This window comes from Dactylosporangium aurantiacum (assembly GCF_000716715.1).
GTDB classification, from domain to species: Bacteria; Actinomycetota; Actinomycetes; order Mycobacteriales; family Micromonosporaceae; genus Dactylosporangium; species Dactylosporangium aurantiacum.
This window is the reverse complement of sequence record NZ_JNYJ01000015.1, coordinates 1-56378: the sequence shown is the minus strand read 5'-3', so window position 1 is coordinate 56378 and position 56378 is coordinate 1. Positions and strand designations below refer to the sequence as shown.

General features: G+C 73.5%; 55 protein-coding genes and 2 pseudogenes (1 of these 57 running past the window's edge). 26 read left to right on the top strand and 31 right to left on the bottom strand.

Annotated elements, in window-relative coordinates; genetic code table 11:
- The 4 genes in view from OP18_RS18775 to OP18_RS18760 are tightly spaced (at most 30 nt apart) and all read left to right on the top strand, a layout consistent with a single transcriptional unit that may run on beyond the window.
- On the top strand, positions 1–334 hold the 3' portion of the coding sequence (locus OP18_RS18775) for a sulfite exporter TauE/SafE family protein (protein ID WP_081970879.1). Its footprint begins 635 nt before the window's first position; only the last 334 of its 969 coding nucleotides appear in the window; the start codon falls outside the window, past its left edge; the stop codon is at positions 332–334.
- 28 nt (positions 335–362) lie between these two features.
- Positions 363–2000 carry a glucose-6-phosphate isomerase gene (gene pgi, locus OP18_RS18770; RefSeq protein WP_156089611.1) on the top strand — a complete coding sequence of 546 codons (1638 nt, stop codon included), beginning with the start codon at positions 363–365 and terminating at the stop codon, positions 1998–2000.
- 30 nt (positions 2001–2030) lie between these two features.
- On the top strand, positions 2031–2561 hold the full coding sequence (locus tag OP18_RS18765; protein WP_052386933.1) for a hypothetical protein: 531 nt from the start codon (positions 2031–2033) through the stop codon (positions 2559–2561).
- 12 nt (positions 2562–2573) lie between these two features.
- A complete protein-coding gene (locus OP18_RS18760; RefSeq protein WP_033360241.1) occupies positions 2574–2957 on the top strand; it encodes a VOC family protein in 384 nt (127 codons plus the stop codon).
- A 48-nt stretch (positions 2958–3005) separates the two neighbouring features.
- On the opposite strand, the gene OP18_RS18755 is transcribed toward OP18_RS18760, so the two are convergent.
- The 6 genes from OP18_RS18755 to OP18_RS18730 form a co-directional block, all read right to left on the bottom strand.
- On the bottom strand, positions 3006–3857 hold the full coding sequence (locus OP18_RS18755) for an NAD-dependent epimerase/dehydratase family protein (protein WP_033360240.1): 852 nt from the start codon (positions 3855–3857) through the stop codon (positions 3006–3008).
- A gap of 131 nt (positions 3858–3988) precedes the next feature.
- The gene (locus OP18_RS18750) at positions 3989–5386 is read right to left on the bottom strand and encodes an RNA polymerase sigma factor (RefSeq protein WP_425388633.1); all 1398 of its coding nucleotides are present in this window, start codon (positions 5384–5386) and stop codon (positions 3989–3991) included.
- Positions 5359–5778 carry a YciI family protein gene (locus OP18_RS18745; protein ID WP_033360239.1) on the bottom strand — a complete coding sequence of 140 codons (420 nt, stop codon included), beginning with the start codon at positions 5776–5778 and terminating at the stop codon, positions 5359–5361. Before OP18_RS18745 ends, OP18_RS18750 begins: the two co-directional genes overlap by 28 nt.
- A 387-nt stretch (positions 5779–6165) precedes the next feature.
- Positions 6166–8133, bottom strand: a complete 1968-nt coding sequence (locus tag OP18_RS18740) for an ABC transporter ATP-binding protein (RefSeq protein ID WP_033360238.1) — start codon at positions 8131–8133, stop codon at positions 6166–6168.
- 174 nt (positions 8134–8307) lie between these two features.
- Entirely contained in the window at positions 8308–10044 is a 1737-nt protein-coding gene (locus tag OP18_RS18735; RefSeq protein WP_033360237.1) for an ABC transporter ATP-binding protein, read from the bottom strand.
- Positions 10026–10676, bottom strand: a complete 651-nt coding sequence (locus OP18_RS18730; protein ID WP_162189805.1) for a TetR/AcrR family transcriptional regulator — start codon at positions 10674–10676, stop codon at positions 10026–10028. Before OP18_RS18730 ends, OP18_RS18735 begins: the two co-directional genes overlap by 19 nt.
- 208 nt (positions 10677–10884) lie before the next feature.
- Here OP18_RS18730 and OP18_RS18725 point away from each other — a divergent pair, with 208 nt between their 5' ends.
- The 5 genes from OP18_RS18725 to erm all read left to right on the top strand — a co-directional run bounded on the left by OP18_RS18725 (position 10885) and on the right by erm (position 16002).
- Complete coding sequence (locus OP18_RS18725; RefSeq protein ID WP_033360236.1) at positions 10885–12078, top strand: GAF domain-containing sensor histidine kinase; 1194 nt, start codon at positions 10885–10887, stop codon at positions 12076–12078.
- 126 nt (positions 12079–12204) lie between these two features.
- A complete protein-coding gene (locus OP18_RS18720) occupies positions 12205–13320 on the top strand; it encodes a lytic polysaccharide monooxygenase (protein WP_033360235.1) in 1116 nt (371 codons plus the stop codon).
- Positions 13317–14051 carry a hypothetical protein gene (locus tag OP18_RS18715; protein ID WP_033360234.1) on the top strand — a complete coding sequence of 245 codons (735 nt, stop codon included), beginning with the start codon at positions 13317–13319 and terminating at the stop codon, positions 14049–14051. The genes OP18_RS18720 and OP18_RS18715 overlap by 4 nt, the downstream gene beginning before the upstream one ends.
- Positions 14052–14176: 125 nt before the next feature.
- Positions 14177–14923: a class I SAM-dependent DNA methyltransferase gene (locus OP18_RS18710; protein ID WP_033360233.1), complete on the top strand. Its 747-nt coding sequence runs from the start codon at positions 14177–14179 to the stop codon at positions 14921–14923.
- Between the two features lie 299 nt (positions 14924–15222).
- Positions 15223–16002 (top strand): ErmE/ErmH/ErmO/ErmR family 23S rRNA (adenine(2058)-N(6))-methyltransferase, encoded by a 780-nt coding sequence (gene erm / locus OP18_RS18705; RefSeq protein WP_033360232.1) that lies wholly within the window; start codon positions 15223–15225, stop codon positions 16000–16002.
- A 119-nt stretch (positions 16003–16121) separates the two neighbouring features.
- Here the strand turns inward: erm and crcB are convergent, their stop codons facing one another.
- The 9 genes from crcB to OP18_RS18660 all read right to left on the bottom strand — a co-directional run bounded on the left by crcB (position 16122) and on the right by OP18_RS18660 (position 24227).
- Entirely contained in the window at positions 16122–16475 is a 354-nt protein-coding gene (gene crcB / locus OP18_RS18700) for a fluoride efflux transporter CrcB (protein ID WP_033360231.1), read from the bottom strand.
- Positions 16472–16864: a fluoride efflux transporter FluC gene (locus OP18_RS18695; protein WP_052386930.1), complete on the bottom strand. Its 393-nt coding sequence runs from the start codon at positions 16862–16864 to the stop codon at positions 16472–16474. Before OP18_RS18695 ends, crcB begins: the two co-directional genes overlap by 4 nt.
- Positions 16865–16915: 51 nt before the next feature.
- Positions 16916–18589 (bottom strand): hypothetical protein, encoded by a 1674-nt coding sequence (locus OP18_RS18690; protein WP_052386929.1) that lies wholly within the window; start codon positions 18587–18589, stop codon positions 16916–16918.
- A 52-nt stretch (positions 18590–18641) separates the two neighbouring features.
- On the bottom strand, positions 18642–19268 hold the full coding sequence (locus OP18_RS18685) for a hypothetical protein (RefSeq protein WP_033360230.1): 627 nt from the start codon (positions 19266–19268) through the stop codon (positions 18642–18644).
- A 96-nt stretch (positions 19269–19364) separates the two neighbouring features.
- Positions 19365–20108, bottom strand: coding sequence for an amino acid ABC transporter ATP-binding protein (locus OP18_RS18680; protein ID WP_081970877.1), 744 nt, complete (start codon positions 20106–20108; stop codon positions 19365–19367).
- Positions 20105–20950 carry an amino acid ABC transporter permease gene (locus OP18_RS18675; RefSeq protein WP_033360229.1) on the bottom strand — a complete coding sequence of 282 codons (846 nt, stop codon included), beginning with the start codon at positions 20948–20950 and terminating at the stop codon, positions 20105–20107. Before OP18_RS18675 ends, OP18_RS18680 begins: the two co-directional genes overlap by 4 nt.
- Positions 20950–21831 (bottom strand): ABC transporter substrate-binding protein, encoded by an 882-nt coding sequence (locus OP18_RS18670; protein WP_033360331.1) that lies wholly within the window; start codon positions 21829–21831, stop codon positions 20950–20952. The genes OP18_RS18675 and OP18_RS18670 overlap by 1 nt, the downstream gene beginning before the upstream one ends.
- Before the next feature lie 86 nt (positions 21832–21917).
- On the bottom strand, positions 21918–23432 hold the full coding sequence (locus tag OP18_RS18665) for an MDR family MFS transporter (protein WP_033360228.1): 1515 nt from the start codon (positions 23430–23432) through the stop codon (positions 21918–21920).
- Positions 23433–23525: 93 nt separating this feature from the next.
- A complete protein-coding gene (locus OP18_RS18660; protein ID WP_033360227.1) occupies positions 23526–24227 on the bottom strand; it encodes a hypothetical protein in 702 nt (233 codons plus the stop codon).
- Between the two features lie 145 nt (positions 24228–24372).
- Here OP18_RS18660 and OP18_RS52700 point away from each other — a divergent pair, with 145 nt between their 5' ends.
- Complete coding sequence (locus OP18_RS52700; RefSeq protein ID WP_052386928.1) at positions 24373–25536, top strand: sensor histidine kinase; 1164 nt, start codon at positions 24373–24375, stop codon at positions 25534–25536.
- The gene (locus OP18_RS18650; protein WP_033360226.1) at positions 25533–26189 is read left to right on the top strand and encodes a response regulator; all 657 of its coding nucleotides are present in this window, start codon (positions 25533–25535) and stop codon (positions 26187–26189) included. Before OP18_RS52700 ends, OP18_RS18650 begins: the two co-directional genes overlap by 4 nt.
- A 69-nt stretch (positions 26190–26258) precedes the next feature.
- On the opposite strand, the gene OP18_RS18645 is transcribed toward OP18_RS18650, so the two are convergent.
- The 5 genes from OP18_RS18645 to OP18_RS18620 form a co-directional block, all read right to left on the bottom strand.
- The gene (locus OP18_RS18645; RefSeq protein ID WP_033360225.1) at positions 26259–26933 is read right to left on the bottom strand and encodes a response regulator; all 675 of its coding nucleotides are present in this window, start codon (positions 26931–26933) and stop codon (positions 26259–26261) included.
- Positions 26930–28549 carry a sensor histidine kinase gene (locus OP18_RS61875; protein WP_156089610.1) on the bottom strand — a complete coding sequence of 540 codons (1620 nt, stop codon included), beginning with the start codon at positions 28547–28549 and terminating at the stop codon, positions 26930–26932. Before OP18_RS61875 ends, OP18_RS18645 begins: the two co-directional genes overlap by 4 nt.
- Before the next feature lie 272 nt (positions 28550–28821).
- Positions 28822–29604, bottom strand: a complete 783-nt coding sequence (locus tag OP18_RS18630) for an ABC transporter permease subunit (RefSeq protein WP_052386926.1) — start codon at positions 29602–29604, stop codon at positions 28822–28824.
- Positions 29601–30497, bottom strand: a complete 897-nt coding sequence (locus tag OP18_RS18625) for an ABC transporter ATP-binding protein (RefSeq protein WP_033360223.1) — start codon at positions 30495–30497, stop codon at positions 29601–29603. The genes OP18_RS18630 and OP18_RS18625 overlap by 4 nt, the downstream gene beginning before the upstream one ends.
- Positions 30498–30571: 74 nt before the next feature.
- Positions 30572–31750 carry a cytochrome P450 gene (locus OP18_RS18620; protein ID WP_033360222.1) on the bottom strand — a complete coding sequence of 393 codons (1179 nt, stop codon included), beginning with the start codon at positions 31748–31750 and terminating at the stop codon, positions 30572–30574.
- A gap of 54 nt (positions 31751–31804) precedes the next feature.
- Here OP18_RS18620 and OP18_RS18615 point away from each other — a divergent pair, with 54 nt between their 5' ends.
- The 5 genes from OP18_RS18615 (at position 31805) to OP18_RS18595 (ending at position 36311) form a co-directional block, all read left to right on the top strand.
- A complete protein-coding gene (locus OP18_RS18615) occupies positions 31805–32812 on the top strand; it encodes a TetR/AcrR family transcriptional regulator (RefSeq protein ID WP_033360221.1) in 1008 nt (335 codons plus the stop codon).
- A 73-nt stretch (positions 32813–32885) separates the two neighbouring features.
- Positions 32886–33866 (top strand): NAD(P)/FAD-dependent oxidoreductase, encoded by a 981-nt coding sequence (locus OP18_RS18610; protein WP_033360220.1) that lies wholly within the window; start codon positions 32886–32888, stop codon positions 33864–33866.
- Positions 33867–34007: 141 nt separating this feature from the next.
- Positions 34008–34787, top strand: coding sequence for a nucleotidyltransferase domain-containing protein (locus tag OP18_RS18605; protein WP_081970875.1), 780 nt, complete (start codon positions 34008–34010; stop codon positions 34785–34787).
- A 16-nt stretch (positions 34788–34803) separates the two neighbouring features.
- Positions 34804–35769 (top strand): DNA polymerase domain-containing protein, encoded by a 966-nt coding sequence (locus OP18_RS18600; protein WP_033360327.1) that lies wholly within the window; start codon positions 34804–34806, stop codon positions 35767–35769.
- Entirely contained in the window at positions 35769–36311 is a 543-nt protein-coding gene (locus OP18_RS18595; protein ID WP_033360218.1) for a GrpB family protein, read from the top strand. Before OP18_RS18600 ends, OP18_RS18595 begins: the two co-directional genes overlap by 1 nt.
- A gap of 23 nt (positions 36312–36334) precedes the next feature.
- Here OP18_RS18595 and OP18_RS18590 read toward each other — a convergent pair whose 3' ends face one another.
- Both OP18_RS18590 and OP18_RS18585 read right to left on the bottom strand, forming a co-directional pair.
- A complete protein-coding gene (locus tag OP18_RS18590) occupies positions 36335–36763 on the bottom strand; it encodes a VOC family protein (RefSeq protein WP_033360217.1) in 429 nt (142 codons plus the stop codon).
- A 10-nt stretch (positions 36764–36773) separates the two neighbouring features.
- Positions 36774–37211, bottom strand: a complete 438-nt coding sequence (locus OP18_RS18585) for a helix-turn-helix transcriptional regulator (RefSeq protein WP_033360216.1) — start codon at positions 37209–37211, stop codon at positions 36774–36776.
- Between the two features lie 187 nt (positions 37212–37398).
- Here OP18_RS18585 and OP18_RS18580 point away from each other — a divergent pair, with 187 nt between their 5' ends.
- Complete coding sequence (locus OP18_RS18580) at positions 37399–38265, top strand: polysaccharide deacetylase family protein (RefSeq protein WP_245635435.1); 867 nt, start codon at positions 37399–37401, stop codon at positions 38263–38265.
- A 13-nt stretch (positions 38266–38278) separates the two neighbouring features.
- On the opposite strand, the gene OP18_RS18575 is transcribed toward OP18_RS18580, so the two are convergent.
- From OP18_RS18575 to OP18_RS18565, 3 genes are all read right to left on the bottom strand, one after another.
- Entirely contained in the window at positions 38279–38785 is a 507-nt protein-coding gene (locus tag OP18_RS18575; RefSeq protein WP_033360214.1) for a metallophosphoesterase family protein, read from the bottom strand.
- A gap of 80 nt (positions 38786–38865) precedes the next feature.
- A complete protein-coding gene (locus tag OP18_RS18570) occupies positions 38866–39264 on the bottom strand; it encodes an RDD family protein (protein WP_081970874.1) in 399 nt (132 codons plus the stop codon).
- Between the two features lie 45 nt (positions 39265–39309).
- Complete coding sequence (locus OP18_RS18565) at positions 39310–39711, bottom strand: DUF2752 domain-containing protein (RefSeq protein WP_245635434.1); 402 nt, start codon at positions 39709–39711, stop codon at positions 39310–39312.
- A 397-nt stretch (positions 39712–40108) separates the two neighbouring features.
- Between OP18_RS18565 and OP18_RS18560 the strand changes: the two genes are divergently transcribed.
- The 4 genes from OP18_RS18560 (at position 40109) to OP18_RS18545 (ending at position 44493) form a co-directional block, all read left to right on the top strand.
- Entirely contained in the window at positions 40109–41002 is an 894-nt protein-coding gene (locus OP18_RS18560; RefSeq protein ID WP_033360213.1) for an ABC transporter ATP-binding protein, read from the top strand.
- Entirely contained in the window at positions 40999–41721 is a 723-nt protein-coding gene (locus OP18_RS18555) for an ABC transporter permease (protein ID WP_033360212.1), read from the top strand. Before OP18_RS18560 ends, OP18_RS18555 begins: the two co-directional genes overlap by 4 nt.
- 155 nt (positions 41722–41876) lie before the next feature.
- Positions 41877–43142, top strand: coding sequence for a sensor histidine kinase (locus OP18_RS18550; RefSeq protein ID WP_052386924.1), 1266 nt, complete (start codon positions 41877–41879; stop codon positions 43140–43142).
- Between the two features lie 148 nt (positions 43143–43290).
- Positions 43291–44493, top strand: coding sequence for an aminoglycoside phosphotransferase family protein (locus tag OP18_RS18545; protein ID WP_245635433.1), 1203 nt, complete (start codon positions 43291–43293; stop codon positions 44491–44493).
- Positions 44494–44550: 57 nt separating this feature from the next.
- Here OP18_RS18545 and OP18_RS18540 read toward each other — a convergent pair whose 3' ends face one another.
- A complete protein-coding gene (locus OP18_RS18540; RefSeq protein ID WP_033360211.1) occupies positions 44551–45672 on the bottom strand; it encodes an FAD-dependent monooxygenase in 1122 nt (373 codons plus the stop codon).
- Positions 45673–45747: 75 nt separating this feature from the next.
- Here OP18_RS18540 and OP18_RS18535 point away from each other — a divergent pair, with 75 nt between their 5' ends.
- Positions 45748–46356, top strand: coding sequence for a TetR/AcrR family transcriptional regulator (locus OP18_RS18535; RefSeq protein WP_033360322.1), 609 nt, complete (start codon positions 45748–45750; stop codon positions 46354–46356).
- Positions 46357–47208: 852 nt separating this feature from the next.
- Positions 47209–47394, top strand: coding sequence for an antitoxin (locus OP18_RS18530; protein ID WP_033360210.1), 186 nt, complete (start codon positions 47209–47211; stop codon positions 47392–47394).
- Here the strand turns inward: OP18_RS18530 and OP18_RS18525 are convergent.
- The gene (locus tag OP18_RS18525) at positions 47391–47897 is read right to left on the bottom strand and encodes a DUF1360 domain-containing protein (RefSeq protein ID WP_033360209.1); all 507 of its coding nucleotides are present in this window, start codon (positions 47895–47897) and stop codon (positions 47391–47393) included. The two genes, OP18_RS18530 and OP18_RS18525, sit on opposite strands and share 4 nt — an antisense overlap.
- A gap of 140 nt (positions 47898–48037) precedes the next feature.
- On the opposite strand from OP18_RS18525, the gene OP18_RS18520 reads away from it, so the two are divergent.
- Positions 48038–49888, top strand: coding sequence for a DEAD/DEAH box helicase (locus OP18_RS18520; RefSeq protein WP_052386923.1), 1851 nt, complete (start codon positions 48038–48040; stop codon positions 49886–49888).
- A gap of 73 nt (positions 49889–49961) precedes the next feature.
- Here OP18_RS18520 and OP18_RS18515 read toward each other — a convergent pair whose 3' ends face one another.
- Together OP18_RS18515 and OP18_RS18510 are read right to left on the bottom strand one after the other, a co-directional pair.
- On the bottom strand, positions 49962–50363 hold the full coding sequence (locus tag OP18_RS18515) for a hypothetical protein (RefSeq protein ID WP_033360208.1): 402 nt from the start codon (positions 50361–50363) through the stop codon (positions 49962–49964).
- 5 nt (positions 50364–50368) lie between these two features.
- Positions 50369–50785, bottom strand: coding sequence for a hypothetical protein (locus tag OP18_RS18510; protein WP_033360207.1), 417 nt, complete (start codon positions 50783–50785; stop codon positions 50369–50371).
- A gap of 144 nt (positions 50786–50929) precedes the next feature.
- Here OP18_RS18510 and OP18_RS18505 point away from each other — a divergent pair, with 144 nt between their 5' ends.
- Positions 50930–51478: an EAL domain-containing protein gene (locus OP18_RS18505; protein ID WP_033360206.1), complete on the top strand. Its 549-nt coding sequence runs from the start codon at positions 50930–50932 to the stop codon at positions 51476–51478.
- Here the strand turns inward: OP18_RS18505 and OP18_RS62325 are convergent.
- Positions 51400–51999: pseudogene (locus tag OP18_RS62325) on the bottom strand (cellulose-binding protein); the annotation flags it as partial. The gene OP18_RS18505 and the pseudogene OP18_RS62325 overlap by 79 nt on opposite strands.
- A gap of 174 nt (positions 52000–52173) precedes the next feature.
- A pseudogene (locus tag OP18_RS60635) lies at positions 52174–53262 on the bottom strand (lytic polysaccharide monooxygenase auxiliary activity family 9 protein); the annotation flags it as partial.
- A 190-nt stretch (positions 53263–53452) separates the two neighbouring features.
- Between OP18_RS60635 and OP18_RS18495 the strand changes: the two are divergent.
- Positions 53453–56296 (top strand): hypothetical protein, encoded by a 2844-nt coding sequence (locus OP18_RS18495; RefSeq protein WP_033360205.1) that lies wholly within the window; start codon positions 53453–53455, stop codon positions 56294–56296.
- Positions 56297–56378 lie beyond the last annotated feature (82 nt).

The window sequence follows — 56378 nt, the reverse complement described above, 5'->3', positions numbered from 1 at the left end:
CGCCGCGGTCCTGGTCGGATCCGTGCCCGGCGTGCTCATCGGCGCCCGACTGTCGTCGCGGGCACCGGCGGGCGTCGTGCGCGCCGCCCTGGTCATCGTGCTGATCGCCAGCGCGCTGAAGCTCTTCGAGGTGTCCACGACCGTGGTCGTCGCGGTCGTCGCGGCCACCACCGCCGGGGCCGTCCTGCTCGCCGCGCGCCGACGTCCGGCATTTCCGGCAGCTGTACCGGTGGAGCCCGCCGAACCGGTCGCCGCCCTCGCCACGGGGTGGGACCAACCGCAAGATCGGCGCACGGAGGACGAGACGGACGCGAAAGGGGCACAATCCCAGTGAGAGTGTGACCTCGCTGAAGGAGTGCTTGATGTCTCACGGCCGTCCCAACCAGCTACCCGAATGGGCCGCGCTGGCCAAACACCGCGCCGAGCTGGGTGAGGTGCACCTGCGGGACCTGTTCGACGACGACCCGCGGCGCGGCGAGAAGTACTCCCTGCAGGTCGGCGACCTGTACCTGGACTACGGCAAGCACCTGGTCACCGACGAGACCCTGGGCCTGCTGCGCGACCTGGCCGCCGCGCGCGGCGTCGCCGAGCTGCGCGACGCCATGTTCCGCGGCGACAAGATCAACTTTACCGAGCACCGGGCGGTGCTGCACACCGCGCTGCGCGCGGCCCGCGACGCGGTCGTCGAGGTCGACGGCGAGAACGTGGTGCCGAAGGTGCACGCCGTGCTGGACCGCATGGCGGCGTTCGCCGAGCGGATCCGCTCCGGCGAGTGGACCGGCTACACCGGCGAGCGGATCACCACGATCGTCAACATCGGCATCGGCGGCTCCGACCTCGGCCCCGCGATGGCGTACGAGGTGCTGCGCGCGTACACCGACCGCAACCTGGAGATGCACTTCGTCTCCAACGTCGACGGCGCCGACCTCTACGAGGCGGTCCGGGCCGCGGACCCGGCCACGACGCTGTTCATCGTGTCGTCCAAGACGTTCACCACGATCGAGACGATCACCAACGCGACCGCCGCCCGCCGGTGGCTGCTCGACGCGTTCGGCGACGACGCCGCGGTCGCCAAGCACTTCGTCGCCGTGTCGACCAACGCCGGCGAGGTCGCGAAGTTCGGCATCGACACGACCAACATGTTCGAGTTCTGGGACTGGGTCGGCGGCCGGTACTCCTACGACAGCGCGATCGGCCTGTCGCTGATGATCGCGCTGGGCCCCGACGGCTTCCGCGAGATGCTCGACGGCTTCCGGCTCATGGACGAGCACTTCCGCACCGCCCCGCCGGAGGCCAACGCGCCGCTGCTGCTGGGCCTGCTGGGCATCTGGTACCGCAACTTCCACGACGCGCAGACCCACGCCGTGCTGCCCTACAGCCACTACCTGTCCCGGTTCACCGCCTACCTGCAGCAGCTGGACATGGAGTCCAACGGCAAGTCCGTCGACCACGACGGCCAGCCGGTGCAGTGGCAGACCGGGCCGGTGGTGTGGGGCACCCCGGGCACCAACGGCCAGCACGCGTACTACCAGCTGATCCACCAGGGCACGATGCTCATCCCGGCCGACCTCATCGGCTTCGCGCAGCCCGCGCCCGGCCTCGGCGTCTTCGCCGACCAGCACGACCTGCTGATGGCCAACCTCTTCGCCCAGGGTCAGGCGCTCGCCTTCGGCAAGACGTCCGAGGAGGTCGCTGCCGAGGGTGTCGCCGCCGAGGAGGTCCCGCACCGCACGTTCCGCGGCGACCGGCCGACCACCACCATCCTCGCGGACAAGCTCACCCCATCCGTGTTGGGGCAGCTCATCGCCCTGTACGAGCACAAGGTCTTCGTCCAGGGCGCCGTCTGGGACATCGACTCCTTCGACCAGTGGGGTGTCGAGCTGGGCAAGGTCCTCGCCAAGCGGATCGAGCCGGCCCTCACCGGCGCCGGGGACACCTCCGCGCTGGACTCCTCGACCGCCGCCCTGGTGTCGCGGTACCGGGCACAGCGCGGCCGCTGAGTGCCGCCCACCGATGACGAGCTCGCTCGGATGTCCCCGGCCGAGCGGGCCGACCTGGCCCGGCGGCTGGCCCGGCTGCTACCGGCGCCGGCCGCCGACGCGCGGGCCCGGCGCCGGTTCGTCGTGGTGGTCGCGACCGCCAGCCTGCTCATGATCCCGTGGGTGGCGGCGCTGGCGTGGACGCTGCCGCCGCGGTACCTCGCTGGGCACTGGCGGGCCACCTGGGTGGGCTTCGACCTGGTCCTCGCCGCCGCCCTCGCCCTCACGGCGTGGGCGGCGGTGCGCCGCCGGCAGATCGTCGTGCTGACCGCGCTGGTCAGCGCCACCCTCCTGGCCTGCGACGCGTGGTTCGACCTCATGACGGCCGCCGGCCCGGACCGCTGGGTCAGCCTCGCCACGGCGGTGCTCCTCGAGCTACCCCTGGCCGTCTGGCTGTGCCACGTCTCGCACACCCTGGTCCGGCACAGCATGCGCCGGATGCTGACCCTGTCCGGCGAGACCGCCACGGACCTGCCGCTGCGGCGCATGCCGCTGTTCGGCGTCCCGCCGCGGCGCCGTTAGTACGGTGGCCACATGGCGACACACTGGACGCTCGGCTGCGACGCCGCCGACCCGCACGCCCTCGCCGCGTTCTGGGCGGCCGCCCTCGGCTACGTGCCCGAGCCCGGGTACGACGAACCGGACGGCGCCTCGATCGTCGACCCGGACGGGCGGGGCCCCGCGATCGGCTTCCTGCGCGTGCCGGAGGGCAAGACCGCGAAGAACCGGATGCACATCGACATCCGGGTGGCCGGCGAGCCGCCCTGGAACCTGCCGCAGCGGGCCCGGCTGATCCGGTCCCGGGCGGCCGAGCTGGTCGCCGCGGGCGCCACGCTCGTCGGCGAGGAGTCCTACGGTGACCAGCTCGGCCACATCGTCATGCGCGACCCGGAGGGCAACGAGTTCTGCGTCGCGTGAGCCGGTGGCCGGCGCTCTGCGGGGTCCCGCGTCGCGGGCGCCCGCGGGTCAGTGCGCGCGCAGCTCCTCGACCAGGGTCGGCCTGGTCGGGGTCCAGCCGAGTGAGCGCGCCTTCGCCGCGGTGGTCTGCTGGTCCAGCAGCAGCGCGTCGGCGAACCCGGCGCCGAGCCGGTCCCGCGACGCCTCGACACTCTCCGGCGCCACCCCGGCACCACCGGCGGCGGCCTCGCCGAGCTCGCGGACCGTCGGGTTCACCCCCGACGCGCCGATCACGTACCCCAGCCGCTCACCCCGCTCCACGACAGTGACGTACAGCGCGGCCACGTCCTCGACGTGGATCGTCGTCCAGTGCTGCGCGCCGTCGCCGACGAGCCGCACCCGGCCCTGCTCGTCGCGGGCGGCCCCGAACACGCCGGCCGGGATGCCGGCGCCGTGGCCGTACACGACGCCGGGCGCCACGATCGAGGCGACCAGGTCCGCGTCGAGCACCGCCTGCTCCACCCCCCGCCGCCACGCGGTCAGCGCCGGCGGCGCGAACGGCGAGTCCTCGGTGATGTCGGGGTTGTCGCCGTACACCCAGATGCCGCTGGTGTGCACGTACGGCTTGCCGGTGCCGGCCAGCGCCTCCACCGCCGCCGCGACGACCGCGCGGTCGAACTGCTCGCTGGTGCCGTCACCGGGCGCCGCCGTGTGCACCACCCCGTCGGCCGCGGCGAACAGCGGCGCCGTCCATGCGGTGTCGGTCAGGTCCCCCACGACCGCCTCCGCGCCCGCCTTGCGGACCTTCGCCGCCGCCTCCTCGCTGCGCACCGGCGCCGTGACGGCATGCCCCGCCGCGACGAGCTGCTGCAGCACCACGGATCCGATGTACCCGGTCCCACCGGTCAACACGATCTTCATGTCCCCGACGGTATGACCGTCAGGGCGCGCCGCGCAGCGTGACCAACACCGCCTCATCCTGCGGGAATGCAGCCCGAGGAGCCTATTCCCGCCCGCGCCGGCCGGGATCGTGATCCTGATGATCCGTCGCGTCAGGGCAGCGCGGCCGCCTTGCGCAGCAGGACGGCGCGTTCGCGGGCGTTGCGGCACAGCCGGGCGGCCAGCTCCAGCTCGGCCCGTGCCTCGGTGGTGCGGCCGAGCCGGGTCAGCAGCTCACCGCGGACGCCCGGCAGCAGGTGCGACCCCGGCAGCCGGTCCGTGGCCACCATCTCGTCGACGATCTCCAGCGCCCGCTGCGGCCCGCTCGCCATGGCCACGGCGACCGCCCGGTTCAGCTCGACGATGGGCGACGGCGTGACCCGACCGAGCGCCTCGTACAGCACCACGATGTTGTCCCAGTCCGTCTCGGCCACCGACAGCGCCGACGCGTGGCAGGCCGCGATCGCCGCCTGCAGCCCGTACGGGCCGAGCCCCTGCTTCGACGCGGCGCCGAGCGCGGCGAGCCCCCGCCGGATCGCCGAACGGTCCCACAGCCGCCGGTCCTGGTCCTCCAGCAGGACCGCCTCCCCGTCCGGCCCGGTGCGCGCCGGGAACCGCGCCGCGGTCAGCTCGAACAGGGCGAGCAGCCCGGACACCTCCGGCTCGCCCGGCAGCACCGCGGCCAGCATCCGGGCCAGCCGGATCGCCTCGGCCGCCAGGTCCGGCCGCAACAGGTCCTCCCCGGCCGTCGCCGTCGACCCCTCCGTGAAGATCACGTAGAGCACGCTGAGCACCCCGCCGAGCCGCTCCCGCCGCTGCTGCGCCGACGGCACCTCGAACGGCACCTTCGCCGCGGCGATCGTCTTCTTCGCCCGGGTGATCCGCGCCTGTACGGTCGGCACCGGCACCAGGAACGCCCGCGCGATCTCCTCGCTGCCCAGGCCGCCGACGGTCCGCAGCGTCAGCGCGACCCTGGCCTCGGGCGCCAGCACCGGGTGGCACGCCACGAACATGAGCGCGAGGATGTCGTCGTCGATGCGGTCCGGGTCCCACGGCAGCTCCTCCTGCCGCCCGGTCGGGGTGAGCGCCCCCGTGGCCGCCTCACCCTCAGCGAGCTGCCCGGCGAGCGCCGCGTACCGGTCGTCCCGCGCCGACCTGCGCCGGAAGCTGTCGATCGCCCGCCGCCGCGCCGTCGAGAGCAGCCAGCCGACCGGGTTGTCCGGGGCACCGTCGCGCGACCAGCCGACGAGCGCCTCGGCCACGGCCTCCTGCGCGACGTCCTCGGCCAGCTCGAAGTCCCCGGTGTACCGGGCGAGCGCCCCGACGATCCGCGCCGACTCGATCCGCCAGACCGCGTCGACGGCCCGCCGCGCCGCCTCACTGATGACCGGCGCGCCGGCCTCGGGCTCAGCGCCGGCCTCGGGCTCGGGTTTGTCGGGGGCGGGCGGGCCGCCGGTGGGCGGCCCGCCGCTGCCGGTCGCCGTCACAGCTGGCCGGTGCGCTCGCGCCACGCCCGCTCCTTGACGATCCACTCGTTGTCCTGCGGGAACTCGTCGATGCTCGGCACCCGCCGGACCTCGACCGCCGAGCCGACGACCGCGGGCAGCCGCTTGGCCCACTCCACGGCCTCCTCCTTCGAGGCGACCTCGAGCAGGTAGAAGCCGCCGAACAGCTCCTTGGTCTCCCCGTACGGCCCGTCGGTCACCACCGGCTTCTCACCGTCGAACCGCACCACCACGCCCTGCGACGGGTCCTCGAGCCCTTCGGCGGCGACGAGCACCCCGGCCCGGATCAGCTCCTCGTTGAACCGGCCGACCGTCTCCAGCATCTCCGCGAACGGCGTCTCCATCATCTTCGCCATCGTCTCGTCGGTGCCGCGCATGATGAGCATGTACTTCGCCATCGTCGTCTCTCCTCGTTCATCGGGGCCGCCGCTCGACCCTCTCACCCCAAGGTCGAACGACCCAGCGACCGATCGACACCCGCCCAGAATTTTCTCGCGATATTTTTCCGCGCGGTTGCCCGCCCTGGTGCGGAGCGGCAAACCCGCTGCTCAAGAGCCTTATCGACGGACCTGGCGTCCCGGCGGCCGGCCCGGAAGCACGCCACCCCGGACAACGAACCCCACCCGGACAGCGAGCCGCACCCGGACAACGAACCCCACGCCGGCCGCGAGCCGCACCCGGACAGCGAGCGGCACCCGGACGCCGGACGGCACCGGATGCGGAACCGCCCCGCGCCGGAGGCGTCCCGGCGCGGGGTGGGTCGGCTCGTGCCGGCGCGGGCGGGGTCAGTCGACCTCGACGGCCGCGGCGGCGAACTGGGCCGAGTACAGCCTCGCGTACGCACCGCCCGAGGCGAGCAGCGACTCGTGCGTCCCCTGCTCGACGATCGAGCCGTGCTCCATGACGAGGATCAGGTCGGCGTCGCGGATCGTGGAGAGGCGGTGCGCGATGACGAAGCTCGTCCGGCCGGCCCGCAGGCTGCTCATCGCGCGCTGGATGAGGACCTCGGTGCGGGTGTCGACGGAGCTGGTCGCCTCGTCGAGGATGAGGATCGTCGGCTCGGCCAGGAACGCCCGGGCGATCGTGATGAGCTGCTTCTCCCCGGCCGAGACTCCGGCACCCTCCTCGTCGATGACGGTGTCGTAACCCTCGGGCAGGGTGCGCACGAACCGGTCGGCGTGGGCCGTCTCGGCCGCCGCGACGATCTTGTCGCGGGTCGGGTGGTCGGCGCCGTAGGCGAGGTTCTCCGCGATCGTGCCCTGGAACAGCCACGTGTCCTGCAGGACCATGCCGATCTGTTCGCGCAGCTCGTCGCGGGTCATCGTGGCGATGTCGACGTCGTCGAGCAGGATCCGGCCGGCGGTCAGGTCGTAGAAGCGCATGACCAGGTTGACCAGGGTGGTCTTGCCGGCGCCGGTCGGGCCGACGATCGCGACCGTCTGCCCGGGCTCGACGGTGAGGTTGAGGTCCTCGATGAGCGGCTCGTCCGGCTTGTACCGGAACGACACGCCCTCGAAGGTGACCTTGCCCCGCACCTGTGCGGGCCGGGCCGGCTTCACCGGGTCCGGGGACTGCTCCTCGGCGTCGAGGAGCTGGAAGACCCGCTCGGCGGACGCGATCCCGGACTGCACCAGGTTGGCCATGCTCGCCACCTGCGTCAAGGGCTGGCTGAACTGCCGGGAGTACTGGATGAACGCCTGCACGTCACCGAGCGACAGCGACCCGGACGCCACGCGCAGGCCGCCGACGACGGCGACGAGCACGTAGTTGAGGTTGCCGATGAACATCATCGCCGGCTGGATGAGCCCGGAGATGAACTGCGCCCGGAAGGACGCGGCGTACAGCGCCTCGTTGTGCTCCTCGAACGTCTTCGCCGCCTCCGCCTGCCGGCCGAAGATCTTCACCACCGAGTGCCCGGTGAACATCTCCTCGATGTGGCCGTTGAGCTTGCCGGTGGTCGCCCACTGCCGGACGAACTGCGGCTGCGACCGCTTGCCGATGCGGGTCGTGACCCACACCGACACCGGCACCGTGACCAGGGCGATGATCGCCAGCAGCGGCGAGATCCAGAACATCACGCCGAGCACCGCGAAGATGGTCAGCAGGGAGGTGAGCAGCATGCTCATCGACTGCTGCAGGGTCATCGCGATGTTGTCGGTGTCGTTGGTGGCGCGGCTGAGGACCTCGCCGCGCGGCTGCTGGTCGAAGTAGCTCAGCGGCAGCCGCGACAGCTTCGCCGAGACCTGCTCGCGGAGCCGGTACACGGTGCGCTGCACGACGACCGTGGTGAGCCGCGCCTGCAGCAGCCCGAGGATCCAGGCGAAGAAGTAGATGAGGGCGACCCACAGCAGGACCCGCTCGAGGCGGTCGAAGTCGATGCCGCGCCCCGGCACGACGTGGTCCATGGCGGCGAGCATGTCGGCGTAGCGGTCCTGGCCGTTGGCCCGGGCCGCGGCGACCGCCGCGTCCTTGCTGATTCCGGGCGGCAGCTCCCGGCCGACGATGCCCTCGAAGATGACGTCGGTGGCCTTGCCGAGCAGCTTCGGGCCGATGACGGACAGCACGACGCTGCCGATGCCGAAGACCAGCACCGCCGCGACGAGCAGCTTGTCGGGGGCGAGCATCCGCAGCAGCCGCTTGGACGAGCCCTTGAAGTCCTCGAGCTTCGCCGGCGGCCCGCCGGCACCCATCATCATCCTGCCCGGCCCGAACGCGGGCGGTGCCGGCCTCGCCCCACCACCAGGTCTGGTCATGCCGTCACCTCCGCTGCGCTCCGGCGCCGCCCTGACCTCGAAACGGCGCCCATGATGCCCAGCCCTCCGCTGCGCTCCGGTCCGGTCATGCCGTCACCTCCGCTGCGCTCCGGCGCCGCCCTGACCTCGAAACCGCGCCCATGATGCCCAGCCCTCCGCTGCGCTCCGGTCCGGTCATGCCGCTGCCTCCTGCTCGGTGAGCTGGGACAGCACGATCTCGCGGTAGGTCGCGTTGGTGTCCATCAGCTCGATGTGGGTGCCGGTGCCGACCACGCGGCCCTCGTCGAGCACGACGATGGTCTGCGCGTCGCGGATCGTGCTGACCCGCTGCGCGACGATGACCACGGTCGCGTCGGCGATCTCGGTGCGCAGCGCGTCGCGCAGCGCGGCGTCGGTGGCGTAGTCCAGGGCGGAGAACGAGTCGTCGAAGAGATACACCTCGGGACGGGCGACGAGCGTCCTGGCGATCGCCAGGCGCTGCCGCTGCCCGCCGGAGACGTTGGTGCCGCCCTGCGCGATCGGCGCGTCCAGGGCCTCGGGCATCGCCCGCACGAAGTCGGCGGCCTGCGCGACCTCCAGGGCCCGCCACAGCTCGGCGTCGGTCGCGTCGGGCCGGCCGTAGCGCAGGTTGGACGCGACGGTGCCGGAGAACAGGTACGGCTTCTGCGGCACCATGCTCACCGTCGCCGACAGCAGCGCCGGGTCGATGTGGCGCACGTCGACGCCGTCGACCAGGACGGTGCCGGCGGTGGCGTCCATCAGCCGGGGCACCAGGTTGAGCAGGGTGGTCTTGCCGGCGCCGGTGCTGCCGATGATGGCGGTCGTCTCGCCCGGCCGGGCGGTGAGATCGATGCCGCTGATGACCGGCGACTCCGCGCCCGGGTAGCGGAACTCGACGCCGCGCAGCTCCAGCTCGCCGTGCCGGGGCAGGTCAGTGACCGCCTTCGCCGGCGGCACGACGCTGGACTCGGTGGTCAGGACCTCCTGGATGCGCTCGGCGCACACCTCGGCCCGGGGGATCATGACGAACATGAACGTGGCCATCATGACGGCCATCAGGATCTGCATGAGGTAGCTCAGGAACGCCGTGAGCGCCCCGATCTGCATGCCGCCGCTGTCGATGCGGTGCGCGCCGAACCAGAGCACGAGGATGCTGGAGGCGTTGACGACCAGCATCACGGTCGGGAACATCAGCGACATGAGCCGGCCGACGGCCAGCGACACGTCGCGCAGGTCGCCGTTGGTCTTGGCGAAGCGGACCCGCTCGTGCTCGTCGCGCACGAAGGCACGGATGACCCTGATGCCGCTGATCTGCTCGCGGATGACCCGGTTGACCAGGTCGATGCGCTCCTGCATGAGACGGAACAGCGGCCGCATCCGCACCACGATGACGGAGATGACGCCGATGAGGATCGGCACGACGACCAGCAGCAGCGCCGACAGCGGCACGTCCTGCACGAGGGCGAGGATGATGCCCCCGACGCACATGATCGGCGCGGACACCATGAGCGTGAACGTCATCAGCACCAGCATCTGGACCTGCTGGATGTCGTTGGTGGTGCGGGTGATCAGCGACGGCGCGCCGAAGTGCCCGACCTCCCGCGCCGAGAGCCGCTGGACCTTGTCGAAGATGCCGGCGCGCACGTCGCGGCCGAGCGCCATCGCGGTGCGGGCGCCGAAGTAGACCGCGGCCGCTGAGCACACGATCTGCAGTGCGGTGACGGCGAGCATCCAGCCGCCGATGCGCATGATGTAGCCGGTGTCGCCGGTGACGACGCCGCCGTCGATGATGTCGGCGTTAAGGGTCGGCAGGTAGAGCGTCGCGAGGGTCTGCACCAGTTGCAGCAGCACAACCAGCGCGATCGGCCGTCTGTAGGGCCGTAGGTAGGTCTTCAGGAGTTGGATGAGCATCGGCAGGCGTCTCCCCCGGTGATGTCGGTCGGGCGCACCAGCAGCCCGTCGAGCAGGACGGCGACCACGCCGTCGGCATCGAGCGCGTCAGGCTCGGCCAGCTCGGGCCGGACCGACGCGATGACCAGCAGCACGAGCATGTTGGCGGTGCTGGCGGGGCTGCGTCGCAGCAGCGCCCGGTCCGGCTCGATGAGCGCCGCCACCGCCTCGACCAGCCGCCTGCGGCCCTCCATCAGCTGCTCCACCTGCCGCCGGCCGGTCTCCATCGGCAGCGTGCGGGCGACCATCATCAGCTGGATGTTGCCCTCGAAGCGGCGCAGCAGGATCGCCGCGGCGTCACGCATGCGCTCCCGCAGGGGTGCCTGCGGGTCGATCGCGCTGAGCTGGCGCAGCACCGCCTCCTGGTCGAAGGCGGTGCCGAGCGCGGCGAGGATCAGCGACGCCTTGTCGGGGAAGACGCCGAAGATGGTGCCCTCGGCGACCCCCGCGGCCTCGGCGATCTGCTTGGTGGTCACCGCCGCGCCGTGGGTGCGCAGCAGTGGGATGGTCGCGGCGATGATCGTCGCCCGCCGCTCGTCCGGCGACAGCGCGGGGACGCGCCGGCGGCGGGTCTGCACGGGCTGCTGGTTCACGACGGCCACCTTACTGAGCGAGCACTCACTCGGACAAGCGATTAACGCGGAAGCGCCACGACGAGGCAACGGAACAGATCAGAACCACACCCTAAGCACACCCACCGACACTTCCCGCGGCCCGCTACCGCACGGCAACCCTGTGTCATTCCCGCAGGCACCTGCCGGTGCCGAAGCTGATGGGGCACCGGCGAGCCAGGGAGACGAGATGACGAGACCCGCGCAGGACGAGGACGCCCGTCTCGCCGCCGTGCACAGCTACCGCGTCCTCGACCAGCCCCGCCCGGCGGCCCTCGACGAGCTGACCCGCCTCGCCGCGTCGATCTTCGACACGCCGATGTCCGCGGTGTCCATTGTCGACCGGGACCGGCAGTGGTTCGCCGGCAACACCGGTTTCGCCGACGACGAGACCCCGCACGACGTCTCCTTCTGCGCCAGCACGGTCGCCCGGCGCCGACAGCTCGTCGTGCCCGACGCCCGGCTGGACCCGCGGTTCAGCACGTACCGCAACGTCACCGGCGAGCCGCACGTGCGCTTCTACGCCGGCTCGCCGCTGCTGGACGAGGACGGCCACGCGCTCGGCGCCCTCTGCGTCGTCGACAGCCGCCCCGGCGACCTCGGCCCCCGCCAGCGCGAGGCCCTGGACACCCTCGCCGCGCAGGCCGTCGGGCACCTGACGCTGCGGCGCACCCAGCTGCTGCTCACCGAGCTCGGCGAGGAGCTGGCCCGGGCCGCCCAGCGCGAGGAGGACCTGATCGCGACCGTCTCGCACGAGCTGCGCACCCCGGTCGCGGCGATCCAGGGGTACCTGGAGCTGCTGGCCGGGGAGGAGCTGCCGGCCGGGTACGACCGCTTCGTGGAGCCGATCCAGCGCAACGGCGAGCGGCTCGTCCGCATGGTCGACCACCTGCTGACCGGGGCCCGGCCGGCGCACGCTCCGGGCGAGCCGCACCGCACCCAGGTCGACCTGACGGTCGTCGCGGAGGCGGCCCGGCGGGCCTGCGGCGACCTCGCCGAGCGGCGCGGGGTCGACCTGTCCGCACTGCCCGCACCCCGGCAGGTCGTGGTCCGCGCCGACATCACCCAGCTGACCCACGCGGTGCAGCAGCTGGTGCGCAACGCGGTGCTGTTCACCCCGGCCGGCGGCGCCGTCACCGTCTCCGTGGCCGCCGGGCCGGCGCCGGCCGTCGAGGTCGCCGACACCGGCGTGGGCGTACCCGCCGACGAGCTGCCGTACGTGTTCCAGCGCTTCTACCGTGGCCGGCACGCCCGCCAGGAGGCCGTCCCGGGCGTCGGGCTGGGCCTGCACATCGCCCGGCAGGCGGCGACCGCGCACGGCGGCACGGTCACCCTCACCTCCGGCGCGGGAGGCACCACCGCCCGCCTGTCGATCAACGCATGACCCTGACGTGGAACTTTCACGGACCGGGCCTGATCCCGCCGCCCGTGTGACGTCGATGCTTGCCAATGGCCGCACCGCACGCGAACACTGCGCCTACCTCGTGTGAGGAGGAGCACATTGCGCCCTGTGTGGAGCGTCTTAACGGCTTTCGCCGTCGGCGCCGTCGCGGTCCTCGTGGTCCCCGCCGCCCCGGCGGCGGCCCACGGCGTCGCGATGGTCCCCGGCAGCCGCACCTACCTGTGCTACGTGGACGGCCTGCGCCCCACCGGCGAGATCGCCCCGAGCAACCCGGCCTGCGCCGACGCCGTCGCGCAGGGCGGGCAGCAGCCGCTGTACGACTGGTTCGGCGTGCTGCGCTCCGACGCCGGCGGCCGCACCACCGGCTACATCCCAGACGGCCAGATCTGCGGGGCGGGCACGACGAAGTACGCCGCGTACAACGCCGCCCGCACCGACTGGCCGACCACCCACCTGACCGCCGGCTCGACGATCCAGATGCGTTACAGCAACTGGGCCGCCCACCCCGGCACGTTCCACCTGTACGTCACCCGCAACGGCTGGAGCCCCACCACGCCCCTGGCGTGGGGTGACCTGGAGCCGTTCTGGAGCGTGACCGACCCGCCGCAGTCCGGCCCGGCCGGCAGCCTGAACTACTACTCGTTCAACGCCACCCTGCCCTCGGGCAAGAGCGGCCGGCACATGCTGTTCATCCAGTGGGTGCGCTCCGACAGCCAGGAGAACTTCTTCAGCTGCTCCGACATCGTCTTCGACGGCGGCAACGGCGAGGTGACCGGCATCGGCGGCACCCCGTCCTCGCCGTCACCGTCGGTGTCGACCTCCCCGTCGCGCTCGACGTCACCGTCGGCGTCGGCGTCCGTGTCGCGGTCCCCGTCGCGCTCGGCGTCGTCCTCGCCGGGACCGTCCGGCGGGTCGGGCGGCTGCACCGCGACCTGGCGGATCGTGCCGAGCTCGTGGGCCGGGCACTTCCAGGCCGAGGTCACCGTCCGCAACAGCGGATCGACCAGCCTGAACGGGTGGACCGTGCGCTGGTCGTACCAGAACGGGCAGGGCTTCGAAGGGTCACCGTGGAACGGCACCCTGGTCGCGCAGCCACCGAACCCCGCGGTGAGCAACGTCGACTGGAACAGGGTGCTGGCCGCCGGCGCGACCACGTCGTTCGGCTTCAACGCCACCGGCACCGCCCCGGCGACCGCCCCGACGCTGAGCTGCACCAGCCCATGATCAAGTCCCCGTTGTTGCGGCTGCTGACCGGTGTGGCGGCGGTGGCGTTGGTACTGGTGGGCCTCGTCATCGCCACCACCCGGACGGGCAAGCCGGATGCCCCCGCCGAGAAGGAGCCGGTGCACAGCGTCACCGGCGCCCTCGACGGCCGGCAGGCGGCCACGCTGGAGGTGATCACCGGCGCCGAGTCGGTGATCATCCACAGCGAGCCGATGGAGGGGTACCTGTACCGCGCCTCCACCCTGCCCGGCAGCCGCGTCGAACCCGCCGCCGCGGTCGAGGGCGACGTGGTCCGGCTCAGCCTGAACGGCACCGAGATCGCCGGTCAGGCCACGGTGCACGTGTACCTCAACTCGACCGTGCGCTGGCAGCTCAAGCTCGCCGGTGGCGGCCTGCGCCAGGTCGTCGACTTCGCCTCGGGCCGCCTCGCCGGCGTGGACGTGGTCGCCGGCGTGCAGGAGCTCGAGGTGACCGTGCCCAAGCCCGAGGGTGAGCTGCCGATCCGCGTCGGCGGCGTCGGCAAGCTGCTCGTGCACGCCCCGGCCGGCCCGCCGGCCCAGCTGACCCTCGGCGCGTCGAGCACCGTCGGCAAGGCCACCCTGGACACCTCGGCCAAGCAGAACCTGGCCGGCGGCACCGTCCTGGCGCTGCCCGGCTGGCAGCAGGCGGCGGACCGGTACACCCTGCGCGTGGACGGCGGCGCCGCCGAGGTCCTGCTCGACCGCCGCTGACCAGCGCCGCACCGCGATGTGGGGCGGGAGCCCAACTTCCCGCCCCACTTCCGGCGAACCGGACACCCAAAGGGGACTCGCGCCCCGCGGACACCGAAATCGGGCGGCCGTTATAGGGTCCGGCGATGATCGATCAGGACGGCTATTTCGGGGAACGGGTCGCGGCCCGCTACGACGAGTCGTCGCGGGAGATGGCCGACCCGGCGGTCGTGGAGCCCGCCGTCGACACCCTCGCGCAGCTCGCCGACGGCGGACGGGCCCTCGAGCTCGGCATCGGCACCGGCCGCATCGCGCTGCCGCTGGCGGCCCGGGGCGTGCCCGTGCACGGCATCGACCTGTCCAGGGCGATGGTGGCGCGGCTGCGCGAGAAGCCCGGCGGCGACGCGATCGGCGTCACCATCGGTGACTTCGCCAGCACCCGCGTCGACGCGTCGTTCTCCCTCGCGTACATCGTCTTCAACACGATCATGAACCTGACGACGCAGGCCGCGCAGGTCGCGTGCTTCCGCAACGTCGCGGCGCACCTGCAGCCCGGCGGCCGGTTCGTGGTCGAGGTGATGATGCCGGACCTGCGCCGGCTGCCACCCGGCCAGGACGTCGTGCCGTTCCACGTGAGCGAGACGCGCTGGGCCTACGACCTGTACGACGTCGCCACCCAGTCGATGAGCTCCAACTACGTCGAGGTGGTCGGCGGCCGCGGCGGCTTCCGCTCGATCCCGTTCCGCTACGTGTGGCCCGCCGAGCTGGACCTGATGGCGCAGCTGGCCGGCCTGCACCTGCAGCATCGCTGGGCGGGCTGGCAGCGCGAGCCGTTCACCAGCGACAGCGCCCAGCACGTGTCGGTGTGGGAGAAGCCGGTCCTGCCCGACTGAGCGGAAAATCGGGTGCCGCGGGCGGCGCGGTCGGCTACGGTGCGGCGATGACCATGACGCATGCCCTCACCGCGCCGGCGGCGATGCCGGCCGCGCGCCTGCGCATCCGGCGTCGCGCCCTGGTCCGCCAGGTCTGACGCCCGTCACCGGTCCCGCCACGCGGGCCGGCCCGTAGCACCGGGGCGTCACCACCCGCGCCGCGCCAGGGCCCTCCGAGTCCTTTTCGGAAACGGACGGGCCGCGATGCCGCCTGTCCGTGTTTCACCGCCCATCCCGTGGCGGCAGACGGGACCCCGGTCATGGCGCCATCCGCCCGCAAGCCCGCTCATGTCAGAAGCCGTCGCGTGTACGGCCAGAACCTGCTCACCTCGCCAGGCGCCGTCCGCCGGCTGGTCGACGCCGCGGAGCTCGACCCCGCCGGAGTCGTCGTGGAGGTCGGCGCCGGACGCGGCCACCTCACCACGGCCCTCGCCCGGCGGTGCCGGCGGGTCGTCGCCTACGAGGTCGACCCAGACCTCGCCGCCGCGCTGCCGGCCCACCCGAACGTCACCGTCCGGGTCACGGACTTCCTGGCCGCGGTGCCACCGCCGGAGCCGTTCGCGGTCGTCGGCAACATCCCGTACGCGCTGACCTCCGCCGTCGTCGACTGGTGCCTGCACGCGCCGGGCCTGACCGGGGCGACGCTGCTCACGCAGCTGGAGTACGCGCGGAAGCGCACCGGCGACTACGGACGCTGGAGCCGGCTCACGATCGCGACGTGGCCGTGGTGGCAGTGGCGGCTCGCCGGGCGGGTGCCGCGGGAGGCGTTCCGGCCGGTGCCCCGCGTCGACGGCGGCATCCTGCGGCTGACCCGCCGCCCGGTGCCGCTCGCGCCGGCGCGCGGCTACGCGGCGTTCGTCGAGCTCGGGTTCGGCGGGGCCGGCGGGTCGCTGCACGCGTCGCTGTGCCGCCGGTTCGACCCGCGCCGCGTGTCGGCGGCGTTCCGGGCGCTGCGGCTGAGCCCGGACACCCCGGTCGGCCTGGTCTGGCCGGAGCAGTGGCTGACCCTGTTCCGCCTGCTCACCGCCCGGTCCCGATGAACGTCCAGGCCGGCGCAGCGCCACGGCACAGGCCGGCGCAGCGCCACGGCACAGGCCGGCGCAGCGCCACGGCACAGGCCGGCGCAGCGCCACGGCACGGGCGGGTCAGCGCCGCCGGGTCAGGTCAGCGCGCGGGCGGTGGCGAAGCCGGTCGCGGCGGCGGCCAGGCCCAGCGCCAGGCTCGCCGTCGCGTAGAGCGCGGCCCGGCGCGCCCGGCCCGCCTCGACCAGCATCAGCGTCTCCAGGCTGAACGTGCTGTACGTGGTCAGCGCCCCGCAGAACCCGGTGCCGACCAGCGTCTTCACGGTCGCCGGCAGCGCGTCGCCGGCGCCGATCAGGACGCCGAGCAGGGCGCTGCCGGCCACGTTCACGATGAAGGTGCCGAGCGGCGCGCGGTCCTTGAGCGCCCGGTCGGCCAGGTAGCGGACCGGCGCCCCGACGGCCCCGCCGAGCAGCACCAGCAGCAGCGTCACGTGGTCCGCCCGGTCAGCCGGCGGGTCGCGGAGACTCCGAGCGTCACCGCGGCCACCGCCATGATCAGGGTCCCGGCCGCGTACGCGGCGGCGGTCCAGACCGCGCCCCGCTCGGCGAGGACGACCGCGTCGACCCCGAAGGTGGAGAACGTCGTGAACCCGCCGAGCACCCCGGCGCCGAGCAGCGGCCGCAGCAGCGGGTGCCGCCCGTCGACGAGCACGACGAGGACCCCGATGAGCAGACAGCCGACCGCGTTGACGGCCAGCGTCGACCACGGCACGCCGGTGCCGGCGTCGTGCGGCAGCAGCTGCGCCACCCCGAAGCGCGCGGCGCTGCCGACGGACCCGCCCACGGCGACGGCGGCGAGGACTCCGCGGGGCTCGGACACCGGCCCAGCGTAGTCCCCGGGGCATGACGCCCGATGACGGGCGCCGGGCGTTCAGCCGGTGTCGGGCATCCTCGTGACGATGGTGAACCCGCCGCCGGGGACGATCGCGCGGATGCGGCCGGCCGACGACGTGTAGTGCTCCAGCTCCTCGCCGGCGGGGTCGTTGACGGTCACGGTCGCGGTGCCCTCGGTGGTGCCGGTCGGGCCGCCGAGGTCGACGTCGCAGACGCGGGTGCTGGTCGCGACGCTGCGCAGCAGCGTCACCCGCGCGCCGGTGCGCGGGTCGCGCAGCGACAGGCAGTGCAGCTCGGAGTCCTGGCGGCAGTCGCCGGCGCCGTCGTCGAGGTCGGCCTCGGCGACCCGCGCGACCGCGGCCGCGTGCGGGTCGGCGTCCAGGGCCAGCATGGCGAGCAGCCCGTGGATGGTGGACTCGGCGCCCGCGTCGCGGTGCACGACGCCCCGCCGGCCGGGCTGCTGGGACGCGGCGTCGGGGACGGTGTCGGGGATGTCGACGCCGTCGTACGTGCGCCCGGTCGCCGGGTCGTACATGGGCATGCCCGCCGGGTTGTTGCCGAAGAACCAGGACCCGGCGATCCCGGCCAGCGTCGACAGCGCCGGCCGGCCGGTGACCCTGGCCGTGGTCAGCAGCGACTCGACGCGGGACTGGGCGCCGTAGGACAGCTGCACCCCGTCGAGCGTGAGCGCCTCGCGGGCGCCGGGCACCGCGACCCGCAGGTTGTCCGGGCCGCCCTGCACGAGCAGGTGCGGGGTGAACGACGCCGCGTCGGCCAGGGCCGCGTCCCGGGCCGCCAGGTCACCGGCGACCTCGTAGACGCGGGCCAGCCCGGCCGGTGCCAGCCCGGCCCAGGCGTGCCAGGCGCTGCGCGACAGCGCGCACGGCAGGACCGCGCCGAACGGCCACGTCCACGGGGTGCCGGTCCGCATCGCCGTGACGCCCTCCGCGAGCTGCTCCACCAGCTTGCGTGCGTCGTCGTCGCCGCTGCAGCCGGTGTACGCGCACAGGCCGAGCAGCGCCTCGCCGGTGAGGTCGGCACCGTCGCCGATCAGCCACGCCGGGGTGGCCGACTCCTCGACGACGCGCCATTGGCCGTACCGTGGCAGGACCTGACGGCGGATGGCGGCGATCGCGAGCCGGAGCCGCCGCCGCAGGAACGCCGGGAAGTCGGTCTCGCCCCGCGGGTCGGCGCTGAACGCGGCGTAGCCCTCGCCGAGCGCCCACACGGTGCGGGCCAGCCACGCCGACTCGCCGCTGTCGGACGGGTCCGGGGTCTCGGCGGGGACGCCGCTGCGGTTGAGGGTGCCGTCGGGCTGCTGCCACAGCACCACGTTGCCGTGCGAGGGGTCGGCCGGGTCGTCGTCGGGCGTGTCGCCCCAGACGGTCTGCAGGTAGCACAGGCCGCGCAGCAGCTGCCGCGCCGCGGCCCGGCTGGTGTCGGCGCCGGTGGCGCGCCAGTGCCGCAGGTAGACCACCGCGGCGCGGGCGATGTCGTCGGCGTTGAACGCGCCCTGGGTGTAGTGGCCGGTGTCGGGGTCGACGGGCCCGCCGCCGACCGGGAGATAGCTGCCGTCCGGCAGCCGCTCGGCGTAGGTCCACACCACCTCGACCGACGGCTCCTCCACCAGCCGGTACGTGGTGTGCCCGGGCTGCGGCGGCGGGGTGATGCGGACCCGTAACGAGTCCAGATGCGCAAGGTTCGTCAGCACGCCGGCCGACCTACCCGACAAATCGGCCCTTATGCCACGAACCTGAGTGCAGTCAGCGGAACGCCAGCCGGGCCTGCCGGCTCGGCTCCAGCACCACGACCTTGTACGGGCACACCCGGTCGGTGATCGCCGCGTACGCCTCGATCGCCCGGTGCGCGGCGTCCCACGCCTGGTCGACCGGCGGGACCCCCTTGCCCTTGTTGCGGAACAGCGCACCGTAGAACGCCGAGCAGAACACGGTGCTCTCGTGCCAGCCGACCAGCGCGGACGCGCCGATGTACACGATCTCGCCGTGCAGGCAGTTGCGCAGCGCCCGCTGCCAGGCGCCGATGCCGGTCTTGCACCCGTCGGCGAGCACGGTGCTGGCGTTGAGCCCGTGCCCGCGGTCGCTGGCGTAGTCGCTGATCGCCTCGAGGGTGATCGCGGTCTTACCGTCGGTGCTGCTGAACATGGGGGTCTCGCCGTGGTCGCCGTGCGCCATCACGTGCAGCACGTCGCACTCGGCGGTGAACGCGGCCAGGACCGTGTCGAGGTCCCGGGACCGCACGAAGTCGATGTCGGCGATCGGCTCCGGCAGCCCGGCGTTGATGCTCTGCAGCGTCGACTGCACGAACGCCATCGACGCGTCGAACGACTGGTCCAGGCCGATGTCGAGCAGGCTCACCCGCCGGTTGCGCATTGCCGCAGCCCCCCGTCCGCCGAAACGCTGCGCCGATCCTTCCCGCCGCCGCCGCCGCGGTCAAACCACCCCGCCGCTCCCCCGCGGCGGGGTGCGTCACAGTCGCCCGGCGTCGGTGATGCGCTGCAGGAACTGCCGGGTGCGGGCCTCCCTCGGCGCGCCGAACACCTGCTCCGGCGGGCCCTGCTCGACGATGAGGCCGCCGTCGAGGAAGCAGACCCGGTCGGCGACCTGCCGGGCGAAGCTCATCTCGTGCGTGGCGAGGATCATGGTCACCCCGTCGCCCTTCAGGTCCCGGATCAGGGCGAGGACCTCCCCGACCAGCTCCGGGTCCAGCGCGGAGGTGACCTCGTCGAGCAGCAGCAGCCGCGGCTCGTTGACCAGGGCCCGCACGATCGCGACCCGCTGCTGCTGCCCACCGGACAACCGGTCGGGGTAGGCGCCCGCCTTCTCGGCCAGCCCCACCCGGTCCAGCAGGGTGAGCGCCCTGGCCCGGGCCTTCTCCCGCGGCAGCTTGTGTACGCGCAGCGGCGCGAGCATCACGTTGTCCAGCACGCTGAGGTGCGGGAACAGGTTGAACGCCTGGAAGACGATGCCGATGCGGCGACGGACCTGGTCCGGGTCGGCGCGCGGGTCGGTGATGTCCTCGCCGTCGAGGTGGATGGTGCCGTCGTCGACCTGCTCCAGCAGGTTCACACAGCGCAGCAGCGTCGACTTGCCGGAGCCGGACGCGCCGATGAGCGCGACGACCTCGTGCTCGGCGACGTCGAGGGAGACGCCCCGCAGCACCGGGTTACCGTTGAACAGCTTGTGCACGCCGTCGATGCGCAGCAGGGTCACAGCCGGTTGTCTCCTGACTGGCGGCGCGCGGCGCGCAGCGTGACCCAGTCGGTGACCGCGACGACGGGGATCGCCAGCAGCACGAACAGGACCCCGGCCACGACGTACGGGGTGTAGTTGTACGACCCGGCGGTCTCGATCTGCGCGGCCCGGATCGCGTCGATCGGCCCGGCGAGGGAGATCAGCCCGACGTCCTTCTGCATCGCGACCAGGTCGTTGAGCAGCGGCGGCGTCACCCGGCGCACCGCCTGCGGCAGCACCACGTGCCGCATCGTCTGCCGGTACGTCAGCCCCAGCGACCGGGCCGCGGCCCGCTGCGAGGGGTGCACCGACTCGATCCCGGCCCGGAACACCTCGGCGATGTACCCGGCGTACGTGAGCACGATCGCGATCCCGCCGAGGACCAGCACCGACGGGGTGCCGCTCAGCCGCAGGCCCGGCACCCCGAACGCGAACAGGTACAGGGTCACGATCAGCGGCAGCCCGCGGAAGGTGTACGTGTACCCGGCGGCGAGGGCCCGCAGCGGGAAGAACACCGCGGGCCGGATCGTGCGCAGCGTGGCGATGCCGAGGCCGAGCAGCAGCGCCGCGACGGCGCAGACGACCAGCAGCCGCACGTTGAGCCACAGTCCGCGCAGCACCGCGGGCAGCGACTCGCGGGCCACGTCCGGGTCCAGGAAGCTGGCCCGGAACCGGTCCCAGCCGGGCGCGCCGGTGACCGCGGCGTACAGCAGGGCCCCGACGACGAGCGTGGACACGGCCCCGACCGCCACCGACAGGACCGTCTGCCGGCGGCGGTACGCGTCGCGTTCCAGCTGTAACGGGCTGGGCTTGAACGTCATCAGCTGAGCGTCGGCGCGCCCTGCACGGACGACAGCCACTGCTCGGTCAGCTTCTTCAGGGTGCCGTCAGCGCGCAGCGCGTCGACGGCCTGGCTGACGCAGCCGGTCAGCGCCGAACCCTTGTCCAGCACCAGGCCGAACTGCTCCGGGGTGCCGGACGGCTGCGGCAGCTGCCCGACGATCTGCGCGTCGGTGATCTCCGCGCCGGTGATGTAGAACGCCGTCGGCAGGTCCACGACCAGGCCGTCGATCTGCCCGTTCTGCAGGGCCTTCTTCGCGTCGTCGTTGTTGTTGTACACCTGCGGCTGCGCCGCCGGCTTGACCACCTCGGTGATCGAGCGGTAACTGGTCGTGCCGACCTGCGCGCCGAGCTTCGCGCCCTTGAGGTCCGCGACGCTCTTCGCCCCGGCGATCTTCGAGGACTTCAACGCGATCACGGTCTGGGTCACGTCGTAGTACGGGGCGGAGAAGTCGACGGCCTGCTTGCGCTCGTCGGTGATGGAGAACTCGTTGACGTCGAAGTCGAACGTCTTCTTGCCGGGGGCGATCGCGTTGTTGAACGTGACCCGGGTCCACCCGACCTGGTCCTTGCTGTAGCCGAGCTTGGTGGCGACCGCGTAGGCGACGGCGGCCTCGAAGCCCTCGCCGCTCTCGGGCTTGTTGTCCTTGAACCACGGCTCGTAGACGGGCTCGTCCGTGGCGATGGTGAGCTTGCCCGCGGCGACGGTCTTCAGGCTCGCCGGGGCGCAGTTCGCCGCGGCGGCGGTGGAGCCGCCCGAGGCGGCCGGGGTGGCGGTGTCGTCGTCAGCCGGTGCGCAGCCGGCAGCGGCGGCGAGGGCCGCCGTCAGGCCGGCGGCGAGGAGGAGGGTCCTGGAGCGCATGGCGGCGATCGTACCCACCTCGCCGGTAGGAAATGGATCAACCGTGCCTCGGATCACGGCGGCGGCGTGGTCCGCCGCGGCGCCGGTCATGGCAGCGGCGTGGTCCGCCTCGGCATGAGCAGCAGGGCGCCGACGCCGAGGACCCCGACGCACGCGAGGGCGATGAACACGTGGTGCGTGGCCGCGTACAGGCTGTCCCGCGCGTACGTGAGCACCGCCGGCGGGGTGTCCTTCGCCTTGAGCACCACGTCGGTCGCGTCGGCGCCGCCGCCGAGCCGCTCCCGCACCCCGGCCGGCGCGGCCGCGAACCGCCGGTCCAGCGTGGTGTTGGCGATCGCGCCGAACACGGCGGCGCCGACCGCGCTGCCGATCGACCGGAAGAACATGTTGGTGCCGGTGACCACCCCGCGGCGGTCCCACCCGACGACCGACTGCACGGCCACCAGGTTCGGGCTGGAGGTCAGGCCCAGCCCGACACCGATGACGAAGCAGGCGACCGCGAGCACGGGCAGCGACGTGTGCCGGCCCAGCAGCGCGCACATCACCGTGCCCGCGATGATCACCACCCCGCCGCCCAGGGCCGTGTTGCGGAACCCGACGCGCAGGTAGATGTGCCCGGACGCGGTGGCCGCGAGCGGCCAGCCGAGCGTCATCGCCGCCACCACGAACCCGGCGAGCACCGCGCTGGCGCCCAGCACCCCCTGCGCGAGGTTCGGCACGTACGACGTCAGCCCGATCAGCAGCGCCCCGACGACCAGCGACACCAGGTTGCCGCCGACCAGGGTCCGGTGCCGGAACACCCACAGCGGCAGCACCGGCTCCTCCGCCCGGCGCTCCACGAACCAGAACGCGACCATCAGCACCGCGCCGACCGCGAAGATCGTCACGCTCGGCACCGACGCCCACGCCCAGGTGGTGCCGCCCTCCAGGGTGCCGAGGATCAGCAGTGAGCACCCGGCCACCAGCAGCGACGCGCCGAGGTAGTCGATGCGGTGCGCCCGGCGCTCGACCCGCTCCTTCAGGTGCCGCGCCAGCATCCACGCCGCGACCAGGCCCAGCGGGATGTTCACGAAGAAGATCCACCGCCACGACAGGTAGTCGGCGAACACCCCGCCGAGCGTCGGTCCGACCACCGACGACACGCCCCACACCCCGGCCACGTACCCCTGCACCCGGGCGCGCTCCTCGACCGTGTACAGGTCACCGATGATCGTCATGCTCATCGGGGTGATGGCGCCGGCGCCGATGCCCTGCACCGCCCGGAAGACGATCAGCGTCAGCATGCTCCACGCGAACCCGCACAGCACCGACCCGAGCAGGAACGCCGCGATCCCGGCGAACATCACCGGCCGGCGGCCCACCACGTCGGACAGCTTGCCGTACAGCGGCGTCGTCACCGCCGTGGTCAGCAGGTACACCGAGAAGAGCCAGGGAAAATGGGAGAAACCGCCCAGGTCACGCACCACCGACGGCACCGCGGTCGCGATGATCGTGCTGTCCAGCGCGACGAGCCCGGTGGCCAGCATCACCGACGCGAGGACCGGCCCCCGCTCGGACCGCAACCCCACACCGCGCCGCTCCGTGAAAGTGGTGTCCGTCATGCTGACACCTTACGACCGAGGCCGCCCGCGTACCGCGGACGACCCGGTCCCAGTTGAACGCCGACGCTGTCGCCTGTCGTGCGGCGGCGCTGATCAGGCGGCTGCGACGGGCTCCGGCGCGGCCGGCAGACCGGTGCCGACCGGGGCGATCCGGGCGCGGCCCAGCACCCGCAGCCCCGCGGCCGCCATGACCGCCAGCATCGGCAGGGTGCCCAGGGCCGGCAGGATCGGCGTGTCGTACGGCAGGAACAGCAGCCCGGCGTAGCCCAGCACGATCCCGCCGAGGGACCACCAGCCGAGCACCCCGGCGCGGGCCAGCCCGGCGAACGTCAGCAGCAGCGCCAGCGACACCAGCGGGCCGGGGCTGAACGCCAGCTGCTGCGCCGGGTGCGCCAGCACCTTGTCCGACAGGGCCACCGCCTGCTCCACCGGCAGGTTCCGGCCGATCTCCATGTGGAACCAGTCGGACAGCAGCGCGCCGGACATCTCCAGCAGGGTCAGCGCCCCGAGCAGCGCCCCGACGAGCGTCAGGACCGCGCCGCGGCGGCCCCGCACCAGCAGCGGCAGCGCCAGCAGCCCCACCCCCATGAGCAGGTTGCCGTAGTGCAACAGCAGCGCCGACAGCTGCGTCTGGAACGGATCCGCGGCCAGCGACCGCAGGTAGGCGGCCTTGTCGTCGCCGCCGCTCGGCGGGGACGTGGCCAGGCCGGCGAAGAAGCCGGCGGCACCGGCGACGAGCGAGCCGCCGGCGGCGTAGGTAAGGACTCGTGCGGTGTTGTTCGAGGTGGTGTTCATGCCGGGAACGCTATTTCCGGGGCCCCGTCCGGGTCTGCTGTCCGGCGTCTCGACCCGCGTCCCCCGCCCGGCGGACACGGCACCGTCACGCTGTCCACCGCACGGCCGACCCGCCCTGCTGACCTGCGACAATAAGATCACCGGCATGCACCGCACGCTCGTGCCCTGGGCCGCCGCCGGCACCCTGACCGTTATCGGCGTCGCCGAGATCCTCCTGGACCGGGCGTTCTCCGCCGCGCCCGGCGTGCCCGCCGCCGCGCTGCTCGCCGTCGTCGCCGGCACCGCCCTCGCCGGCCGGCTCCCCGTCACCGGCGCCGCCGTCGTCGCCCTCGCCTTCCCGATCGCGGTCGCCGGCGGCCTCAACGGCCCCACCGGCGCCGCCGTCCTCGGCTTCTTCCTCGCTCCCGGCTGGGCGGGCTACCGGCGGGCCCTCGCCTCCTGGCCGGCGCCACTCGCCGCGCAGCTCATGGCGAGCCTCGGCACCTGGATCGCCGGGCGCGCCGCCGGCTCCACCGTCAGCGGCCTGGCCGCCATGGCCTGGGAGAACCTGTTCTTCGGCGCGCTGTGCTGGGGCGCCTGGGGCGTCGGCCTGCTCGCCCGCCGCCTGAGCGACCGCGCCGAGCTGCTCGCCCGCCTCACCACCGCCCTGGACGCCGAACGCGACGCCCGCGAGCACGCCGCCGTCGCCGAGGAACGCCAGCGCATCGCCCGCGACATGCACGACGCCGTCGCGCACTCCATCAGCGTCATGGTCCTGCAGCTCGGCGCCGTCCGCGCGACCCTGCCACCCGGCACCCCGCAGGCCGACATGCTCCAGGGCGTCGAACGGCTCGGCCGCGAGTCCGTACAGGAGCTGCACGCCCTGGTCGGGATGCTGCGCGACACCCCCGCGGCCGTCACCGCCCCGCAGCCGTCCCTCGCCCGCGCCGAGGACCTCGTCGCGGAGGTCCGCGCCGCCGGGCTGCCCGTCCGGCTCACCGTCGACGGCGACCTCACCGGGGTGCCCCGCGCCCAGGACATCTCCGCGTACCGGGTGCTGCAGGAGGCCCTCACCAACGTGCTGCGCCACGCCGGCACCGCCCCGACCAGCGTCCACCTCGCCCGCACCGCCGACCGGGTCACGCTCACCGTCGACAACGACGCCGATCCACCGTCACCCGGCCCGGCCGACGGTGGCGGTCACGGCCTCATCGGCATGCGCGAACGGGTGGCCGTGTTCGCCGGCACCCTCGCCGCCGGCACCCGCCCCGGCGGCTGGACCGTCCAGGCGGTCTTTCCCCTCGGTACCGCCGCCCGGGCCCGCTCATGATCCGCGTGGTGATCGTCGACGACGAGGCCATGATCCGGGCCGGTCTGCGCATGCTCCTGGACCACCAGCCCGACATCGAGGTCGTCGGCGAGGCCGCCGACGGCATCCGCGCCCTCGACGAGGTCCGCCGCACCACCCCGGACGTCGTCCTGCTCGACGTCCGCATGCCCCACGGCGACGGCATCGAGGCCGCCGGCCGCATCCTCGCCGCCGGCACCGCCAAGGTGATCATCCTGACCACGTTCGACGAGGACGACGCGGTCCGCCGGGCGCTGCGCCTGGGCGTCAGCGGCTTCCTGCTCAAGGTCGCCCCACCCGAGCAGCTCGTGCACGCGGTGCGCACCGTCGCCGCCGGCCAGGCCCTGCTGGACCCGGCGGTGACCCTGCGCGTCATCGAGTCCTACGCCGCCGCCCCCACCGCCGACCCCCACGCCGCCGCGCAGCTGGCCACCCTCACCGACCGCGAGGTCGACGTGCTCCGGCTCGTCGCCCGCGGCCGCTCGAACGCCGAGATCGCCGCCGAGCTGTTCCTCGGCGAGGCGACGGTGAAGACGTACATCTCCCGGATGCTCACCAAGCTCGACCTCCGCGACCGCGTCCAGGCCGCGGCGTTCGCCTACGAGAGCGGACTGATCCGCCCCGGCTCGGCGTGACCGCCCCACCGCGGGGCGTCGCGTGCTGCGGACCTCGTCGCCCGCCACCGCGATGACGTGCGCCGAGGCTCATGGTTCACCACGACGGACGACACCCGCCTCGTACGCGAACACGACGATCTGCACCCGGTCACGCAGGCCCAGCTTCGTCAACAGCCGCCCCACGTGGGTCTTCACGGTCGTCTCCGACAGCGACAGCACCCCGGCGACCTCAAGGTTCGAGCGGCCCCGGGCGACCTCCACCAGCACCTCCCGCTCCCGCCCGGTGAGCCGCCCCAGCAGCACGTCCGCCTCCGACGGGCCGGCCCCCGGGTCGGGCAGGTGCCCCGCGAACGCGTCGATCAACCGGCGGGTCACGCTGGGCGCGACGACGGCGTCGCCCTCCGCGACCGACCGGATGGCGCCCACGAGGTCCGCCGGCTGGACGTCCTTGAGCAGGAACCCGCTGGCCCCCGCCCGCAGCGCCGCCCAGACGTACTCGTCCAGGTCGAACGTGGTCAGCACCAGCACCCGCGTCGCCGCCCCCGACCCGACGATCCGCCGGGTCGCCTCGATCCCGTCGGCGACCGGCATCCGCACGTCCATGAGCACCACGTCGGGCGCGAGCGCCGCCGCCATCGCCACGGCCTGCGCGCCGTCGCCGGCCTCCCCGACCACCTCCAGGTCAGGCTGCGTCGACAGGATCATCCGGAACCCGAGCCGCAGCAACGGCTGGTCATCGACGAGCAGCACCGTGATGCTCACCGTCCGCCCTCTCTCCCGCCGCCGCCCGCCCCCACCGACGGCTGCGGTCCCCCGCCGCCGCCCGCCCCCACCGACGGCTCCGGCCCGCCACCGCTGCCCGCCTCCGCCAACGGCTCCCGTCCCCCGCTCCTGCCCGCCTCCGCCGACGGCTCCAGCCCCCCGCCGCCGCCCGCCCCCGCCGATGGCTCCGGCCCTCTGCCGCTACCGGGCGCAACCCCTGCCGACGGCTCCGAAGCGTCCTCCGGTCCCGCCGTTGTCGAGCCCTCGCGCGCTTCCGCCTCCGATCGCTCGTCGTGCGACCCGGCCTCCACCGGGCCGCCGGGCAGCGTCGCCCGCACCGACCAGCCCGGACCGTCGGGGCGCGGGCCGGCGGCGAAGCGACCGCCGTACGCCGTGGCCCGGGCGGCCATGCCCGTCATGCCCCGGCCGTCACCGGCACCCGCACCGGTGGTCGCGGTGGGTGCGGCCGGGCCGTCGTCGATGACCTCGAGGTCGACGCCGCCGCTCGTGTACCGCAGCAGCACCGCGGCCCTGGTCGCCACCCCGGCGTGCTTGAGCACATTGGTGAGGGCCTCCTGGACGATGCGGTACACGGCGAGCTGCACCCCGGCGCCGAGCGGGCCGGGCACGCCCTCCACGGTGCACTCGACCCGCAGCCCCGCAGCCCGTACGCCGGCGACGAGCCCGTCGAGGTCGGCGAGCCCCGGCTGCGGGTGCACGGCGGCCGGCGCCAGCCGTGGCTGCCCGGCGGGCCACGGACCCGCGCCGGTGCGCGACCCGGTGGACGACGGACCCGCGCCGGTGCGCGACCCGGTGGACGACGGACCCGCGCCGGTACGCGACCCGGCGGGCCACGGACCGGCGCCGGTGTGCGGCCCGGTGGACCGCGGCACGGGGTCGGTGTGCAGCAGGCCCAGCACGCGGCGCATCTCGCCCAGGGCCTGCCGCCCGGTGCCCGACACGTGCCGCATCGCGGTCACCGCCTCGTCGGGCGCGGAGCCCGCGGTGAGGGTGGCCGCGTCGGCGAGGGTGACCATGACCGACAGGTGGTGCGCGACGATGTCGTGCATGTCCCGGGCGATCCTGGCCCGCTCGGCCGCGACGGCGATCTCGGCCCGCTGGTCCCGGTCACGTTCCAGGCGGCGGGCCCGGTCCTCCAGCTCCGCCAGGTACGCCCGCCGCGTCCGCACCACCAGCCCGAGCAGCACCGCCGCGGCCAGCCCGAACGTCACGAAGCCGACCGCCGTCCACCGGGGACCGGCGACCAGCGACGCGGTGAGTGCCAGGACCTCGACCACCGCCACGATCGGCACCAGCTGCCGCAGTGGACCGTGCCTGGCGACGGTGTACACGGCGATCGCGATCGTCGCCTCCGGGTACAGGCCCTCGACCCTGATGCCGACCACGGCGATCGTCAGCAGGGACAGGCCGAACACGCCCCAGCACACCGCGACCGCCGCGGCCCGCCGCCACACCAACAGCAGGTGCACCGCCAGGTAGAACCCGACGCCGGCGACCCCCGCACCTGCCAGCGCGCGGTCCGCGGTGAGCACCCCGACCGTGGCCGCCAGGACCCCGTCGACCCACCGCGGGTGCCGCACCGCGAACCCCCGCACCACCCCGAACCACCGCGCCCCGGCCGACCCACCGTCACCAGCACCCCCGGTGCCGCTGGTGACAGCCCCGACCCCGCTGGCCCCGACGCCGCCGCCCGCATTGCCGGTGGCAGGTCCGCCCCGGCCGGCAGCACCGCTGACGACAGCGGCGCTCACGGCGGCAACGCCTTCCCGGTGGCCGGCGGCACCGCGGTCAGCGTCCGGCCCTGCGGCGCTCGGACCTGACCCCGGTCCGGCGGCCGGTTGCTCGACGGGTCGCATGGTCAGCAACGCTATGCGTCTCGGCGGCGCAGGACGAGCGTGCCGGCGAGCAGCAGCAGCACGACCCACCCGGTCAGCACCGCCGCCGACCCCGCCGGCGAGAACGTGCGAAACGGCGTGCCGGTGCCGTCGACGCTGTACATCGCCTGTGCGGCGACCGTCGGCACGAACCGCATGATGTCGTCGGCGCGCTCGGCGGGCAGGGCGGCGGACAGCAGCGCCGGCCCGACGAACATCGTGGCCACCAGCGTGGTGATCGCGACCGCCGAGTGGCGCAGCAGGGTGCCGACGCCGAGCCCCAGCAGGCCGGTGAGCACCAGCCCGGCGGCTGCCCCGGCGATGGCGCGCGGCACGTGCGGGTCGGCGAGGGACGCACCGTCGTCGCCGAGGAACGCCTGGCACACCAGGAACGAGCCGAGGCAGACCGCGCCCATCAGCGGGACGGTGACCGCGACCTGGGCGAGCGCCTTCGCCGCCACGACCGGCCAGCGCCGCGGGACGGCGGTGAGCGTCGAGCGGATCGAACCGGTGCCGTATTCGCCGGTCATCTGCAGCACCCCGAACACCCCGACGACGAGCACGACGAAGTCGACGGGCAGGAAGCCGGCGCCGACCGCCCGGGCGACGCTGGGCGGCGCGTCGCCGCCGACGACCGAGCGGTGCACCCCGTAGCCGACGGCACCGGCCAGCCCGGCGGTGACGACGGCGAGCCCGCCCAGCGTGAGCCACGTCGAACGCAGCGACAGCAGCTTGGTCCATTCCGCGCGCAGGACCCTCGGGAACGTGAGCCTCATCGGTACTCGACCTCCGACCTGGTGAGCTCCATGTATGCCTCTTCCAGCGACGCGCGGCGCGGGGTCAGCTCGTGCAGCACGACGCCGGCGGCCCGCGCGACGTCGCCGATCCGCTCCGCGGTGGCCGCACCCACGTGCAGCAGCCCGGCTTCCACGCCGGTGACGACCGCGCCGATGGCCGTGAGGGCGTCCCGCAGCGCGGTGGCCTCAGGCGTACGGACGACGACCGTCCCCACCCCCACCCGCTCGATCAGCTCGGCGACGGTGGTGTCGGCGAGCAGGCGGCCACGCCCGACGATGACGAGGTGCTCGGCCGTCACCGCCATCTCGCTCATCAGGTGGCTGGACACCAGCACGGTGCGCCCCTCGGCGGCGAGCTGCTTGAGCAGCGTGCGGATCCACAGCACGCCGTTGGGGTCCAGCCCGTTGACCGGCTCGTCGAGGATGACGACCGCCGGGTCGCCGAGCAGCGCCGCGGCGATGCCGAGCCGCTGCCCCATGCCGAGGGAGAACCCACCGGCGCGCCGGTGCGCGACGGACTCCAGGCCGACGAGGCCGAGGACCTCGTCGACGCGGGACGCCGGGATCCCGTGCGTCTGCGCGAGGGCGAGCAGGTGCGCGCGGGCCGTGCGTCCCTTGTGGACGGACCGGGCGTCCAGCAGCGCCCCGGCCTGCCGCAGCGGGTCCGGATGCGCCCGATACGGCCGGCCGTTGACGGTCGCGGTGCCGGCCGTCGGGTGGTCCAGCCCGACGATCATCCGCATGGTGGTGGACTTGCCGGCGCCGTTGGGGCCCAGGAAGCCGGTGACCTGCCCGGGCTTCACGGCGAACGACAGGGCGTCGACGGCGACGGTGCCGCCGTAGCGTTTGCTCAGTGCCTGCGCCTCGATCATGCGTCCGACGCTAGGGGTGGCCCGGTTTTGGGGCGACCTCCTCAGGTCGCGACCGGTGGCGGCGAATGTCCTCCTCAGGTAGGACGGGCGTCATCCCCGGCGGTGACGGGGAGCGCCGCGAGCCGCCACGTGCCCGGGTCCGGCACCCGCCGGGCGGCGACGCCGGCGAGGGCGCCCGCGCTGCTCAGCGCCAGGTCCGGGAACCTGGCCAGGAGTGCGCCGAGCGCCACCTCCGTCTGCACCCGCGCCAGCGGCGCGCCGAGGCAGAAGTGGGGGCCGTGGGCGTACCCGAGGTGGGCCCCGGCGGTCGTGGAGCGCAGGTCGAGCCGCTCCGGGTCCGGGAAGACCCGCGGGTCCCGGTTCGCCGCGACGATCGCGACCGTGACCGGTTCACCCGGGTTGACCGTGACACCGGCGAGGTCGGCGGGGCGGTGGACGTACCGTGGAACCGTCAGCAACTGAGGGCCGCACCATCGGGTGAGCTCCTCCACGGCGCCCGGCAGCAGGCCGGGCTCGGCGCGCAGCAGGGCGGCGCGGGACGGCTCCTCGAGCAGGGCGGCGACCGCGTTGGCGATGAGGTTCGTGGGGGTCTGCCCGGCCAGGACGAGATGCCAGACCTGGGTGATCCGTTCCTGCTCGGTGAGCCCGTCGCCGAACAGGTCCGCCACGTGCGGCGCGATCTCCCGTGCACCGTCGATGATCGCCGGGACGGCCGCGGTGAACGCGGGCCCGTTGCCCGCGGCGACCGCCCGCCCGTGCGCCAGCCACGCCGGCCGCGCCTCGTCGGGCACACCGAGCAGCGCGCAGACGACGTACATCGGCAGCGGCCCGGCGAAGTGCTCCAGCAGGTCGGCCGGGCCGTCGGCGAGGAGGTCGGCCACGTCGTCGAGGAGCCGCTCGACGATCCGCGCGACCACGGGGCGGAACGCGTCGGCGCGGCGGGCCGTGAACGCGGGCGCGCTCAACCGGCGCAGCCGCTGATGGTCCGGCCCGGCCATCTCCTGCATCGTGCGCAGGTACGGCCGGCAGTGCTCGGGCACGTCCAACCGGGGGTAGCTGGCGGCGCTGTTGCCGAACCGCGGATCCGCGAGCATCGCGCGCGCCTCGGCGTGCCGGGTGACGGCCCACATGGGCCCGAACCCGGGCGCGACGAGCCTCGCGACCGGCGCGCGTTCCCTGGCCCGCCCGTAGACGGCGGCGGGGTCCTCCAGCAGCTCAGGGTCGGAGAGGTCGATCTCGGGGACTGTCGTCACGGCATACACTCCAAATGATCGCATCATCTGGATGGTGACAGTATCTTATTCGCTGTGGCCCGTCTGACCCGCGCCGAGACACAGGAACGCAACCGCGCCGCCGTCCTCGCCGCCGCCCGCGCGGAGTTCGCCGAACGCGGCTTCCGCGACGCCAAGATCGACGCCATCGCGGAGCGGGCCGAGCTGACCCGGGGCGCCGTCTACTCCAACTTCCCCGGCAAGCGCGCCCTGTACTTCGCCGTCCTCGCCGACGACGTCCCGCCCGCCGCCTTCGACGCGACCGCGACCACCGTCCGGGCCGCGCTCAGCGCCTTCGCGCGGGCCTGGGTCTCCCGGCTCCCCCTCGCCACCGACGACACCGGCGCCGCCGCCCGCCTCGCCGCCGACCTGATGACCGAGGTCGCCGCCGACCCGGCCGCCAGGACGGCGTTCGCACAGCTCAAGCAGCTCGACGCGATCGTCCTCGGGCTCGCTCTGGAGCGCCTGCGCCCCACCGGTCGCGGCCGGCAGGTCCGCCTCGCCGAGCTCGCCCTGACGGTCCTGCACGGCGCCGCCCAGCTCGCCGCGGCCGCCCCGGGTTTCGGCGAGCCGTTCCACGTCGTGCGGGCCGTCGAGGACCTCCCCGCCCTCGACGACACCTGGCTCCCCCCACCCGCCGCGACCAGCGCCCGCGCCGTCGACGAGGCCGCTCCTGCACTACCGTCCACAATGGACCTCCTACGGGCCGTACCGGCATCGCCGCCACGCGACGGCATCGTGGCGGTGCTCGGCCTGCACCGGCTCTCCACGGTCGAGCACGCCGTCCGCAGCGGGCTGCCGGTGACGGCGGTCCTGGTCTCCGGCGCGCCGGACGAACTGCTGCCGCTGGTCCGGCTGTCCCTCGCCGAGCTGCGCCACCATCTGGCGCACGCGGCGCCCCTTGCCACGTGGCCGGACCTGCAGGTCATCTGCGATCCGACCCCGGGCGCCGACATCACGGAGACGGCGCTGCGGATCGCCGACGGCCGGGTGGTGGCCAGGGCGGACGGCTGGGGCGCCTGCCAGGCCGTGGCCTCCCCATAGCCCGACCCTCGGGCGCCTTGCCATTTCAGCAACGAGCCTTGTCGCAGACGCCAGAGCGAGCGACGCTCGGGTCATGCAGAGCGAATACGACGTGGTGGTCATCGGCGGCGGCGCGGCCGGGCTGAGCGCGGCGCTGACCTTGTCCCGGGCCCGCCGCCGGGTGCTGGTGGTCGACGCGGGCAGCCCTCGCAACGCCCCCGCCGGCCATGTGCACAACTATCTCGGCCGGGAGAACACGCCGCCGGGTGAGCTGCTGGCGATCGGTCGCGAGGAGGTCGCCCTGTACGGCGGCGAGGTCCGCCCCGGCACCGTCACAGCCGTCCGCCCCGGCACGGCCACCCGACCCGGCACCGCCGACCGGCTCGACGGTGACCAGCGCGGCGCCGACGCAGGCCGGGAGTGGCCGAGGTTCGTGGTCGAGCTGGCCGACGGCACGACGGTCGGGGCACGCCGGGTCCTGGTCACCACGGGCCTCGTCGACGAGCTGCCCGACATCCCCGGTGTCGCCGAGCACTGGGGCAGCCGGGTGCTCCACTGCCCCTACTGCCACGGGTGGGAGGTCCGCGACCGGCCCGTCGCGATCCTCGGACTGTCGGCCATGTCCGCCCACCAGGCGCTGCTGTGGCGGCAGTGGACCCCGAACGTCACGCTGCTGCTGCACACCGCTCCGACACCGACCGACGAGGAACTGGCCAAGTTCGCCCGGCGCGGGATCCGCATCGTCGAGGGTGAGGTCACCAGCTTCGGCGCCGACGGTGCGCGGCTCGCCGACGGCACGCTCGTGCCGGTCGAGGCCCTCGTGCTGATGAGCCGCGTCGAGGCCCGCGCAGACGCCCTCGCCCCGCTCGGGCTGAAGCCCGCCGACTTCGAGGCCAACGGTCACCGCTTCGGCACGCACCTCCCCTCCGGCATGGGCGGCGCCACCACCGTCCCCGGTCTCTACGTGGCCGGCAACGTCACCGACCCCATGGCCACGGTGATCGCTGCGGCCGCCGCCGGTGTCAGCACCGGCGGCATGCTCAACATGGACCTCGTCATGGAGGACTCCGCCTGATCTCGGTGCAGGGCGGCGCCGGCTCCCCATGCCGGCGCCGCGCTGCCCGGCGGTCGTGCCGGTCGCCACACCCCGTCGTGCTTCCTAGGATACTAGGTCTTCTGCTTTCCACGCAAACCGATCCCGCTATCGTCGGGACCCATGGAGTCCACAGTGGAGCGGCTGGTCCAGCACGTCACGGCGGTGGTCGGCGACCAGCTGCACGCCGTGATCCTGCACGGGTCGCTCGCCACCGGCGACTTCGTGCCCGGTCGGAGCGACATCGACCTGCTCGTCGTCACGGGTGCCGGCATCACCGACGACCAGGCCGCCGCGCTGGAGCGGGTTGTCGTGGCCGCGGACCTCGGCGACGCGAGCGGCGTCGACCTGCACGTGGTCACCTCGGTGGTCGCCGCCGACCCGGTCCGCGAACCGCCGGTGGAGCTGCACGTCGGCCGGTACGCGTCCGGTGTCGAGGTCGCCCGGCGCATGCCCGCCGACCCGGACCTGCCGGTCGAGCTGGCCATGGCCCGCGCCGGCGGCCGGACGCTGCTCGCGGCTCCCCTGGTCGAGAACCGGTCTCCGGCCGGCGTGTTCGGTGAGGTCCCCGCGCGCTGGATCGTTGACCGCGGCCGCCACTGGTTGACGGTGTGGCAGGGACTGACCGAGGACGACCAGCACGCCGCCCACATGGTGCTGACCGCGTGCCGGATCTGGCGGTTCGCCGTCGAAGGGGTGCACTGCGGCAAGGTGGACGCCGCGAGGTGGGCCGAAGGCCGCGATCCGGGCATGGCGGCGATCGGGGCGGCGATCCGGCGGTACACCACCGGGAACCATGAGCCGGTCGCACCGGCGGCGATCGCCCGGCTGCTCGACAGGGTGCTCACCGAGACGTCCGCCGTCGCGCCCCGCGGGGCAAAGGACGGCCGGGAAGCACAGTGATTGTTACGGTGTGACGGTGAGCGCAGCCGATGAGGAGCGCGACGGGGTCGCGTTGACGAACCTCGACCAGCAGCTGTTCGACGATGCCGGGGCGAGCAAACGCGACCTGGTCGACTACCTCGACGCCGTCCGCGACCGGATCATCCCCGTGCTGCGCGGCAGACCGCTGTCGGTGGTGCGGATGCTGCGCGGGCAGCAGCCGTTCATGCAGAAGAACCTGCCGAAATACACGCCGGACTGGGTGCCGCGGGTGACCGTGTGGGCGGAGTCGTCGAAGCGCAACGTCACCTACGGACTGTGCGAGGACCGGCGGACGCTGCTGTGGTTCGCCAACCAGCGGGCCATCGAGTTTCACCCCACCCTCGCCAAGGTGCCGGACTTCGCACACACCACCCACATGATCCTCGACCTGGACCCGCCGGCCCCTGACGCCTTCGGCCTGGCCGTCGGCGCGGCGAGGCTGGTCCGCGCCGTGCTGCGCGACCTGGGCATGGACAGCGCCGTGAAGACCAGCGGCGCCAAGGGGCTGCACGTGTTCGTGCCGATCGACGCCCACGCGCCGATGGAGGACATCGCCGCCGCGACCCGAGCCGTGGCCGCCAGGGCCGCGCGGCTCGACCCGGACCTCGCCACCACCGCGTTCATCCGCGAGGACCGCGAGGGCAAGGTCTTCCTCGATCCGACCAGGGTCGGCGGGGCGACCGTCGTCGCCGCGTACAGCCCACGGCTGCGGCCGGGCATGCCCGTGTCGTTTCCGCTGTCGTGGGACGACCTCGACGACGTCACGCCGGCCGACTTCACCATCCACACGGTGCCCGGGCTGCTCGGCGACACCGACCCGTGGGCCGCGCGCATGCCGGCGCCGCAACGGCTCGACGCTGGGCTCATCGCCGAGGGGCACACGATCCCCGTGCCTCGTGTCCAGGCGATGCATGAGGGTAAACGACGTGCCAAGGCCAAACGGGAAGCAGAGAACGCCTGATGTCGATCGTCCTCGACGCGCCCCGGGACGAGTGGGCCGCGCGCGGCCTCGCCCTCGCCGCCCGTCTCCGGCACGACCTCGGGCCCGCCGCGGTGCGGGTCGAGCACATCGGCAGCACGTCGATCCCGGGGATGCCGGCCAAGCCGGTGATCGACCTGCAGGTCAGCGTCCTGGACCTCGAAGCGCCGTTGGACGGGCCGCTCGAGGCGCTCGGCCTGTCGCGGCGACCCTACGTGCAGGACCATGTGCCCGCCGGACGCACCGACGACCCCGGCCGCTGGGCGAAGCGGTTGTGGAGCGGGCCAGGGGTCAACCTGCACGTGCGGCTCGCCGGATCGCCGAACGAGCGGCTGGCGCTGCTGTTTCGAGACTGGTTCCGCGCGAACCCGGCGGCGGTCCCGGCCTACGGGGCGTTCAAGGCGGCCCTCGCCGGCGCCGTCGACGACATCGGGGTCTACAGCGACGTCAAGGATCCCGTCGTCGACCTGGTGATCGTCGTGGCGGAGGAATGGGCGGCGGCGACCGGGTGGTCGGTCAGCTGAGCGCCGGCCGGCAGGCGGGCCGGTCATGTGAAGTCCTCCGGCGTGAAGGCGCGCGGCTCGACCAGCACCAGCCAGTTGCCGGTGTTGTCGCGCATGACGGCCTCCACCCCATAGGGCCGGTCCGAGGGCTCCTGCAGGAACGTCACGCCCTGGCCGGACAGCTCCGCGAACGCCTTGTGGCAGTCGTCGACCCGTAACCCGAGGCCGCCCATCTGGCCCTTCTCCAGCTGCCGGCGCACGAACGCGGCCGCCTCCTCGTCCAGCGGCGGCCCGGGGACCATCAGTGTCACCTCGAGCTCCGGCTGGTTCGGGTGGCCGATCGTCAGCCACCGGAGACCCTCACCCATCGTCACATCGGTGCGGACCTCGAAACCGAGCAGATTGACATAGAAGTCACGGGCTTTGTCCTGGTCAAGGCAGTAGATGGTGACCAGCGAGATGTTGGTAATCATGCGAGCGACGTTACTGAACGTCAGCCCTGGGAGGCTTCTTCGAAATTGCGCCGTTGGGCAGGACCCCGTTCATGAAGAGGAAGCAGCCGGGGATGTGCGCGGTGCTGTGGGCCCAGCGGTCCCGGTATGCGGTCGGGCTCATCCCCACGACCGCGGTGAACCGGGACGAGAACGAGCCGAGGCTGCTGAACCCGACCGTCATGCAGATCTCGGTGACGGTCAGGTTCGCCGAGCGCAGCAGGTCCTGGGCGCGCTCGATGCGCCGGCGGGTGAGATAGCGCATCGGCGTCTCACCGTACGCCGACTCGAAGCAGCGCACGAAGTGGTACTTGGACACCCGCGCGACGGCCGCGACGGCGTCGAGGTCGAGCGGCTCGCGATAATGGCGGTCGAGGTGGTCACGGGCCCGGCGCAGGTGCGCGAGCAACTGGACCGGCACCGCCGTCATGGCACTCACCCGGGCACTGTAACGCCGGCGCGGACCACAATCACCCGATGCATTCACACACTCGCGGTCTGTTACGGGGGATGTGAAACGTGCCCCGATTCGGCTAGGTTGGCCGGGCATTGCGTTTTGCGGCTCGTCGTCCAGGTGAGGAGTGCTCAGGGTGTCCCGACGCAGGACCATGGTGGCAGTGCTGGTCACCTCCATGCTCGCCCTCACGGCGTGCGGGTCCGACGGGTCCAAGAAGGACCACTCGGCAGCCCTGCCCGCCACCGGAGGCCCGACCGTGACAGCGTCCGCGGACCCGGCACAGCCGACCGTGAGCGCGTCGCCGTCGGCCGGTCCGTCCGCGTCGAAGGCGCCTTCCGGGAAGCCCTCGCCGAAGCCGAGCGCCTCTACGGTGAAGGGCCCCGAGGGCACGTTCGTGATCCGCCCGCCCGGCACCGGCCACGGCGCCGCCGGCTCGCAGAGCCGCACCGGGTCCACCACGGTCGCGTTGACGTTCGACGACGGGCCCGACCCCGTCAACACCCCGAAGATCCTGGACCTGCTGCGGGACAACGGCGTGAAGGCCACCTTCTGCCTGGTCGGCTTCCGCGCCCGGGACAATCCGGACCTGGTGCGCCGCATCGCGGCCGAGGGGCACACCCTGTGCAACCACTCCTGGCAGCACCTGACGGACCTGGCGAAGAAGGAGCCCAGCTACATCGACTGGGACCTCAAGCGCACCAACGAGGTCATCCGCGCCGCCGCCGGCCCCGACGTCCCGATCAGGTACTTCCGCGCCCCCGGCGGCAACTTCACCCCCGGCCTGATCGCGAAGGCGAAGGACATGGGGATGGCGTCGATCTACTGGGACGTCGACCCGGCGGACTGGAACCACTCGAAGGACGCCAACGACGAGGCCCACATCAAGCGGGTCATCGCCGAGGTGAAGCGGCAGGTCAGGCAGGGCTCGATCATCCTGTCCCACGACAACAAGCAACCCGACACGATCGTTGCCTACCAGACGCTGATCCCGTTCCTGAAGCAGTACTTCACGCTCGAGGCGCTCTGAGCCGGTCGCGGGTTCAGGCGCCCGGGCGCGGCACCTGGTGCAGCACGACGTCGGTAAGCGTCCCGTGTACCAGGTCAGCGGTCATGAACGTGGCGAAGGGCTGCCGGCGGCGGTCGGTCGGCGAGCCCGGGTTGAGCAGCCGCAGGCCGCCCGGGGTCGTGGTGTCCCATGGCACGTGGGAGTGGCCGAAGACGAGGAGTTCCCGGTCCGGGAAGCGTGCCTCGCACCGCCGCTCGCGCCCGGTCGCCGGGCCGGTCTCGTGGACGACGGCGATCCGCACCCCGTCGAGCTCCACGTCGGCGACCTCGGGCAGCCGCGCCCGCAGCGGGGGGCCGTCGTTGTTGCCGTACACGCCGATGAGCAACGACGAGCGAGCCTCCAGGCGATCCAGGAAGGCCTCGTCGACCCAGTCGCCCGCGTGAATGACGACGTCGGCGGCCTCGACCGCCGCCCAGACCAGCGGCGGCAGATCCTTGGCACGCTTGGGGACGTGGGTGTCGGCGACGAGCACGAGCCTCATCGGTGCAACGCTAGCCGGACATGGCGCCGCCCGTGGCGGACCGCACGACGGCGGGTCCCACCACGGGCGGCGGAGGCGAGTTACGCCTTGGTGACGACGGTGCCCACGATCTTGTCGCCCAGCGTCTGCTTCTTCGCGTCCCAGAGCGGGAAGAGCCAGCCGATGTAGCAGATGATGCTGTCGACGATGTGCGCGATGTCGCGAACGAACGCCATACCCGCGCCGATCGGCTGGCCGGTCTGCTCCTTGACCAGGTACAGGCCCAGGGCCTTCTTGCCCAGGCTCTGGCCCTTGCCGCCGAGGATCCAGCGGTTGTACACGATGTAGCCGAAGCCGAGCAGGGCGAACACGAAGTAGATCGGGCCGAGGCCGCCGTCGTCGGTACGGCCGGCGACGCTGCCGATGCCGAACAGGATCCACGCGGGGATGTAGTCGACGATGAAGGCGCCGACGCGCACGGGCCATGTTGCGAGGTTCATGGAACTCCTTGACGAGAAACGTGGGGGTGGTGCAACACTTCCGGCTCAGGAGACCCCGAGCCGGTGCAACTGGAAGACCCAGCTCATGGCTGCCGCCACGAGCATGAGCCAGCCCATGCGTGACCGGGCCCTGCTGGACCACGGCACCGGCGCGCCGACCACGCCGAGCTGGCGCAGCAGGAGCAGCGGCACCGCCACGGCGGTGACCGCCGCGACGCCCAGGATGGCCGGGTTCGCCGCCGCAGAGGCCGCGACGTGACCGTGCACCAGTTCGACCGCGGCGGTGGTCAGACCGCAGGCCGGGCACGGGACGCCGGTGAACGTGCGCAGCAGACACGGCGCACCGAGACCGGTGGATGCCGTGAACATCGGCCAGAACGCCGCGGCTACCGCGATGCCGGCGCCGAGGGCGCCGATACGTTCGGGGACGGACAGCTGCTTGCGCACGTGACCTGCTCGATCGACGGTATGGGACCGCGATCGTATGGCACGGGATCAGCCGCTCACCACCCCGTTAGGTCATCCGAACGACCGGTATCCTCGGCGAACCCGGTGACAGAAACGGCTGCATACCAGTACACACCGGGGCGAAAGCATCGTCGGCGCAACGATATCGATACGAAGTCTTTGCCGAACGGACGCCCAATTCCGGGCTCACCGACCACCGTAGCTCGCGTTGGACGGCCGGCGTCGGTTGCTCCTCAGCCGCCGCTCAGCCTCGGCTCCGGTGGGCCGCCGCTCGGCCCCGCCGAGCCGGTCGGCCGCCGACGCATGACATCCGTCATGGGGGCGCCGGTGACGGCACACAGATCCGCCGGAGTGGATACCCGGCGATGCTCTTCCCATGACGAACGCAGCTGTCCAGTTGACCGGCCTGACGAAACGGTTCGGTGCCCTCACCGCCGTGGACGGGCTGGACCTCACGATCCGCCGGGGCGAGGTCGTCGCGCTGCTCGGCCCGAACGGCGCCGGCAAGTCCACGACCATCGACATGCTCCTCGGGCTCCTGCGCCCCGACGAGGGCACGGTCCTGCTCGACGGGCAGGCACCGGCCAAGGCGATCGCCAAGGGCACCGTCGGCGCGCTGCTGCAGAGCGGCGGCCTGCTGCCGGACCTGACTGCCGGTGAGACGGTGCGCCTCACCGCCGCCCTGCAGCAGCGGTCGCGGCCGGTGCGGGAGGTGCTGGAGCGCGCCGGCGTGGCCGAGTTCGCCAACCAGCGCGTCGGTGGCCTGTCAGGCGGGCAGCAGCAACGGATCCGCTTCGCGATGGCCCTCGTCGCCGACCCCGACCTGCTGGTGCTGGACGAGCCGACGACCGGCATGGACGTCGAGACGCGCCGCGGCTTCTGGACCACGATGCGGCAGGAGACCGCGCAGGGCCGCACGGTCCTGTTCGCCACCCACTATCTCGACGAGGCCGACGCGTACGCCGACCGCATCGTCCTGCTGCGCGCCGGACAGGTCATCGCCGACGGCACCGCCGCCCAGATCAAGGCCGCCGTCACCGGTCGCACGATCCGCGCCACCCTGCCCGGCGCCGACCTGGTCGGCCTGGCCGCCCTGCCCGGCGTCGACCGGGTCGAGACCCGCGGCGACGTCGTCATGCTGCACTGCGACGACTCCGACACCGCCCTGCGGTCTCTGCTCGGCACCACCGACGCGCGCGACGTCGAAGTCACCGCGCGCAACCTCGAAGACGCCTTCATCGCCCTCACCGCAGCCGGGAGCAGCAAGTGAACACCACGTACCTCCGCATGGAGATCGTCCGCCTGGTCCGCAACAAGCGGGTCGTCATCTTCTCGATGCTCATGCCGGCCCTGCTGCTGCTCATCATCGGCGGCGTCTCCGTCGGCAACGACCCCGACGCCAAGAAGTACGTCATGGTGAGCATGGCCCTCTTCGGTGCCATGACCGCCGCCCTCACCAGCGGCAGCACGATCGCCGTCGAGCGCGGCCTGGGCTGGAACCGCACCCTGCGCCTCACTCCCCTCTCCCCCGGCGGATACGTCATCAACAAGGTCATCGTCGCGCTGCTGGTCGCGGTCCCGCCGGCGCTCGTCACGTTCCTCGTCGGAGCGGTCGGTCTGCATGTACGGCTCACCGCGGCCGAGTGGGTGCTGTGCTTCGTCGGCGCCTGGCTGTCGGCGCTGCCCTTCGCCGCCCTCGGCGTCGTCATCGGGTACCTCGCCAAGCCCGACGGCGTGCAGCAGGTCACGGCGCTGCTCAACCTGACCCTCGCCGCCTTCGGCGGACTCTGGGTCCCGGTCGAGATCATGCCGGACTTCATGCAGCAGATCGCGAAACTGACCCCGTCGTACTGGACCGGCGAGGTCGCCCGCAGCCCACTCGACCACGGCCACGTCGACGTCCAGGCGATCCTTGTCCTCGGCGGGTGGACCGTCGCGCTGGCACTGGTGGCGCTGCGCCGGTTCCGCGTCGACACCGCCCGGGCCTGAGCGTCGGTACCGTGTCGGACATGAGCGCCCCGGACCGCCGAACCGGGACCGGGCCGTCGGACGGTCCGGTCCCGGGCCACGGCGGCCCTGCGCCGCGGGGCGGAAGCTCCTCTTGGCGGGACGGCGGCGCCGACCGAAGCCCGGCGTGCGGCGACATGGAACAGGGCTTCCCGGGCGGCGCCGCGCAGCACCACTCGCGCGGCGCCGGCCAGGAGCACGGCGACAGCCAGGAACACGGCGACGGCCCGGAGCACGGCGGAGGGAACGACATGAGCAAGGCGACCGGCCGCCGGCCCCCACTCAGGATGTTCTGGATGTGGGCGGCGGTCTGGCTCTTCTACATGGCACGCCCGATCGCCGACGCGTGGCACCGGCCCGAGATCTGGGAGCGAGCCGTCGGGCTCGCCGCTGCCGCCGGGTTCTGCGTGGTCTACGTGCTGTCGTTCGCGGCGGCCCGCACCGCTGTGAAACGCACCGGCGCGACCATGCGGCTGCCGCAGGCGCTGCTCCGCCTCGGGGCGATGCTCGCCCTGGCGACCGTGCTGACCCTCGTCGTCGGCGAGTCCGGGCTGACGTCGCTGGTGTACATCGGCGTGATGGCCGTGTTCACCCTCGATCAGCGCCTCGCGTGGACCGTCGTGGTCGCCGCCGCCGCGTGCGCGGTCACCCTGCCGAAGATCGTGCCGGGCTGGGACGGCGGCATCGACCTCACGTTCGCCGTGCTCGTCGCCGCGCTCGCCGTGTGGGGCGTGACCAGGGTCGTGCAACGCAACGCCCAGCTCGCCGAGGCCCGCGAGGAGATCACGCAGCTGGCCGTCGCCGCCGAACGCAACCGCTTCGCTCGCGACCTGCACGACCTGCTCGGGCACTCCCTCACCGTCGTGTCGGTGAAGAGCGAGCTCGCCGCCCGGCTGGTCCGCCTCGCCCCCGAGCGCGCCGAGGCCGAGCTCGCCGACATCCAGCGCCTGGTCCGGGAGGCGCTCGTCGACGTGCGGGCCGCCGTTTCCGGGTACCGCGAGATGTCGCTGGCCACGGAGCTCGCGTCGGCCCGCAGCGCGTTGGACGCCGCCGGCATCGAGGCCGAGGTGCCGCTGACCGCCGAGGCCGCGGACCCGGACCGGCAGCAGCTGTTCGCCTGGGTGGTCAGGGAGGGCGTCACCAACGTGATCCGCCACAGCGAGGCGAAGCACTGCTGGATCCGCCTCGAGCACGCCGCCGTCGAGATCAGCGACGACGGGCGCGGGCCGACGGGCCGGTCTCGTCCGACCCAGTCCGCCGCCGATCACCTCACGGACCATCCCTCCGGTCAGCTCGCCGGTCACGGGCTCGCCGGTCTCCGTGAACGCGTCGACGCCGCCGGCGGCACCCTGACCATCGGCAACCGCGACGGCGGCGGCTTCGTCCTGCGCGCCACCACCTGACCAGCACCGCCCGGCAACGACATCCACCCGGCCGCGTCGCTCGTCGGCCGGGTGCGCGGGCGAATCGGGCAGACGGTGTGGACCGGCCGGCGCGGGCGACTCCCAAATCTGCTTGCCGGGCGCATGCGGGAGGGGCACGCTGCGGCACGTGGACAACGAGCCGCCCTCGCACCAGCCACCCCGGCGCCCGACCACGGACGGCCTGCGACCGGCGGCCGCGGACGGGGTGTCCCGGGGTCCCGACCCGGACGACGCGTCCCGGCCTCCCGACCCGGGCGACGCGTCCCGGCTTCCCGGCTCGGGCGACGCGTCCCGGCTTCCCGACTCGGGCGACGCGTCCCGGCCTCCCGGCTCGGACGACATGACCGGGGCGGCGCCCGCGGCGCGGTCACGGCCGCCGGTGGTCCCGGGAGCGCCACGGCCCGACAAGCTCACGGTCGGGGCGGGGATCGCGGCGGCGCTGCCGGCGACGGTGCGGGCGAAGGCCGAGGCCGCCGGAGCGCACGACTGGCTGCGGGGACTGCCGCAGCTCGTCGCCGAAATCCAGGAGGACTGGGCGGTCACGGTGGGGCGGGTGTACGCCGACGCCACGGAAGCCCTCGTCGCCGAAGCGACCATGGCCGACGGGTCGCCCGCGGTGCTGAAGCTCATCGTGCCGCGCCTCGGCAACGCGGCCGCCAACGAGATCACGGTGCTGCGGCTGGCCGGCGGCGACGGCTGCGCTCGGCTGCTTCGGCACGACGTCGCCAGGCAGGCGCTGCTGGTGGAGAAGCTCGGCCCGAGCCTGTCCGAGCTGGGGCTGCCCGTCGGCCGGCGGCTCGAGATCCTCTGCGACGTGGCGAGCCGGGTGTGGCGACCGGTGCCGGACGCGGGACTGCCGACGGGGGCTGCGAAGGGCGCGTGGCTCGGCGCCTTCATCACGGATCTGTGGGAGCGGCTCGGCCGGCCCTGCGCCGAACGCACCGTCACCCATGCCCTGGCCTGCGCCGAGCGCAGGGTCGCCGCCCACGACGACGAACGCGCGGTCCTCGTCCACGGCGACGTCCACCAGTGGAACACGCTGCGCGGCGCGGACGGCTTCCGGCTCGTCGACCCCGACGGGCTGCTCGCCGAACCCGAATACGACCTGGGGGTCCTGATGCGTGAGGACCCGGTCGAGCTGATGGCGGCCGATCCGCGCGACCGGTCGCGCTGGCTCGCCGCCCGCACGGGCCTGGACGAGACCGCGGTCTGGGAGTGGGGTGTCGTCGAACGGGTCTCCACCGGCCTCGTCCTCACCCAGGTCGGTCTCCAGCCGGTGGCGACCCAGATGCTCGCCGCCGCCGACGCCATCGCCGCGATGTCCACCTGACGCTCCCTCCGCCGTCGCTGCCGGTCCCCGGTGCATGCCGGTCGTCACTGCGTGGGGTCAGCCGTGCGCGAGCAGCACCCGGGCGGCGACGTTGCGGGTGGCGATGCCGAGTCTCGTCTTCGGGATGAGCATTGCCGTGGCGATGCCAGCTCCGCGCTGCTTGGCGTCGGTGTGGGTGCGGTGGGCCTTCTCGTACGCCGCGAACGCCGACGCGTGATCCGTCCGGCTCGCTGCGAGGGCGGCGGCGAGGGTGTGCGCGCCGGCCATCGCGAGGCTGGAGCCGTCGCCGAACAACGACACACATGATGCCGCGTCGCCGAGCAGGGTCACCCGGCCGCGCGACCATGACGGCAGGCGGACCTGGCTGACCGAGTCGAAGTACAGGTCGGTGGTCGCCTGCACCTGCTCGAGCAGCTGCGGCACGCGCCAGCCGGCGCCCGCATAGGCCTGCGTGACGATGCGCTTGTGCTGGGCCGTGTCGCGGTGGTCGAACCCGTCGACCATCGGGCCGCGGAAGATGAACGCGGCCATCGCCCGGCCCGTGGACGGATGGATCGACACGAGCCGGCCCGGCGTGTTGTGCATCAGCACGTCGTGCGGGTGGTCGCTCGGCCCGTCCAGCGGCATGGTCGCCACCCAGACCCCCATGTGCCGCACGAAGTCCGGCTCGGGGCCGAAGACGAGACGGCGCACGGTGGAGTGCAGCCCGTCGGCGCCGACGAGGAGGTCGAAGCGGCGCGGGGCGGCCCGCTCGAACATGACGTCGACGCCGCCGCCGTCCTGCCGCACCGACGTGACCGTGTCGTCCCACAGCAGCTCGGCGTCGTCGCGGGCGGCCTTCTGCAGGATCGCGGCCAGGTCGCCGCGGGGCAGCTCGACCTCACGGTTGCCCGCCGCGCTCTTCGAGGTGGGCATGGGCATGCGCCGGGCGGGGCGCCCTTTGCCGTCGATGACGAGCATCGAGGTCGCGTGGGTCGCGGCCGCGCGCAGCTCGGCCATGATGCCCAGCTCCTCGGCGACCGGCAGGGCCGGCCCGCGCACGTCGACCGGGTTGCCGCTGGAGCGCAGCCCGCGGGCCCGCTCCACCACCGTGGGACGGAACCCGTGGCGGGCCAGGAAATGGGCGAGCGTCGGGCCCGCCACGCCGGCGCCGGAGATGAGGACCGTGGGAGGAGTCATGCCCAAGACTATAGCTGCATCGAGTGCAGAAACGCAATGAGTGTGAGTTGACACTTGATGCGGTACGATGGCGGCATGAACCTGCGTGACCGCAAGCGCGCTCGGGTGCGGCAGGCCCTTGTCGACGCCGCGACGGAGCTGTTCGAGCGCGACGGCTATGAGCGCACGACCGTGGCCGACATCGCGGCGGCCGCCGACATCGGCACGCGCACGTTCTTCAGTTACTTCGCGAGCAAGGAGGAGCTGCTCTTCCCGGAGAGCGACCACCGGGTCCAGGCGACCGTCGACGCGATCGCCGCGCGCGACCCCGAGGACTCGCCGGTCGAGGTGCTGGTCCGCGCGCTGTACCTGACCGGTGTCGACAACGACGACCTGACCGACCGGCTGGCGGCGTTACGGTTACGGCTGATCCGCGAGGTGCCGGCAGTGCGCGGGCGGGCACTGCAGATCCAGCTGGACGCGCAGCAGCAGATCGCGGCGCACCTGGCGGAGGCGTTCCCGGACCAACTGGACAAGGTGACGGCGGGGGCGATGGTGGGGGCGTTCGTCGGTGCGGTGACGGGGGCGGTGCAGGTGGTCATGGAGGACCTGCCGGAGCATCACAATCCGAAGGAGATGCGGGCCGCGGTGGAGGAGGCGACCAGCGTGGCGTTACGGCCGTGGATGGCGCAGCGAGCGCGCTGAGTGCCACCGGGCGGGACTCGGTGCCGGAGAGGATGCGCCAGGACTTCGGCGGATGGTTGGCGTACTGGAGGGCAGGAGCTGGACAGCGCCGGGATCGGAGGCTGGCTGGTCACGAGCGCTGGCAGCTGAGGGCGTTCGACGGTGTTGGCGGGCCGCGAGCCGGGATTGCGCCCTCAGGTAGGGAGCCGGAGGGCGCCGCCGACCTGGAGCGGGACGCGCCGGGCAACCCTGGAGCAGAACGCGCCCGGGCGCTGGGCAGACGTGGGGCAGGACGCCCTGGGCGCTGGACAAGCGTGGAGCAGGACGCGCCGGGCGCTGGGCAGGCGTAGAGCAGGACGCGCCGGGCGCTGGACAGGCGTAGAGCAGGACGCGCCGGGCGCTGGGCAGGCGTAGAGAGCAGGACGCGCCGCGGGCTGGCAAGTGCTCAGCACCGGACAGCAGCCGGCCGACAGAACGCTCGGAGTTGCGCGCCGCCCTCGACCTGTGGCGCGGCGACGCGCCCGGCGACACGGTACAAGCCGCGTCGAGCTGGGAAGACGCCCGAAGCTGGACGACGCCCGGAGCCGGGATAGGCGCTCCAAGGGCGCCAGCCCAAGCGGGAAGACGCTCCCAGCTGGGAAGGCACTCCCAGCGGGAAAGGCGCTCCCAGCGGGAAAGGCGCTCCCAGCCGGAAAGACGCTCCGGGCCGGCAAGACGCTGGAGAAACACCCTCCGCACGCGTATTGCCCGTCTCGCACCGTCCGGGTGACCTGACACGAGGTGTCCGGCATGATCGTGGCAAGGTGGCAAAGGACCCGCACCCTCGCAGCAGCCGCGAGGGCGGTGGCAGACCGGACACAAAGGGGACGGACAGTGAACAGCTTCTTCGACCGCGTGAAGGACCTCGCGGACCAGCACGACGACAAGGTCGACGCGGCCCTGGAGAAGGTCGGCGACCTCGTCGACGACAAGACCGGCGGCAAGCACACCGAGCACATCGACAAGGCGGTCGACGCCGCTCAGCAGCACACCGGTGAGGGCGACACGACCAGGAGCTAGCCGGCGGCCTTCTTCGCCGCGGCGTACGCCAGGTGCAGGAAGTCGGCGCCGGCGATCGCGCTCGCCACGCCCATCCCGAAGCGGGTCAGCCGCGGGGCGAACACGAGGCCGGCGCCGAGGCCGGAGGCGACCCAGACGGCGGTGCAGAAGGGGCAGGTCAGCAGCTCGCCGAGGGCGTGCTGGACGCCGTGGCCGCGGGGGCTCTCGTTGAGCTCGGCGGAGCCGGCCGCGCTCTCGAACTGGGTGACCGGGGCGCGCAGCGGGCTGGTGATGGCGTCCTTGGTGATGAGCCGCGACACCTTGTGCGTCGAGATGGCCAGCAGGGCCAGGTCGGCGGCCGGCGGGCGCTCCGGGAGCCGCTTGCCCGTGAGTTTGGCAACACCTGCCGCGGTCGCCACGGCGGCGGTGAAGACGGCCATGACCGTCGCGTACCCGCGCAACGGGCGGCTGTCGGGCGCCTTCCGCGAGTACTCCTCCGCGGTGCGAACATCGATGCGTGCCATAGCAGCCCGGCTACCCGTACCGTCCGAGCGGCAAACCAGGTGATCGTCTCGGGTACGATGACCCTGCACCGTCGGCCCCCGCGCCGCGACCACCACCGTCAGCGCCGGGCGGGACGACCCCTCAGACGTTCGGAGACTTCATGGCGGTCCGCCGCCTCATCCCTGCATCCACCTCGGCGACCTTCGCCGACCTCGGTGTCCCCGCGCCGCTCGTCGCGGTGCTCGCCGCCAATGGCGTGACCGCGCCGTTCCCGATCCAGACGGCCACGATGCCCGATGCGATCGCCGGGCGGGACGTCCTCGGTCGGGGCCGCACCGGCTCCGGCAAGACGTACGCGTTCGTGCTGCCCGTGCTGATCCGGCTCGCCGAGAGCCGGGCCCGCAACCCGCGCCGGCCGGGCCGGCCCAGGGCGCTGGTGCTGGTGCCGACCCGTGAGCTCGCGACGCAGGTCGAGGCCGCGATGGCGCCGCTGGCGCAGGCGTTGTCGCTGCGGACGCAGGTCGTGTTCGGCGGGGTCGGGGCCAACCCGCAGATCGCCGCGCTGCGCGCCGGGGTGGACGTCCTCGTCGCCTGCCCCGGCCGGCTCGACGACCACGTGCGGTCCGGTCACGCCCGCCTCGACGACATCGAGGTCACCGTCCTGGACGAGGCCGACCACATGGCCGACCTGGGCTTCCTGCCGGTGGTGCGCCGGCTGCTGGACGCGACGCCCGCCGACGCGCAGCGGCTGCTGTTCTCCGCGACCCTCGACGCCGGGGTGGACGTGCTCGTCCGGCGCTACCTGAACGACCCGGTGACGCACAGTGTCGACCCGGTCACGGCACCGCCGGTCGACATGACCCACCACGTGCTGCACCTGCGTGACGAGGACCGGTTCCAGGTGCTGGTCGAGCTGACCGCGGCGCCCGGGCGCACGGTCGTGTTCACGCGGACGAAGCGCGGCGCCAAGACCCTGGCCCGCAAGCTCGTCGCCGCCGGGGTGCCGGCCGTTGAGCTGCACGGGAACCTGGCGCAGAACGCCCGCGACCGCAACCTGACCGCGTTCTCCGACGGCAGCGCCCGCACGCTCGTCGCCACGGACATCGCCGCCCGGGGCATCCACGTCGACGACGTGGCGCTGGTGATCCACGCCGACCCGCCGGCGGAGCACAAGGCGTACCTGCACCGCTCGGGCCGCACCGCACGGGCCGGCGCCAGCGGCACCGTCGTCACGCTGATGACCGACAAGCAGACCGGTGACGTGCGGCAGCTGGCCCGGGAGGCCGGGATCAAGCCGACGATCACCAAGCTGCGCCCCGGTGACTCGCTGCTGACCGAGCTGGCCCCGGGTGAGCGCACGTTCCACGAGCCGCCCGCCGAGCCGGTGACCGTGCCGCGGCAGGGCCGTGCCCGGGTCCCCGCCGGCGACGACGAGGCGCCCCGGGCCACCGGCCGCCGCTCGGGCCGCCGCAGGGGTGCCGCGGCAGCCACCGGAAGCGCCGTCAGCGGCCACGGTACGACCACCGCCACCGACACCCGCCGCGCCCCGACGACCGCCGCACCGGCCACCACCGGCCGACGCGCCGCGACCGGCACGACGGACGCCGCCCGGCGCGGCACCGCAGCGGCCGGCGCAGGCACCGCGGCGGGCACCGGAGCAGGTGCCGGCGGGCGGTCCGACGGCGGGGCCCGTCGCGGCCAGCCGGCGGAGAGCACCGCCCGGCGCGGCACCGAGCAGGGCACCGCTGCCCGCCGACCGGCGGAGGGCACCACCGAGTCCACCGGCGGCGGCCGTCCCCGCCGGCGGCGGCCGTCCAACCAGCGGGAAGGTCAGCGCCAGCCGTCCACGGCCGGTGGCGCCGGGACCACCGGCGGGAGCACGGCCAAGGCCGGCGGCACGGCCAAGGCGGGCGGCGTGGCCAAGACGGGCGGCGCGGCAGCGACCGGCCGCCCGTCCGGCGCCGCGGCGTTCTCGTCCCAGACGAGGGTCGGCCGCCGCGGCGGCAGGTAACAGCGCACCACAGCAGCAGGACAGACGAGAACGACCCGGCGGATCCGCCGGGTCGTTCGCATTGTCAGCAGGCTCAGACGGGCATGCCCCATCGCACCAGCACCCGCTCGGCCCGGTGCGGGTCGACCTTCACCGAGACCCGCTGGCCGATCCCCGCCTGCGCCGAGGCGTGCAGCGGCAGCATCGACTCGACGGTCACCGGGTACGGCGGCATGCCGTTCACCTCGACCAGCAGGTTCAGCCGCACCAGCGGCACCATGTTGATCCGCGTGCCGGTGTCCACCAGCGCGAGGATCGTCGCCGCGCCCGGCGTGCCGGTCTGCTCCAGCTGCAGGTCGGCGGTCTGCGCCTGCATGCTGTGCTGCGCCTGCTGCATCGCGGCCATGCCGGCCCGCATCTGCGCGGCGGGGTCGTAGTTGGCGTCGATCGCCCGGGCCTGCTGGTTCAGCCTGCGGAGGTCACCGAAGAGGCCCATCGGGGTCAGACCTGCCCGAACACGTTGCCGTAGTGCACGGCGAGCTGGGTGTCGCCACGCATGCGGGCCGGCCAGCCGGTGGCGGCCTCGTTCCACGCCTCGGCGGAGACGCCGAAGGACTGCGCCTTGAGGATCAGGCCGTCGACGTTGAGGCCCTCCTGGGAGGCGGCCTTGGAGATGCGCGCGTACATGGTCAGGTCGACGCCCGCGATCGGGGCCAGCCGCGGGTCGTCGGCGGCGATGCCGGTCGCGACGGGGGCGCCGTAGGCGTTGGCGGCGCTGTAGTTCTGCATGCCGTACGCGGCCTGCTGCTGGGCGGCGTAGGCCTGAGCGGCGGCGCTGGTCTGCTGCGCCTGGGCGATCATGTCCGGGGCGGCGGCCGCGACGTTGCGCATGTCCTTGAACTGCTTGAAAAGACCCATGACTCCCTCATTCGCATCGTTGTCGTGAATGACGGTAGGGATCCGGTTCAGCGCGCAGCGTCAGGAACGCGATCAATGCAGTGTCACGTAACCGCAGAACGCTCATGAGCGCGCCGGCGCCGCCGATGCTGTTGCGCGCCGGTCGTGGACCTCGGCACCGGCGACCGGGTCGGTGCGGAGGCGCTGAGCCGCTTCCCCGCCGCCTGGGACCCGCTGGCCGGCCTGCCGCTGGACCGGGTCGTGCTGGAGCGGTCGGAGCACCAGCGGGTCGAGGACTACGACACGCTCAAGGGGGCCTGGCGCCGCTGCGCGGCGGTGGGATGCGGCCGGCGGTCGACGACGTCGGCGCCGGGTTCTCCTCGTTGCGGCACATCGTGCCCACCCAGCCGGACGTCATCGAGCTCGACCGCAGCATCCACCGGGGTCGGCGCGGACCCGGTGCTGCGCGTGCTCATCAGGTCGCTGGTCGACCTGGCCGGCGCGTGCGGCACCGCGGTCGTCGCGGAGGGGGTGGAGACCGAGGCCGACGCGCTCGCGCTCGCCGGCCTCGGTGTGCACCACGGTCAGGGCTGGTTCTTCGGGCGCCCTGCCGCCCCGTCGGCGCTGCGGGCCAGTTACGCGCCCGAGCAGCCGATCCTGGACGCGCCGAGGGCCACGTCGTCGAACCAGAGGGTGTCGTCGCCGACGCCGTAGCTCTCCCAGCCGAGCCGCAGGTCGGACACCCGCGGCTGCCAGGTCCGTGCCAGCCACTGCTGGTCGATGTCGGCCGTCGGTACCCCGTCGACCTGCAGGCCCGGCACGGCGGCGCCGTTCAGCCAGGTCGACAGGAGCCCGCGGCCGTCCACCATGAACTCCACGCAGTTCCACTGCCCGGTGGGCAGCGGGCGGCTCTGCGCGACGCCGGCCGGGCTCTGCGCCGGCAGGGTCGCGTCGTCGGACTCACGGTTCCACTGCAGGGCGCTGTTCTGCCCGCCGAGGCGCAGGTCCTTGCCGTCCGCGTTGTCCTTCAGCGCGGCGAACGCCACGTGCGCCTCCGGCAGGGCCGTGGAGTGACGGACGTAGAACCGCCCGTACCACACGGAGCCCAGCCCGCTGAGGTCCTTGGTGGGCTTCACGTAGACGTGGTTGCAGTACCCGGCGCGGCCGTTGACCCGCAGCGACTTCGTGCCGCTGTGGGTGACCTCGGTGTCCACCGTGGCCTGCCCGGTGCCCGAGCAGTTGGCGTTGCTCACCGTCCAGGCGCCGGAGACCGGGCCGGCGGCCTGGCTCTCGAACCCGTCACAGAACGCGCTGCTGGTGCACGTCTGCGCCGGCGGCGGGCCGGACGAGGAGACCGGCGGCGGCGACGCCGACGACGGCCCCGGCCCCGGCGAGGTCGGGGTCTGCCCGTTGGCGGCGCAGGTGAGCTGCGGTGTGGCGGTGGCGCCGTTGGCCAGGAAGCCGAACGAGGTGCTGCCGCCGGCCGGCACCGTGCCGTTCCACGCCACGTTGGTCGCGGTGACGGCGGTGCCCGACTGGCTCACCTGGGCGTTCCAGCCCTGGGTCAGCTGCTGCCCGCCGGGCCAGTTCCACCCGACGCGCCAGCCGGTGACCGGTGCGGTGCCGGTGTTGGCGATCGTCACCTGTCCCTGGAAGCCGCCCTGCCAGTAGCTGGTGGTCTGGTACGTGGCGGTGCAGCCCGCGTTGCCGGCGGGAGGCGGCCCGCTGGAGGACGCGGACGCCGACGGCGACCCCGGCACGGACGCCGACGTCGACGGGCCCGGGCCGCTGGTGCCGACGCCGGTCACCTCGCCGTGGCCGCCGTCGAACATGACGTCGGAGCAGCCGTAGAACGTCTCGGTACTGTCCGAGCGCGACCACACCGAGTAGATGATGTGCCGGCCGGACTTGCCCGACGGCAGGCGCCCCGTCCAGTAGTAGTGCCCGTCGTTGGTGCCGGGCTGGCCGACCTGTGCCGGGTTCGTCACCTGCAGGAAGGGCGTGGACTCCAGGTCCGACCAGCCGAACTGCCGGGTCGGGTCGAAGCCGTCCTTGGTGACGTACAGCGAGAACGTGCCCGGGTGCGCAGCCCAGTTACTGTAGTCGAACTCCATCGAGGCGCCCGACGTGAGGTGGGTCAGCGGCCAGTCCGAGCGGTTCAGGTCGAAGCCCGAGAAGTCGTACACGGTCGCGTTGCCGCTGCAGAGCTTGCCGTCGGGGATGAACCCGACGGTGCGCCCGGCGCCGTCGGAGCGCAGCATCGCGAACCAGTTGTACAACGAGTTCGTCCCGCTCTGCGCGACCGCGGCGGCGCACGCGGGGTTCTTCGGCTGGATCGCGCCGGTGCCGTTGAGCCCGTCCTTCCAGCACAGATACGTCCGGCTGCCCGGCACCATCATGGCGCCGTGCGCGGCTGCCGGGTCCGCCGCGATGACCACCGTGCCCGCCCCGACCGTCGCCGCCGCGAGCCAGAGCGCGAGTCTTCGTCGTCGATTCATGGAACCTCTCTCCCCAAGACATGCAACTTGGTGGATTGCACGATGGGTGACCGGCACCTGGCAACGAACCGGCGACCGGAGGACGCATCGACGCTGGACAGCCGTGAAACATTCACCGGATGGTCGGACATTTCGATACTTCAGGTGAACCGCTCGCGTCGGAGACGTGCGATCCTCGATGCTTACCGCCATGTCGAGCACCGGACCCGCCGCGGTCCTTGAAGCGGCGGAGCTGTGCTCTGTCGTCGGCGACCACGCCGACGCCGCACACCTCCTGGCGGAGGCCCTGATCACGGGCCCTGCCGACCCTGCGCTGCTGCACGCGCTCGCCGACGCGCAGTTCGCGGTCGGCTGGGACGGCTGCGCGCTCGCCCTGCTCGCCGAGGCCCAGCGCGTCGCGCCTGGCGACGTGACGGTGGCCGCCAGCCGCAACCACCGCCTGCGCGAGCACGGCCGCTTCGCCGAGGCCCTCACCGCGCTCGACACCCTGCCCGCCGGCAGCGGCTGGACGCCGGTCCTGCGGGCCGGCACGTACGCCGCGATGAGCCTGCCGGTCCTCGCCGCCGAGTCCGACCCGGGCGGCGACCGGCGCGGGCTGTGGTGGCGCACCGGCGGTCCGCTGCGGCTCCTGCGCGCCCGGCGCCGCCGCCGCGAGCAGGAGCAGCTCACCGCCGTCCTCGACGCCGCCGGACACGCCGCGCCGGCCCGGGTCGACATCCCGGCCCTGCTCACCCGCATCGTCAACGGCACCGCCCAGGACCGTGACGCGCTCGCCGCCGTCCGGGCCGCCGACGAGCACCTCGACGCCGAGCGGCGGGGCGAGGCAGCGGCGGTGCTCGCCGGTGCGCTGCGCCGCGACGCCACCCATCCCCTGCTGTTGCGGCACGCGGCGCGGGTCGCCGAGTCGCTCGACCGGCACGCGGTCGCGCTCGCCCTGTACTGCCGGCTCGCGGTCGACCCGAGCCCGATCGAGGTCCTCGGCGGGCAGGCGGAGCTGCTGATCCGGCTGCACCGGCTGCCGGAGGCGGTGCGGCTCGTCGAGACCCTCCCGGCCGAGACCGCCCGCGCCGCCGACCTGCGCCGGGTCGTGGCGTCCGCGTACCACGAGGCCGGGCTGCCCGCCGCGGCCGACAGCGCCACCGGCCGGGACGGGATCGCGGCCGACTGGCACCGGTCGCTGTGGTGGCGCACCGGCGGCCCCCTGCCTGCGCTGCGGCGGCGGGCGCTGCGGCGCGACGAGGCGGTGACCGCCGGGTGGACGGCGCGGCCGGTCGAGGAGCTGCTGGCCCCCCTGGCGGCGGTCGACGCCGCGGACCTCATGGACGCCGCCGCCCGCGCCGCGGCGGTCCTGGACCGGGCCCGGCGGGCCGACGAGGGCGACAGCCCGGCGACCACCGTCGACGTCCTGGCCGCGGCGGCCGCCGCCGACCCTGACCCGCAGGTCGTCAAGGAGCTGGCCCTGCAGCTGTCGTTCGCCGACCGGGAGGAGGAGGCGCTCACCTGGCTGGATCGGGTCGCCGCCACGGACCCGGCCGACGTCGACGTCACCGACGGGCGGCTGCTGGCGCTGACGTGGCTGGACCGGACCCGCGACGCGCTGCGCACCCTGGAGGCGCTGCCGCCGGCCGTCCGGGCCGCGCCGGCCATCCGCGCCCGCGAGTCGTTGCTGTACGACCGGATCCTGCTGCGGACCCGGGCCCTGGACGCGCTCGGCCCTGCCGCGACGGTGCCACCCTGGATGCGCGGCAACCACCGCCAGCTCTGGTGGCGCACCGGCGGTCCGCTGTGGATGGTGCGGGACCGGATGCGCCGCACCGACGCCCAGGCCCTGGCGGCCTGGCGGTTCGGGACCGTGCCGCTGCTGTCCACACTGGACAGCCTGGTGCCGTCCGTCACCCCGGCGATGCGCACCCTGGTGGACGGCGGGCGGCTCTACCACGAGACGCTCACCATGCTGTGGGAACGCGCCAACGTGGCGGCCCGGCTCACCGCCGGCTACCTGGCGACCGCGGCCGCCTTCGCCGTGCTCGCCCGGGTCGGCCGGGACACGGTCGGGCTGGACGCCGGCTGGGCGCTGCTCGCCGGCGCGATCGCCGCGGCCCTGGCCTTCCTGGCGCTGCGGCGGTGGCTGTACCAGTACACGCGCGCCGAATCCGGCCGGCTCGTCGTCACCCGGGCGGCGCCGCTGATCATCGGCCTCGCCCTGGCCGGGGCCGCCCTGTACCGGCTCGGCGGCTGGTCCGCCCTCGCCGGCGCCACGCTCGCCGCGCTCGCCGTCATGGCCACGGCCCGGCTCGCCGCCGCGGCCGTGTGGCGGGTCCTGGCCGCCCGGGTGATGCGCCGCGCCGTGCGCGGAGAACCGCGGGTCGCCGCGCTCAGCGAGACCCTCGCCCTGGTGACCGAGCTGCGGGAGACCGCCCGCCGCAACGACCTGCGCTGGCGCCGGTTCTGGCTGGAGCGGCTGGAGCGCATCGCGCTCGCGCTGGAGCACGACCTGCCGGCCACGTTCGGGATCGTCGACCCCGACACCCACCGGCAGCTCGCCGACGGCGGCCGGGGCGCCGCCCGCGCGGTGCGCCAGCTCAAGTTCCTCGTCGCCGCACCCGCCTCCGCCGATGCGTGGCGGCGGGTCGAGGACGTGCTTCGGCACAACACCGCCGCCCTGGCCACCGGCGAGCTGGGCCGGTTGCGCCGGGCCGAGCCGGTCGCCGTCCCGGCGCCCGCGCCGCGCAGCCGCCGCGCGGTCGCGGTCGAGGTGCTGCGCACCGCCGTGTTCGCCGGGCTGCCCCTCGCGGTGGTGTACCTGGCCCAGCCGTGGCTGGCGTTCTCCGAGACGGCGCTGGACTGGGCGAAGGTCGTCGGGCTCGGCTGGGCGCTGCTGTACGTCCTGCTGACCCTCGACCCGACGCTGCGGGACAAGCTCAGCACCGGCCTCGCCCTGGTCACCCTCGGCCAGGGCGGCGGCATCCCGCCCGCCGAGGACCCCGTGGTCGTGGCACGTTCCCGGGATTCGGCGAGGTCGGTGGCTCCGTAGTGTTCTGTGCATCGCAAGGAACACCTACACGAACCACTCACATACAGGGACATGACATGAGCGAGTACGGCGAGATCGAGAC

Bases quoted from the DNA above. Each gene is read 5' to 3' on its own strand.
- OP18_RS18510 (WP_033360207.1), bottom strand. From the start codon at position 50,785: ATGGGTCTTTTCAAGCAGTTCAAGGACATGCGCAACGTCGCGGCCGCC.
- OP18_RS18765 (WP_052386933.1), top strand. From the start codon at position 2,031: ATGTCCCCGGCCGAGCGGGCCGACCTGGCCCGGCGGCTGGCCCGGCTG.
- OP18_RS18660 (WP_033360227.1), bottom strand. From the start codon at position 24,227: ATGAACACCACCTCGAACAACACCGCACGAGTCCTTACCTACGCCGCC.
- OP18_RS18605 (WP_081970875.1), top strand. From the start codon at position 34,008: ATGGAGTCCACAGTGGAGCGGCTGGTCCAGCACGTCACGGCGGTGGTC.
- OP18_RS18760 (WP_033360241.1), top strand. From the start codon at position 2,574: ATGGCGACACACTGGACGCTCGGCTGCGACGCCGCCGACCCGCACGCC.
- OP18_RS18550 (WP_052386924.1), top strand. From the start codon at position 41,877: ATGGAACAGGGCTTCCCGGGCGGCGCCGCGCAGCACCACTCGCGCGGC.
- erm (WP_033360232.1), top strand. From the start codon at position 15,223: ATGGCGCCATCCGCCCGCAAGCCCGCTCATGTCAGAAGCCGTCGCGTG.
- OP18_RS18585 (WP_033360216.1), bottom strand. From the start codon at position 37,211: ATGACGGCGGTGCCGGTCCAGTTGCTCGCGCACCTGCGCCGGGCCCGT.
- OP18_RS18665 (WP_033360228.1), bottom strand. From the start codon at position 23,432: ATGACGGACACCACTTTCACGGAGCGGCGCGGTGTGGGGTTGCGGTCC.
- OP18_RS18540 (WP_033360211.1), bottom strand. From the start codon at position 45,672: ATGACTCCTCCCACGGTCCTCATCTCCGGCGCCGGCGTGGCGGGCCCG.
- OP18_RS18610 (WP_033360220.1), top strand. From the start codon at position 32,886: ATGCAGAGCGAATACGACGTGGTGGTCATCGGCGGCGGCGCGGCCGGG.
- OP18_RS18710 (WP_033360233.1), top strand. From the start codon at position 14,177: ATGATCGATCAGGACGGCTATTTCGGGGAACGGGTCGCGGCCCGCTAC.
- OP18_RS18715 (WP_033360234.1), top strand. From the start codon at position 13,317: ATGATCAAGTCCCCGTTGTTGCGGCTGCTGACCGGTGTGGCGGCGGTG.
- OP18_RS18575 (WP_033360214.1), bottom strand. From the start codon at position 38,785: ATGAGGCTCGTGCTCGTCGCCGACACCCACGTCCCCAAGCGTGCCAAG.
- OP18_RS18570 (WP_081970874.1), bottom strand. From the start codon at position 39,264: ATGAACCTCGCAACATGGCCCGTGCGCGTCGGCGCCTTCATCGTCGAC.
- OP18_RS18535 (WP_033360322.1), top strand. From the start codon at position 45,748: ATGAACCTGCGTGACCGCAAGCGCGCTCGGGTGCGGCAGGCCCTTGTC.
- OP18_RS18590 (WP_033360217.1), bottom strand. From the start codon at position 36,763: ATGATTACCAACATCTCGCTGGTCACCATCTACTGCCTTGACCAGGAC.
- OP18_RS18495 (WP_033360205.1), top strand. From the start codon at position 53,453: ATGTCGAGCACCGGACCCGCCGCGGTCCTTGAAGCGGCGGAGCTGTGC.
- OP18_RS18745 (WP_033360239.1), bottom strand. From the start codon at position 5,778: ATGGCGAAGTACATGCTCATCATGCGCGGCACCGACGAGACGATGGCG.
- OP18_RS18525 (WP_033360209.1), bottom strand. From the start codon at position 47,897: ATGGCACGCATCGATGTTCGCACCGCGGAGGAGTACTCGCGGAAGGCG.
- OP18_RS18685 (WP_033360230.1), bottom strand. From the start codon at position 19,268: ATGCGCAACCGGCGGGTGAGCCTGCTCGACATCGGCCTGGACCAGTCG.
- OP18_RS18735 (WP_033360237.1), bottom strand. From the start codon at position 10,044: ATGCTCATCCAACTCCTGAAGACCTACCTACGGCCCTACAGACGGCCG.
- OP18_RS18725 (WP_033360236.1), top strand. From the start codon at position 10,885: ATGACGAGACCCGCGCAGGACGAGGACGCCCGTCTCGCCGCCGTGCAC.
- pgi (WP_156089611.1), top strand. From the start codon at position 363: ATGTCTCACGGCCGTCCCAACCAGCTACCCGAATGGGCCGCGCTGGCC.
- OP18_RS18560 (WP_033360213.1), top strand. From the start codon at position 40,109: ATGACGAACGCAGCTGTCCAGTTGACCGGCCTGACGAAACGGTTCGGT.
- OP18_RS18595 (WP_033360218.1), top strand. From the start codon at position 35,769: ATGTCGATCGTCCTCGACGCGCCCCGGGACGAGTGGGCCGCGCGCGGC.
- OP18_RS18740 (WP_033360238.1), bottom strand. From the start codon at position 8,133: ATGACCAGACCTGGTGGTGGGGCGAGGCCGGCACCGCCCGCGTTCGGG.
- OP18_RS18625 (WP_033360223.1), bottom strand. From the start codon at position 30,497: ATGATCGAGGCGCAGGCACTGAGCAAACGCTACGGCGGCACCGTCGCC.
- OP18_RS18515 (WP_033360208.1), bottom strand. From the start codon at position 50,363: ATGGGCCTCTTCGGTGACCTCCGCAGGCTGAACCAGCAGGCCCGGGCG.
- OP18_RS18650 (WP_033360226.1), top strand. From the start codon at position 25,533: ATGATCCGCGTGGTGATCGTCGACGACGAGGCCATGATCCGGGCCGGT.
- OP18_RS52700 (WP_052386928.1), top strand. From the start codon at position 24,373: ATGCACCGCACGCTCGTGCCCTGGGCCGCCGCCGGCACCCTGACCGTT.
- OP18_RS18675 (WP_033360229.1), bottom strand. From the start codon at position 20,950: ATGACGTTCAAGCCCAGCCCGTTACAGCTGGAACGCGACGCGTACCGC.
- OP18_RS18630 (WP_052386926.1), bottom strand. From the start codon at position 29,604: ATGAGGCTCACGTTCCCGAGGGTCCTGCGCGCGGAATGGACCAAGCTG.
- OP18_RS18670 (WP_033360331.1), bottom strand. From the start codon at position 21,831: ATGCGCTCCAGGACCCTCCTCCTCGCCGCCGGCCTGACGGCGGCCCTC.
- OP18_RS18520 (WP_052386923.1), top strand. From the start codon at position 48,038: ATGGCGGTCCGCCGCCTCATCCCTGCATCCACCTCGGCGACCTTCGCC.
- OP18_RS18755 (WP_033360240.1), bottom strand. From the start codon at position 3,857: ATGAAGATCGTGTTGACCGGTGGGACCGGGTACATCGGATCCGTGGTG.